51 protein-coding genes and 1 pseudogene are annotated in these 53,451 nt (G+C 63.0%); 12 read left to right on the top strand and 40 right to left on the bottom strand.

Going from position 1 to position 53,451, the window contains the following annotated elements; all coding sequences use genetic code 11:
* Together R3175_RS15360 and R3175_RS15355 are read right to left on the bottom strand one after the other, a co-directional pair.
* The coding region (locus tag R3175_RS15360) for an Ig-like domain-containing protein (protein ID WP_318945206.1) at positions 1 to 3,514 on the bottom strand (3,514 nt) is incomplete at its 3' end.
* Positions 3,515 to 3,655: 141 nt separating this feature from the next.
* Positions 3,656 to 4,084 carry an Lrp/AsnC family transcriptional regulator gene (locus tag R3175_RS15355; protein ID WP_318945205.1) on the bottom strand — a complete coding sequence of 143 codons (429 nt, stop codon included), beginning with the start codon at positions 4,082 to 4,084 and terminating at the stop codon, positions 3,656 to 3,658.
* A gap of 174 nt (positions 4,085 to 4,258) precedes the next feature.
* On the opposite strand from R3175_RS15355, the gene astA reads away from it, so the two are divergent.
* Both astA and R3175_RS15345 read left to right on the top strand, forming a co-directional pair.
* Entirely contained in the window at positions 4,259 to 5,389 is a 1,131-nt protein-coding gene (gene astA, locus R3175_RS15350) for an arginine N-succinyltransferase (protein ID WP_318945204.1), read from the top strand.
* Positions 5,379 to 6,185 carry a DUF1338 domain-containing protein gene (locus tag R3175_RS15345; protein WP_318945203.1) on the top strand — a complete coding sequence of 269 codons (807 nt, stop codon included), beginning with the start codon at positions 5,379 to 5,381 and terminating at the stop codon, positions 6,183 to 6,185. The genes astA and R3175_RS15345 overlap by 11 nt, the downstream gene beginning before the upstream one ends.
* Positions 6,186 to 6,212: 27 nt before the next feature.
* Here the strand turns inward: R3175_RS15345 and R3175_RS15340 are convergent, their stop codons facing one another.
* The 3 genes from R3175_RS15340 to R3175_RS15330 form a co-directional block, all read right to left on the bottom strand.
* On the bottom strand, positions 6,213 to 6,437 hold the full coding sequence (locus tag R3175_RS15340) for an acetyltransferase (RefSeq protein WP_318945202.1): 225 nt from the start codon (positions 6,435 to 6,437) through the stop codon (positions 6,213 to 6,215).
* Positions 6,438 to 6,593: 156 nt separating this feature from the next.
* Positions 6,594 to 8,360 carry a diguanylate cyclase gene (locus R3175_RS15335; RefSeq protein WP_318945201.1) on the bottom strand — a complete coding sequence of 589 codons (1,767 nt, stop codon included), beginning with the start codon at positions 8,358 to 8,360 and terminating at the stop codon, positions 6,594 to 6,596.
* 87 nt (positions 8,361 to 8,447) lie between these two features.
* On the bottom strand, positions 8,448 to 10,046 hold the full coding sequence (locus tag R3175_RS15330; RefSeq protein WP_318945200.1) for an ABC transporter substrate-binding protein: 1,599 nt from the start codon (positions 10,044 to 10,046) through the stop codon (positions 8,448 to 8,450).
* 203 nt (positions 10,047 to 10,249) lie between these two features.
* Between R3175_RS15330 and R3175_RS15325 the strand changes: the two genes are divergently transcribed.
* Both R3175_RS15325 and R3175_RS15320 read left to right on the top strand, forming a co-directional pair.
* A complete protein-coding gene (locus tag R3175_RS15325; protein WP_318945199.1) occupies positions 10,250 to 10,717 on the top strand; it encodes a carboxymuconolactone decarboxylase family protein in 468 nt (155 codons plus the stop codon).
* Between the two features lie 29 nt (positions 10,718 to 10,746).
* Positions 10,747 to 11,634 carry a sigma-70 family RNA polymerase sigma factor gene (locus tag R3175_RS15320; RefSeq protein WP_318945198.1) on the top strand — a complete coding sequence of 296 codons (888 nt, stop codon included), beginning with the start codon at positions 10,747 to 10,749 and terminating at the stop codon, positions 11,632 to 11,634.
* A gap of 136 nt (positions 11,635 to 11,770) precedes the next feature.
* Here R3175_RS15320 and R3175_RS15315 read toward each other — a convergent pair whose 3' ends face one another.
* From R3175_RS15315 to R3175_RS15300, 4 genes are all read right to left on the bottom strand, one after another.
* Entirely contained in the window at positions 11,771 to 14,083 is a 2,313-nt protein-coding gene (locus R3175_RS15315) for a di-heme-cytochrome C peroxidase (protein ID WP_318945197.1), read from the bottom strand.
* A gap of 21 nt (positions 14,084 to 14,104) precedes the next feature.
* Positions 14,105 to 15,754 carry a di-heme-cytochrome C peroxidase gene (locus tag R3175_RS15310; protein ID WP_318945196.1) on the bottom strand — a complete coding sequence of 550 codons (1,650 nt, stop codon included), beginning with the start codon at positions 15,752 to 15,754 and terminating at the stop codon, positions 14,105 to 14,107.
* A gap of 211 nt (positions 15,755 to 15,965) precedes the next feature.
* Positions 15,966 to 16,793 carry a hypothetical protein gene (locus tag R3175_RS15305; protein WP_318945195.1) on the bottom strand — a complete coding sequence of 276 codons (828 nt, stop codon included), beginning with the start codon at positions 16,791 to 16,793 and terminating at the stop codon, positions 15,966 to 15,968.
* A gap of 11 nt (positions 16,794 to 16,804) precedes the next feature.
* Positions 16,805 to 17,179, bottom strand: a complete 375-nt coding sequence (locus R3175_RS15300; protein ID WP_318945194.1) for a hypothetical protein — start codon at positions 17,177 to 17,179, stop codon at positions 16,805 to 16,807.
* Positions 17,180 to 17,731: 552 nt separating this feature from the next.
* Between R3175_RS15300 and R3175_RS15295 the strand changes: the two genes are divergently transcribed.
* Positions 17,732 to 18,943 carry an alginate export family protein gene (locus tag R3175_RS15295; RefSeq protein WP_318945193.1) on the top strand — a complete coding sequence of 404 codons (1,212 nt, stop codon included), beginning with the start codon at positions 17,732 to 17,734 and terminating at the stop codon, positions 18,941 to 18,943.
* Between the two features lie 113 nt (positions 18,944 to 19,056).
* Here R3175_RS15295 and R3175_RS15290 read toward each other — a convergent pair whose 3' ends face one another.
* From R3175_RS15290 to R3175_RS15280, 3 genes are read right to left on the bottom strand one after another with little or no spacing between them, the layout of a single operon-like run.
* The gene (locus tag R3175_RS15290; RefSeq protein ID WP_318945192.1) at positions 19,057 to 19,410 is read right to left on the bottom strand and encodes an FHA domain-containing protein; all 354 of its coding nucleotides are present in this window, start codon (positions 19,408 to 19,410) and stop codon (positions 19,057 to 19,059) included.
* 10 nt (positions 19,411 to 19,420) lie between these two features.
* Positions 19,421 to 20,161 (bottom strand): PP2C family protein-serine/threonine phosphatase, encoded by a 741-nt coding sequence (locus R3175_RS15285; protein WP_318945191.1) that lies wholly within the window; start codon positions 20,159 to 20,161, stop codon positions 19,421 to 19,423.
* Positions 20,158 to 21,753: a serine/threonine-protein kinase gene (locus tag R3175_RS15280; protein ID WP_318945190.1), complete on the bottom strand. Its 1,596-nt coding sequence runs from the start codon at positions 21,751 to 21,753 to the stop codon at positions 20,158 to 20,160. The genes R3175_RS15285 and R3175_RS15280 overlap by 4 nt, the downstream gene beginning before the upstream one ends.
* Positions 21,754 to 21,973: 220 nt before the next feature.
* On the opposite strand from R3175_RS15280, the gene R3175_RS15275 reads away from it, so the two are divergent.
* On the top strand, positions 21,974 to 22,825 hold the full coding sequence (locus tag R3175_RS15275; RefSeq protein ID WP_318945189.1) for a hypothetical protein: 852 nt from the start codon (positions 21,974 to 21,976) through the stop codon (positions 22,823 to 22,825).
* A 52-nt stretch (positions 22,826 to 22,877) separates the two neighbouring features.
* Here the strand turns inward: R3175_RS15275 and R3175_RS15270 are convergent, their stop codons facing one another.
* The 4 genes from R3175_RS15270 to betI form a co-directional block, all read right to left on the bottom strand.
* Complete coding sequence (locus R3175_RS15270) at positions 22,878 to 24,095, bottom strand: BCCT family transporter (protein WP_318945188.1); 1,218 nt, start codon at positions 24,093 to 24,095, stop codon at positions 22,878 to 22,880.
* A 225-nt stretch (positions 24,096 to 24,320) separates the two neighbouring features.
* Positions 24,321 to 26,009, bottom strand: a complete 1,689-nt coding sequence (betA, locus tag R3175_RS15265; protein ID WP_318945187.1) for a choline dehydrogenase — start codon at positions 26,007 to 26,009, stop codon at positions 24,321 to 24,323.
* Between the two features lie 11 nt (positions 26,010 to 26,020).
* Positions 26,021 to 27,484, bottom strand: coding sequence for a betaine-aldehyde dehydrogenase (betB, locus tag R3175_RS15260; RefSeq protein ID WP_318945186.1), 1,464 nt, complete (start codon positions 27,482 to 27,484; stop codon positions 26,021 to 26,023).
* A 22-nt stretch (positions 27,485 to 27,506) separates the two neighbouring features.
* Positions 27,507 to 28,100, bottom strand: a complete 594-nt coding sequence (gene betI / locus R3175_RS15255) for a transcriptional regulator BetI (protein ID WP_318945185.1) — start codon at positions 28,098 to 28,100, stop codon at positions 27,507 to 27,509.
* Positions 28,101 to 28,382: 282 nt separating this feature from the next.
* Here betI and R3175_RS15250 point away from each other — a divergent pair, with 282 nt between their 5' ends.
* A complete protein-coding gene (locus R3175_RS15250; protein WP_318945184.1) occupies positions 28,383 to 28,577 on the top strand; it encodes a DUF1059 domain-containing protein in 195 nt (64 codons plus the stop codon).
* A 10-nt stretch (positions 28,578 to 28,587) separates the two neighbouring features.
* Here R3175_RS15250 and R3175_RS15245 read toward each other — a convergent pair whose 3' ends face one another.
* Positions 28,588 to 29,550, bottom strand: a complete 963-nt coding sequence (locus R3175_RS15245) for an AraC family transcriptional regulator (RefSeq protein WP_318945183.1) — start codon at positions 29,548 to 29,550, stop codon at positions 28,588 to 28,590.
* 567 nt (positions 29,551 to 30,117) lie between these two features.
* Here R3175_RS15245 and R3175_RS15240 point away from each other — a divergent pair.
* The 3 genes from R3175_RS15240 to R3175_RS15230 all read left to right on the top strand — a co-directional run bounded on the left by R3175_RS15240 (position 30,118) and on the right by R3175_RS15230 (position 36,093).
* Positions 30,118 to 31,302: an efflux RND transporter periplasmic adaptor subunit gene (locus tag R3175_RS15240; RefSeq protein WP_318945182.1), complete on the top strand. Its 1,185-nt coding sequence runs from the start codon at positions 30,118 to 30,120 to the stop codon at positions 31,300 to 31,302.
* Positions 31,303 to 31,418: 116 nt separating this feature from the next.
* A complete protein-coding gene (locus tag R3175_RS15235) occupies positions 31,419 to 34,622 on the top strand; it encodes a multidrug efflux RND transporter permease subunit (protein ID WP_318945181.1) in 3,204 nt (1,067 codons plus the stop codon).
* Complete coding sequence (locus R3175_RS15230; RefSeq protein ID WP_318945180.1) at positions 34,615 to 36,093, top strand: efflux transporter outer membrane subunit; 1,479 nt, start codon at positions 34,615 to 34,617, stop codon at positions 36,091 to 36,093. The genes R3175_RS15235 and R3175_RS15230 overlap by 8 nt, the downstream gene beginning before the upstream one ends.
* A 62-nt stretch (positions 36,094 to 36,155) precedes the next feature.
* Here R3175_RS15230 and ahpF read toward each other — a convergent pair whose 3' ends face one another.
* Both ahpF and ahpC read right to left on the bottom strand, forming a co-directional pair.
* Positions 36,156 to 37,742: an alkyl hydroperoxide reductase subunit F gene (ahpF, locus tag R3175_RS15225; protein WP_318945179.1), complete on the bottom strand. Its 1,587-nt coding sequence runs from the start codon at positions 37,740 to 37,742 to the stop codon at positions 36,156 to 36,158.
* A 257-nt stretch (positions 37,743 to 37,999) separates the two neighbouring features.
* Positions 38,000 to 38,563, bottom strand: coding sequence for an alkyl hydroperoxide reductase subunit C (gene ahpC / locus R3175_RS15220; protein WP_318945178.1), 564 nt, complete (start codon positions 38,561 to 38,563; stop codon positions 38,000 to 38,002).
* A 433-nt stretch (positions 38,564 to 38,996) separates the two neighbouring features.
* Between ahpC and R3175_RS15215 the strand changes: the two genes are divergently transcribed.
* The gene (locus R3175_RS15215; RefSeq protein WP_318945177.1) at positions 38,997 to 40,844 is read left to right on the top strand and encodes an Ig-like domain-containing protein; all 1,848 of its coding nucleotides are present in this window, start codon (positions 38,997 to 38,999) and stop codon (positions 40,842 to 40,844) included.
* A 65-nt stretch (positions 40,845 to 40,909) separates the two neighbouring features.
* Here R3175_RS15215 and R3175_RS15210 read toward each other — a convergent pair whose 3' ends face one another.
* The gene (locus tag R3175_RS15210; RefSeq protein WP_318945176.1) at positions 40,910 to 41,758 is read right to left on the bottom strand and encodes a putative RNA methyltransferase; all 849 of its coding nucleotides are present in this window, start codon (positions 41,756 to 41,758) and stop codon (positions 40,910 to 40,912) included.
* 99 nt (positions 41,759 to 41,857) lie between these two features.
* Here R3175_RS15210 and R3175_RS15205 point away from each other — a divergent pair, with 99 nt between their 5' ends.
* On the top strand, positions 41,858 to 42,154 hold the full coding sequence (locus tag R3175_RS15205) for a DUF6316 family protein (RefSeq protein ID WP_318945175.1): 297 nt from the start codon (positions 41,858 to 41,860) through the stop codon (positions 42,152 to 42,154).
* Positions 42,155 to 42,209: 55 nt separating this feature from the next.
* On the opposite strand, the gene R3175_RS15200 is transcribed toward R3175_RS15205, so the two are convergent.
* From R3175_RS15200 to R3175_RS15105, 20 genes and pseudogenes are all read right to left on the bottom strand, one after another.
* Positions 42,210 to 44,183, bottom strand: a complete 1,974-nt coding sequence (locus tag R3175_RS15200; protein ID WP_318945174.1) for a CocE/NonD family hydrolase — start codon at positions 44,181 to 44,183, stop codon at positions 42,210 to 42,212.
* A 152-nt stretch (positions 44,184 to 44,335) separates the two neighbouring features.
* Positions 44,336 to 44,743 (bottom strand): DCC1-like thiol-disulfide oxidoreductase family protein, encoded by a 408-nt coding sequence (locus tag R3175_RS15195; RefSeq protein ID WP_318945173.1) that lies wholly within the window; start codon positions 44,741 to 44,743, stop codon positions 44,336 to 44,338.
* A gap of 62 nt (positions 44,744 to 44,805) precedes the next feature.
* Positions 44,806 to 45,051 (bottom strand): Rho-binding antiterminator, encoded by a 246-nt coding sequence (locus R3175_RS15190; protein ID WP_318945172.1) that lies wholly within the window; start codon positions 45,049 to 45,051, stop codon positions 44,806 to 44,808.
* 40 nt (positions 45,052 to 45,091) lie between these two features.
* Positions 45,092 to 45,652, bottom strand: a complete 561-nt coding sequence (locus R3175_RS15185) for a DUF3592 domain-containing protein (protein ID WP_318945171.1) — start codon at positions 45,650 to 45,652, stop codon at positions 45,092 to 45,094.
* A gap of 43 nt (positions 45,653 to 45,695) precedes the next feature.
* Entirely contained in the window at positions 45,696 to 45,968 is a 273-nt protein-coding gene (locus R3175_RS15180; RefSeq protein WP_318945170.1) for a hypothetical protein, read from the bottom strand.
* A gap of 69 nt (positions 45,969 to 46,037) precedes the next feature.
* Positions 46,038 to 46,523 (bottom strand): GNAT family N-acetyltransferase, encoded by a 486-nt coding sequence (locus R3175_RS15175; protein WP_318945169.1) that lies wholly within the window; start codon positions 46,521 to 46,523, stop codon positions 46,038 to 46,040.
* A 28-nt stretch (positions 46,524 to 46,551) separates the two neighbouring features.
* Complete coding sequence (locus tag R3175_RS15170) at positions 46,552 to 47,043, bottom strand: pyridoxamine 5'-phosphate oxidase family protein (protein ID WP_318945168.1); 492 nt, start codon at positions 47,041 to 47,043, stop codon at positions 46,552 to 46,554.
* A gap of 75 nt (positions 47,044 to 47,118) precedes the next feature.
* The gene (locus tag R3175_RS15165) at positions 47,119 to 47,517 is read right to left on the bottom strand and encodes a GFA family protein (RefSeq protein ID WP_318945167.1); all 399 of its coding nucleotides are present in this window, start codon (positions 47,515 to 47,517) and stop codon (positions 47,119 to 47,121) included.
* 83 nt (positions 47,518 to 47,600) lie between these two features.
* On the bottom strand, positions 47,601 to 48,065 hold the full coding sequence (locus tag R3175_RS15160) for a GNAT family N-acetyltransferase (protein WP_318945166.1): 465 nt from the start codon (positions 48,063 to 48,065) through the stop codon (positions 47,601 to 47,603).
* A gap of 163 nt (positions 48,066 to 48,228) precedes the next feature.
* On the bottom strand, positions 48,229 to 48,459 hold the full coding sequence (locus R3175_RS15155; RefSeq protein WP_318945165.1) for a DUF6429 family protein: 231 nt from the start codon (positions 48,457 to 48,459) through the stop codon (positions 48,229 to 48,231).
* A gap of 26 nt (positions 48,460 to 48,485) precedes the next feature.
* Positions 48,486 to 49,187, bottom strand: coding sequence for an NAD(P)-dependent oxidoreductase (locus tag R3175_RS15150; protein ID WP_318945164.1), 702 nt, complete (start codon positions 49,185 to 49,187; stop codon positions 48,486 to 48,488).
* 380 nt (positions 49,188 to 49,567) lie between these two features.
* The gene (locus R3175_RS15145; protein ID WP_318945163.1) at positions 49,568 to 49,996 is read right to left on the bottom strand and encodes a hypothetical protein; all 429 of its coding nucleotides are present in this window, start codon (positions 49,994 to 49,996) and stop codon (positions 49,568 to 49,570) included.
* A gap of 188 nt (positions 49,997 to 50,184) precedes the next feature.
* The gene (locus R3175_RS15140; RefSeq protein ID WP_318945162.1) at positions 50,185 to 50,601 is read right to left on the bottom strand and encodes a hypothetical protein; all 417 of its coding nucleotides are present in this window, start codon (positions 50,599 to 50,601) and stop codon (positions 50,185 to 50,187) included.
* 230 nt (positions 50,602 to 50,831) lie between these two features.
* Positions 50,832 to 51,500 (bottom strand): HAD-IA family hydrolase, encoded by a 669-nt coding sequence (locus R3175_RS15135; protein WP_318945161.1) that lies wholly within the window; start codon positions 51,498 to 51,500, stop codon positions 50,832 to 50,834.
* 60 nt (positions 51,501 to 51,560) lie between these two features.
* The gene (locus tag R3175_RS15130; protein ID WP_318945160.1) at positions 51,561 to 51,971 is read right to left on the bottom strand and encodes a hypothetical protein; all 411 of its coding nucleotides are present in this window, start codon (positions 51,969 to 51,971) and stop codon (positions 51,561 to 51,563) included.
* 220 nt (positions 51,972 to 52,191) lie between these two features.
* Positions 52,192 to 52,419: a DUF3024 domain-containing protein gene (locus R3175_RS15125; protein WP_318945159.1), complete on the bottom strand. Its 228-nt coding sequence runs from the start codon at positions 52,417 to 52,419 to the stop codon at positions 52,192 to 52,194.
* Positions 52,420 to 52,537: 118 nt separating this feature from the next.
* Positions 52,538 to 52,747: a mercury resistance system transport protein MerF gene (gene merF, locus R3175_RS15120; protein WP_318945158.1), complete on the bottom strand. Its 210-nt coding sequence runs from the start codon at positions 52,745 to 52,747 to the stop codon at positions 52,538 to 52,540.
* A gap of 4 nt (positions 52,748 to 52,751) precedes the next feature.
* Positions 52,752 to 52,957, bottom strand: a pseudogene (locus tag R3175_RS15115) (GDCCVxC domain-containing (seleno)protein).
* A gap of 100 nt (positions 52,958 to 53,057) precedes the next feature.
* Positions 53,058 to 53,351: a HigA family addiction module antitoxin gene (locus R3175_RS15110; RefSeq protein ID WP_318945157.1), complete on the bottom strand. Its 294-nt coding sequence runs from the start codon at positions 53,349 to 53,351 to the stop codon at positions 53,058 to 53,060.
* Complete coding sequence (locus R3175_RS15105; RefSeq protein ID WP_318945207.1) at positions 53,351 to 53,410, bottom strand: hypothetical protein; 60 nt, start codon at positions 53,408 to 53,410, stop codon at positions 53,351 to 53,353. The genes R3175_RS15110 and R3175_RS15105 overlap by 1 nt, the downstream gene beginning before the upstream one ends.
* Between the last annotated feature and the right edge of the window lie 41 nt (positions 53,411 to 53,451).

Here is a 53,451-nt window from a genome sequence, read left to right as displayed (position 1 = left end):
CAATACACAACCCATTCGAATCCGTCCGGTTATCCACCCACTCACTACCGGCAGCCCATTCGATCAGGCCGGTGTCCGGGACAATGCCCATCCCTTCCGGGGCATACTCCAGGCCATAGGACAACACATCCCCTTCGTTCGGGTCGGTGGCATCCACGTCATAGCGATAGCCCGCGTCCTCGCCACCGGCAACCACCGGCGGTGTGACAATCTGCGGCGGCAGGTTCTCGTGGATCACCAGGGTGAAGGTCTGCTCGGTGGTGGCACCCCGCAGGTCGGTGACCAGTACAGTGATTTCGTACTCGCCCGGTGCAATGCCGCCCGGCGCGGAGGTGAACTGGCCGGTGCGTTCATCCAGGTACAGCCCTTCCGGGCCGGAGACCAGCGTGAAGTTGTGGGCATCGCCAACATCAACGTCGGAGACGTCCACCTGGTATTCAAACGACTGACCACCCTCGAGTACGGTTTGCGGCTCGCTGTCGATCACTGGCGCCTCGTTCACGTCCTCGACGTTCAGGGCGTAGATCTGGTCGTCCGTCAGACCGTCCGGGTCCGCCACTTCCACCCGCACCAACGCGGCCCGGGTGGCGTTGTTGGTGATCTGGCATTCCTCGATGTCCGCATCTGGCCGCAGCACCACGGTCAGGTCATCGGTCAGCTTACTGTCCTCGACGGTGATTGCGGGATAGGCGAAGCCACCGCTGGACAGGCCGTCAACCTGCGCCGTCCCCAGCAGGACGCCTTCCTCGGCGCTGCCGGCGTAAAAATCCATTTCCAGGGGCACGCCAATATTGGCCAGGCCACGGTTGCCCAGTTGCACGCTCAGCTCGTGCTCGCCATGGTCACCCTGCGAAATGGCCACATGACCAAGGCGGACATCCGGGTTCCCCAGGTGATCCAGGGCCACCGGCAGGTAGGCCATCACCAGGCTGGTGGTGGCCAGCTTGGTGGAGAACAGGCCACTGGTGGTGTTCCAGGTGCCGTTGGCCTGCTGGGTGTCCAGCAGGTACTCGATGTTGGCCAGCACCACCGGATCGGTGATCGCGGGGTTCTGGTAGTCCAGGGCCAGGCCGACCCACGCGGAGGTCAGCGGGTCGCTCTGGCTGCCGGTGGCATTGAAGGACCAGCCGCCATCATCCCGTTGGCGGGACCGCAGGCGGGTATCGATCAGGTGGATCGCATTGTCCATGCGGGCCAGTAAGTCTTCGTCAGTGATCATCGTGGCCAGCTCGGCCAGCCCGATCATGCGGTATACCTGCCTCAGGTTGTTGTTCTCGTTGGTCTCGATACCCGCCAGGAGATACTCCGCCACGCTCGGGGCCAGCATCCGGTAAAAATCGGCCAGTTCCTGTTGCTCGGCGGTCAGAATGTCCAGTTCGTCAAAATCCTGCAGCAGGCCGGAGGACGCCTGGGAGACCAGCGCGGTAATCGCCAGCGGATTGCGCAACCAGCCGCTGCGATGGTCGTTGGTCCAGTAGGCCAGTTGGCCACTGTAGGTCACCCGGTTGGTAAAGAACTTCAGCCCGTTCTGACGAACCGCCAGGGTGCGGGTCCGGTCGGGCACGGCATTCAGAGCCCACAGTGCGAACGCGGTCTGGTTCTTGGCAAGAGAAGGGTGAGAACGGCGGATGGAGCCATCGTTCAGCTGGCTGGACAGGATTTCCGAGAGCAGGTATTCCGCGGCACTTTCGTCGACCTCGGCCTTTTCCTTTGAGGATTGCAGGCCGAGAACACTCTGGGTCTGGATGTGGCAACCCAGACAACGGTGGCGGTTATGCCAGGCGACCGACTGGGGCCCCACGTAATCACTGGCATCGGTAATGGCTTCGCGAACCCGGTAGAACAGTGGCGCGATGTAGGTCGCTCCCGCGGCCTCATCGCCCTCCTCATACTCCTTCACCGAACCGGTGGGCACCACATAACACTGGTCATTGAAGGTCGGTACGGTCTGGGTGAATTCCGGCGACGGCAACCAACTGATCACCCCCGACTGCGCGCCGATGCTCATCTCGGCCGGCCCACGTTGCAGGCTGTAGGTCAGGACGTCGTTCTTGTTGGGGTCTTCCGCCATCACCGGGTACTGATAGGGAGTCCGCTCCGGTGTGGTGACCACCGGCGGACTGGTGATTACCGGCGGCAGGTTGGGCAGGATGACGTTGATGGTGATGGTTGCGGTCGCTGACAGCTCACCATCGGAGACCTGGTAAGTCAGTTCCTCCAGTCCCTCGAAATCGGGATCCGGGGTGTAGACCAGCTCCGGCGCTTCGCCGGCCATAACACCGTTGGAGGGAGCATCCAGCAGGGTGTAGGTCAGTACATCGCTGTCGATATCGCTGCCCACCAGGGTGATCGCCACCGGATCACCACCTTCGGTCTCCGCGTAAACGTCCTCCGCCACGGGCGGATCGTTCACCGGAATGACGGTCAGGCCGTGGATGGCCGGCGCGGAATCCAGTTCGCCATCGTTGGCAACGTATTGCAGCTGGTCCGGGCCGAAATAGTCGGCATTGGGCTGGTAGGCGTAACCGGTGTCGGTCTCCACCACGGTGCCGTGCTCGGGCGACACAACCACCGCAAAGGTCAGCGGCGACTGCTCGATATCGGATCCCGAAAACTGCAGGGGAATCAAGGTGTCCTCGGGGCCGCTGGCCTGGGCGGGATGAGCAACCGGCGCGTCGTTAACCGGGGTGACCTCGATGGTCACCGTCGCGGTGCCGGACAGCTGTTCACCGTCGTGAACCTGGAAGGTCAGGCTGTCTGGACCGTAGTAATTGGCGCTGGGGCGATAGGTTACCTGTCCGTTGCTGTGTGCAATCTCGCCGTGCTCGGGGGCCGTGACAATTTCATAGGTGAGTTCGTCGCCATCGGCGTCCGCGGCCTGCAATGGGAACTCAATGGGTGTATCCTCGGGCGTGGTGACCTGGCTGTCAATTGCCTCAGGCCTTACGTTGTAGCAGCGGGTGAAGCGCTCAAAGGTAAAACTGACATAACCCTGGCCATTGAGCCGGTAATCGGTCAACCGAACGACCGCGAACTGCGCGACCCCGTAGTTCAGGTTGGCGCCCTGGCTGGTGTGGTCACCCCAGACCGGGATAATGATGTTGTAGCCCAGCAAGGCATCCAGATTGTCGCGAACATCACGGCTGTTCTTGACGCCCGGCGCACCTTCGACCAGGTCACCGATATTCAGTTGATGATCAGACGGGTTCGCGGGATGGATGTAGGTTCGGCTTGTTCCGGGCGGTACCAGGGCATCGGCCAGCACGGGGGCATCGTTGTCGCCCTGCCAGGTCAGCCAGTTGTAGTTACCGGGGCCGGTCCCCAGGGGAATGTTCTGGAAGCTTTGTCCCGGTGTTGCCGAGGCCAGTAACGAATCGGACACCGTGAAGGGATAGAGGGAACAGAAGTCCGGGCTGATGACAATGTCTTCGGTCTCCTGGAATGTCCCCGCAGTAGCGGTTCCAACAGACGCAATTACCCACCCACATGCCAGCCCTAAAGCGAACTTGTTCATCGCAACTTCCCTGTCCGGTTATGTGCAATACCTATGCACCACTGCAAGTTGTTTAAAAAACTAACGAACCCGTAAGGAAATTGCTCAGAAAATCCGCGTAAGATTTCAAATAACTACATATTTTTACAAAAACTTACCAAACTACCGGCGGAACCGGGTCTCCAACACCACCGCCGAATTGGTCCGTTCCACCCCCTCCAGGTTGCCGATCTGGTCCAGCACCGCGCTCAGTTCCTCCAGGGACTGGGCCTGGACGATGGCCAGCAGGTCGTACTCGCCGCTCACGGCGTAGAGCTGGGCGACGTGGGGGATCTGTTCCAGGGCGCTGTTGGTGCGGGCGGTGAGTTTCTGGCGCACCTTGATGGAGACATGGGCCTCCACCTGATTGGCGGTGTATTCGCCCCCCACCTCCACCGAATAGCCCTTGATAATGCCGCTGGCCTCCAGCCGGGCGATGCGGTTCTGCACCGTGGAGCGGGACAGGTGCAGGGCCCGGGCCAGGTCGGAGACGCTGGTGCGGGCGTTCTGACGTAACAGGGCAATGAGCTTCCGGTCCTGCTGACTGATCATATTGCGCAATCCATCCGTCAATTTGCCTTATTGTTCCATCATTTCGCGCAGATCGAAACTGCAAACTGGCAGCCGCGCTCCCCATAATGGAACCAGACTGACCCTTCGGTCCTGTTCCCGGCCAGCAGCCCTGTTTGGGCTACATCAGGCCGGCCACTGACTCGGAGCACGCCCATGATCATTCGCCCTGTATCCCATGCCGATCTGCCCGCCCTGCAGCAAATCGCTGTTGAATCCGGACCCGGGTTCACCTCGCTGATTGACGACCGGGATTTCCTGGTTGGCAAGATCCAGAGCTCCATCGACAGCTTCGCCCGCCCGGTCAGCGAGCCCGGCCAGGAAAGCTACCTGTTCGTGCTGGAAGACCCTGCCACCGGGGAGGTGATGGGCACCACCGGCATCGAGGCGGCGGTGGGTCTCAGCAGCCCCCTGTACCATTACCACAAGAGCCGGGTGGTGCATCATTCCCGGGAACTGGGCCTGTACCGCAGCGTCGACGTGCTCAACATGTGCAACCACTACACCGGCTGCACCGAGATCTGCACCCTCTACCTGCGTCCCCAGTTCCGTCGGGCCCATGCCGGCAAGTTGCTGTCGCGGGTGCGGTTCCTGTTCATGGCCCAGCACCCCCAGCGCTTTGCCGACACGGTCATTGCCGAGATGCGTGGCGTGTCCAACGAGGCCGGCGAGTCGCCGTTCTGGGACTGGCTGCGGGCCCATTTTGTGGACCTGGACTTCGCCACCGTGACCCAACTGGCCGGTGCCGGCGACAAGGGCTTCATTGCCGAGCTGATGCCCAAGTACCCGCTGTATACCAACCTGCTCAGCGACGCCGCCCAGGCCGTCATTGGCCGGGTGCACCCGGACACCCGCCCGGCTTTGGCTATGCTGGAACGTGAGGGTTTCCGTCACCAGGGTTATGTCGACCTGTTCGACGCCGGCCCCACGGTGGAGGCCCAACGGGACCGGATCCACAGCGTCGCCAACTCGGTGACCTGCCGGATCCAGGCCATCGGTCGGGACACGCCGGTGCTGCACGCAGGCCAGGAAACCGGCCAAGGCCGGGTGCTCGCCGTGGCCAACACGCTGTGCGAGGGATTCCGGGCCACCGTCACCGATCAGGCCACCTACCTGCCGGACCATGGTGTACTGCAAGTGCCGGCGGCACTGGCCCGATCACTCAACCTGCACGATGGCGGCCAGGCCCGTTTTGTCGAGCTGGCCGCGGCCCGATCCGGACATGGCACCGGGCAACACAGAAGCGAACACGCAACCCCCTTTCGGGAGTACCAATATGCACTCTGATCGCGACACCCTGTTCCGTCACCTGTGGGACAACTACCGCGCGGTGACGCCATCGGCCGAGAAGATTCACCGGATCCTCGGGGGCACCCAGGGCGAAGCCATCGTCAATGACCACATCGCCCTGCGCACCTTCAACCTGGCGAAGGTCGGGCTGGACAAGCTCGCAGCCCATTTTCTGGCCCTCGGCTACCACGAAGGCGGCGACTACCATTTCGACGCCAAGAAACTGTATGCCAAGCACTTCGAACACCCGGACCCCACCGCGCCCAAGGTGTTCATCTCCGAGCTGCTGGTGGAACAGTGTTCGCCGCAGCTTCAGGCCATCGTGCACGAGCTGGTGGCACAGGTGCCTGAGGAAGCGGTAACCGCCGATGATTTCCTGTACTCCGGCACCCACTGGCAGGTGGACTACGCCACCTACCAGCAGTTGTTGGAAGAGAGTGAGTATGCTGCCTGGCTGGCCGCCTGGGGCTACCGGGCCAACCACTTCACGGTCAGCATCAACCAGCTGTCGACGTTCGACTCGGTGGAGCAGATCAACAACCTGCTGAAGGCGGAGGGCTTCACGGTGAACAGTTCCGGGGGCGAAATCAAAGGCTCGCCCGAGGCCATGCTGGAGCAGTCGTCCACCATGGCGGACCGGGTCGAGGTGGCGTTCCGCGACCGCACGGCCGTTATTCCCAGCTGCTTCTACGAATTCGCCAAACGCTATCCCAAGCCGGATGGCACCCTCTACAGCGGCTTTGTGGCGGCCTCGGCCGACAAGATTTTCGAGAGTACCAACGCCGGCATGTGAGGCCGCCGGCCAGACCGGATGTGGGGGTCAGCGGTGAGCGGTCGTTCGGCCGCGGTAGTTGGCATCGGTCCAGCACAGCGGCAAGGGCTCGCCAGAGGGAAACTCCAGCTTGCCCTTGTCGAACTGCTCAGGATCCTGGGCCTCCTCACCGAAGTGCAGGCAGCCCTGGACCGCCGGTTCGAAGGGATTGAACAGACTCTGCAAATCGAGAATTTCCACCAGGTGACCGGTGGATTTTTCAGCCAACAGCATGGCGCCCTCCCCAGATGCTCGTATCGGATGCACGGGCGTGCCCCGCGTAAAGACAGTGCTACCGTTAGCATAGACCCCAAGGCTGCGTTGGGGGAGCACTGATGGCAGGCGGCTCGACTCCATCAGGGCACGGCCCTCAGCGACGAGGCACGCGTATTACGGTTTACTTCCCGGCAACCACGCCTGTGCCGGCTTCGATCCGGCATTACCGCTGAACACCTGGCAGCGATTGCGACCGGCCTGCTTGGCCTCGGACAGGGCCGCGGCGGCCTCCTGGATGGCCTGGTTGCCGGCAATGCAGGCGGCGGTGGAACACACCGTGGTCAGGCCGGCGGTGAGGGTATGGGTGATGGGCCGGTTGTGGTGCCGGGTGGGGGTCTCGGCGAACTCGCGCCGAATCCGGTTGGCGACATCCAGGGCGACCTCCTGGTCCGGAGCCTGCAGCAGGATGGCAAATTCCCCTCCCCCATAGCGGACGCAAACATCGTCCGGCCGGCAGATCCGCGTCAGCAATCCCGCCAGGGCCTGCAGCACCGCATCGCCGGCCTCCCGGCCGTAGCTGTCGTTAATGGCCCGGAAATGGTCCAGGTCGATCAGGATCAAGTACACCGGTAAACCGGTGCGTTCGAACGCGTTGCGGAAATTGTCCAGGGCCTCGGGCATCACCCGCCGGTTGCCCAACCCGGTCAGGGCATCCTGATTCGCCAGGCGCAGGGCCTGACGACGCTCCCGATCCCAGCCCAGCAGTCGTTCACTCAAGGCCATCAACAACAGCAGCGCCTGGAGAGCTCCCAGCCACTGGGCAAATTGCAGCGGCGGCATTCCGCCGGCCAGCAGTGCAGCCCCGCTGCCGGGCAGGCACACCAGCAGGCTGTAGGCGTAGCACAACCACGCCGCCAGATACCAGCGTGCGAATGTTTCCCCCTTGCGGTAAGCGCCATAGCCCAACACAGCCAGCACCACCAACGCCACCAACGCGCCGTGGGACAACCAGAACACCGGCCGGTAGAAACCGGCCAGCCAGGCCACCGCCCCCGCCACCAGCACCAACTGCGCCCCCAGCAGAATCCGGTCGGAGCGCGGAAACAGCAGCGGCGTCTTGAGGAAGCCCCGGGAAAACTGGATCGCACAGGCCGCCCCCATCAGGTACACCAGGTGTACCCCCTCGTTGTGCCAGACCACGGCTTCCGGCCACAGGAACTGGAACGCCAGGCCACTGTTCATGGCCCAGGCCAGGGCAGCACCCAGCAGCAGCAGGCCCAGGTACAGGTAGTTCCACTGCCGCAACAGCCAGGCCAGGGCTAGCGTCACCAAGACCAGGGTCAGCATCATGCCGAAATAGGCCCCGAAACCGTAATACTCGGTGCGGGCATGGGATTGAAACCGTGCTTCAGTGCTGAGGGTGAAATCCAGGGACGCGATTCCCGGCCGGTCATAACCCAGCCTCAGGTAGACGTCGGTGTAACTGCCCGCCGGGGTGGTGTGGACCAGCGCCAGGGTCCGGTAATCCAGGGGGCGCTGGTGGAATGGCTGACGGTCGGTGAGCCGGGTGCGCTGGGGCTCGCCCTGCTCATCCAGCAGAAACGCGGTCAGGCGATCGATCTGGGGCGACTGGTGTCGCAGCACCCAGGAGCGGGGTTCCGTGGGATCATCGTTGCGCAGCCGTACCCGCAACCAGAAGGTGCGACCTCCCTCAGCCATGAGCTGATGCACTTCGGCCTCGGTTAAGGGCGCAAAGTCCGCCTCCGGCAGGGGATCGTCACCGGCGCTGGCGAAGAACTCGACCGGCGCCCGCAACGCCTGCGTCTGCAGGTAACGGATATCCAGTTCCGGGGGCGCGGAGGGACCGGCGTGACTAACCGGGCCCGACAGCAGCAGCGCCAGCACCATCAATCGGATCAGCATGGCCCCATATCGAAGCATTGATCGACCCCGTTTCTTTGCGGCCTGTTGCCGCCCCGCGGCCGCTGGTTGCAATCCTGACGGCAAGTATAGACACGATAGCCCCACTCACGCCGGCGTCGCCGGGTTACCGACCACTTCTATCCGGTCCCGGCCCCGCCGTTTGGCCAGGTATAACGCCTGGTCCGCTTCGCGTTGCGCCGCTTCCAGCGAATCCTGCACCTCCACCAGACCAATGCTGGTGGTAAAGCGGAAACAGCAGTCGGAATCCGGCACCGGGATCGACAGTCCCCGTACGTGCATCAGTAACCGTTCGGCCACCTGCGCAGCCTGAGTCCGATCGCAATTCACCAGCAACATGGCAAACTCCTCACCGCCAATCCGGCCCACCGCATCATGTTCCCGGCCGAACGCTCTGAGGGCTTCGCCGAAGGCCCTTAATGCCGCATCTCCGGCAGCGTGCCCGTATTGGTCATTGATGTTCTTGAACAGGTCGATATCCAGCATGAGCAGCGATACCGGGGACCCCGACCGCTGGGCCTGGCTCAGGGCGAGCCTGGCCTGCTCAAAGAAGCCGTGGCGGTTCTTGACGCCGGTGAGCATGTCGGTGGTGGCCAGCACTTCCAGTTGCGTATTACTGTCCTGCAATGCCACGGACAATTGCTTGAACCGGAACAGGAAGAAGCTGACGACCCCCAACAGGCACAGACTCGCCAGCCCCACCGCCAGGGCCACGGCGTAATCGTAGCGCTGCTCCGGCTGGAACAGGAAACCCTCCAGCGAGGCCTCTCCCTCGGTCATCCCCAGTTCCCGGTAGCTGTCGGCGATAAACCGCCAGCGTCCGGGGTTCATATGGCCCACCTGGACCAGGTCGGGCATCACCAGTTCGCGGATGGTCTCCGCTTCGTAGCGCAGGTGACCCAGCGACTTGTCCGGGGCGTAGTCGCGATGGATCAGGTCGATGGCCTCGTCGAGGTTGTTCAGGGCATACTCCCAGCCCCGCAGGCTGGCCTGGGTAAAGCGCGCCACCACCTCGGGGCGACGCTTCGCCAGCGCTTCGCTGGTGACCAGGACATCGCCGTAAAAGTTGATGCCGTAATCCCGCGGATTGATCAGGGAGTAATTGATGCCTTGCTGCTGGAGCAGATAGGGCTCGTTGGAGACATAACCATCGTAGGCGGCCACCCGGCCGGAAATCAGGTCGTCCAGCTGGTAGCTGCTGGGCATCAGCTCCACCCGCTCCAGCGGCAGCCCCTCCCGCAGGAACACGGTCAGCAGCTCGGCACTCTCCGGCGGCGGCATCAGCATGACCTTGTGGTCGACCAGATCGTGGGGGCTGCGGATACCATCCTCGGCGCGGGTAATCCAGACAATGGGGGAGGTTTGCATGATCGCGGCCAGGGCCACCACCGGTTTGCCTTCCAGCCGCTCGATCACCACCCCGGAACCGGTGACGGCGAAGTCCACCCGGCCGGCCAGTACCTCGTCAATGGGCCGGTCTGCCTGGGGTCCGCCCTCCAGCAGGGTGACATCCAGCCCCGCCTGACGGTAATAGCCCTTCTCCAGAGCCAGGTAATAACCGGCAAACTGGAACTGGTGCAGCCATCTCAGCTGCAGGGTCACCGATTCACTTCTGGCCGAGATAGGAAACAGCGAAAGCGCCAGTGCCGACCACAGCAGCACATCCGCCACCAAAGCTCTGTTCATGCCTGACTCGTCGACGCCGGAGAAAGGATCGTTCGCACACCAAACCGGTAGAATAGCGAACCTTGCAACAAGTCTATGTCAGGTACCAGGAATTTGCCCGGAATTCGCCAACCGGGCGATCCGGCCAAAAAAGTTTTCCTGAATGTCACACTCTGTCCAGCCATTTCGTCTCGATTCATGACAACCCCGAAAAGGAGCGTTTCATGACAACTCGACCCGACCCCGCAACCGCCGCCCCGGCGGCCTATCAAGCCATGTTCGGCCTGGAAACCTACCTGGGCCGCTGTGGCCTGGAACCCAGCCTGCGCGAACTGGTGAAGATCCGCGCCTCGCAGATCAACGGCTGCGCCTTCTGTCTGCATATGCACACCCGGGATGCCCGCGCGCACGGCGAGACAGAAGACCGCCTGAACCTGCTGGCGGCCTGGCGTGAGTCATCGCTGTACAGTGAACGGGAGCGGGCCGCCCTGGCCTGGACCGAAACCATGACCCGGGTTGCACACCGTCACCCCGGGGACGATGATTACCGGTCTCTCGACGAACACTTCACCGCCGAGGAGCAGGTTAACCTCACCCTGTTGATTGGTACCATCAACAGCTGGAATCGCCTGGCCATCGGTTTTCACAAGGCGCACCCAACCGCTGACCCGGCCATACCAGCCAGCGCCTGAACGACCACACGGATGACAACCACGACACCATGACGGACGCCGCTCCCACCTTCGAACAACACCGCCCGCACCTGAAGGGGCTTGCCTACCGCATGCTCGGATCGGTTGCCGAAGCCGAAGACATCGTGCAGGACGCCTACCTGCGCTGGCACCAGGCCGACACGGCGGCGGTGGACAACCCCCGGGCGTTCCTGTCCACGGTGGTCAGCCGGCTGTGCCTGGACCGGTGGAAGGACGCCGGCCGACGTCGAGAGCAGTATGTGGGACCCTGGCTGCCGGAACCGGTGGTCGCTGACAATGCCGCTGGCGCCTGTGAACAGGAGCGGGAGGTGTCCTACGCGCTGATGCTGGCGCTGGAACGGCTGTCGCCGCTGGAGCGAGCCGCCTTCCTGCTGCACGACGTGTTTGGCTTGTCTTTTGACGAAGTCTCCACGGCCCTGGATCGCAGCGCGGCGGCCTGTCGCCAGTTGGCTACCCGGGCCCGACAGCATGTCCAGGCGGGACGGCCCCGCTTCCAGGTCGCCCCGTCCGACAACCAGCGGGTGGCGGAGGCGTTCTTCAACGCCTCGCGCCAGGGCGACCTGGCCACCCTGCGCAACCTGCTGGTCCACGATGCCACCCTGCACAGCGACGGCGGTGGGGTGCGCAGCGCTGCGCTCAGGCTGATCACCGGCGCCGACAAGCTGTGTCGGCTGTACGCGGCGCTGGCCCGCAAGGCAAACGGCAGCGGCCCCCTTTGGGCCCGCCCCATGCGGGTCAACGGCCTGCCAGGCTGGCTCACGGTGGAGCGGGACGGCCTGTTGCAGACCACCGCGGTGGAGATCGTCGATGGCCGGATCGTCAATGTCTATGTGACCCGTAATCCGCACAAACTCCGCCACCTGGTGGAATGGGTGCCCACCGACCTCCGCCCCTGACTGGACGGATCAACTCGCCATTCAGGCAGCCCCCGAAGTGGCGACAGCCCCCCGGGCCAGGGCCTGCAGCCAGGCGTTCTCTTCCCGCTGCAGTTCGCGGAAACCGCGGGTGAAACCGGGCCCGGATTCCGGCCGCTCATGGCCGGGCCTGCGCTACCTGGCAGGCCGTTGGGGTTTCGCCATAACCCGCCTCGGGGCTATCCCGGTGCACCTTGAGGTACTCCAGCAGCGCCATGCGCTGGTTGTGGGTGAGCAGCGGGCCAATCACCCCTTGGGGCAACGGGTGGGCCTCCGGGTCGGCCCGGTGCCGGGCCCAAAGCTGCGGGTCGGCGGCGAAGGCGTGCCCGGTGTTGTGGTTGCCGGACAGGGAGGTATCCAGCCAGAAGCCGCGGGCATCGCCGTTATCGTCCGCCCCGGTGATCAGTTGGTAACCCAGGTGAACCGGATCGTACGCCCGCGTGCCCACCAGGAAACGCGCACTGCGGGTTTCCGGCGGCGACAGCAGTTGGTAGATGGACGGCACCGAACCGTTGTGCAGGAATGGCGGCGTCGCCCAGACCCCGGCCAGCGGCCGGGGCTTGTAACCGAGGATCTGCTGCGGCAGGTCCAGGGTTCCGAAGCCCTCCAGGCATTGCTGCTGTTGGTAGCTCAGGTTGTGGTCCTGGTAGTAGCGGTTCTTCACCAGGATGCCCACCAGGTTCAGCGCCTCGCCTTCGGTCAGGCGGGTGACATCCAGTGCCTCCAGGGTGATGGCCGCATACTCCTGGCCATGGACCAGCTGCCACAGCAGCGCCACAGTCTGACACTGCAGGTCGCAGTGCCGCGGATCGGGGGCCGGGGTACGCGCATCTGGAACCGCCGGCAACGGCGCCGCCACCGCCTGCAACGCCCGATGGATGGCGGTGAACCGCTGGGCCGGCACCCGGGCATCCGGCGAAGAGGTGGGGTAGTCCGCCAGCAACGCCGGCAGGTCGCCCACCGGCAACGCCTGCGCCTGGCGCAGGCGGATCACTTCCCGCAGGCGGTAACGCACCTGTCGCACCAGCTGTCGGTTCAGCAGTGGCGCCAGCGCCTGCTCCAGGTCCTGGTCGGTGAGCCCGGTGGCCGAGAGATCATACCGCCGGTCCATAAATCCTTTCGCGGTCGCCGGGTCGGTACCAATGTGTTCGGCGGGGATCACCTCGATGCGCCATTCGCTCTGCGGCGAAGGCTTCAGGGGAGCCAGCGCCTGTTGCCGGGCCTCGGTCACCGGGTGCGGCCCATGGCAGCCCTGACAGTGCCGGACAAACAGGCCCTGCCCCTGCGCCGCCAGCTCGCGATCCACCGGCCCGAAGATATCTTCCGGCCAAGCCGGCGGTTCGAGGGTCTGCAGGGTTTGCTCGATGGCGTGCAAATCGGCGATGCGCACCGAACTGCGGAACCGTTGCTCCGCCGGTATGGGGCCGCCGGTATCGTTCAGCAACGGAATACGGGCGCCCACCCCCATGGCTTCGCCTACATTCCGCGCCAGCGGCTGGGACACCGAGCCGTTGTACTGCACCCAGCTGAACTTCCAGATGTCCCACAGGAACGGGTAACTCACCGGCGCGGAGGCCACCTGGTAATTGGCGGGCACCAGATGGTCGCCGAACACGGTGTTGCCGATACGGCCCAGGGCATCGGTGCGGCCAAAGCCCTCCTCCCGGGGATACAGGTGACCGAACGGATTGTTCTGGGGGCTGCTGGCAAACCGCCCCAGGGTCGCCCACAACTTGTCCTTGAGTGCGTCCTTACCCTGGGGGTAGCGACTGCCCAGCACGTCGTGGGCAAATTCGTCGAACTTGAACGGATTGATGGCGGTGTAGAACAGCGACGCCACCAGCTTGGGCGCAAACGAACCCCGGGTGGTGTCACTGATGGCGTGCATGGCCTGGCCACCGTCCACCCGCAACGCCAGCCGTTTGCCACCCTGGTCGTAATGCAGCTCACCGGTATGGCAAGCGGCACAGGTGATGTCCAGCAGTTCGTCGCCGGTTACCGGATCAAAATGCTTGGTGAATCCCACCGGCAAGTGGTCCGGGTTGGCCTCGGTGGGCACCGGGTCCACCAGGAAACGGTACTGGCGCAGGTGATCGGGGTCGGCGAAACGCTGATTGGAGAACGGCAACCGCAGCTGCACGAACCAGTCGTACCGGATGGCGGCCGTGGTCGCCCCCTGGGGCATGGTGGTGCCCTGGGGGGTGTAGTAGTACCGTTCCCGGTCCGGCGCCGAGCGGGTCGCACCCCAACCCTGGTCGAAATAGACCACCTCGTCCACCGGCTCTGGCGATGGCAGGGTTGCCACCGGCCAGAGGATGTACCAGGCAAACAGCGCTGCAGCGCCGACCACCAGCACCAGGGCCGCCACTACCAGCCATTTCAGCAACTTGCCACACCAGCCCCAGAGACGCAGTGAGGTAGATACAGTCATAACAACGATTCCTTGTCAGGCCTACAGACTCTTGAGGTACTCCACCAGCGCCCAGCGTTCCGAGTCGCTCAGATCGGTACCGTAGATGTGACCCTGGTTGCTGTTACCCGGCAGTTGAGTGTCGAAGTGGCTGGTGGCGGGACCGGCGTTTGAGACGTAGCCCACTTTCACCGGATCCAGCTCGCGATGGCCCACGTGGAAGCGGGTCGGCCGCTGTTCCGGCGGCAGCAGCAGGTCGTATAGCGTGGGCACCGAGCCGTTGTGCAGGAACGGAGCCGTCGCCCAGATGCCACTCAGCGGCCGGGCCTTGTACTGGTCCGGAATCTGGCGGGGCTTGGCGCCATACACCCGCAAGAAGTCTTCCAGGGTGACCCCGATGGCCTCCAGGGGATGGTGCAGGGTGGCACCCAGGGCAGCATGAACCACCGTCTCGATGGTACTGGCCTCGGCGCCGAAGTCCGGCCCCGCCACCACCAGTTTTTTACGCCCCGCCAACAGACCGGTCTGGGCCCGGGCCTGGATGAAGTTGGTTGCCATGGTGGGGTCGGTACCGATTTCAGTTCGCGGCACCAGGGTGACCCTCTGCGACTGGAGGGGCTGCTCGCGATCGCTCAGGGCGTGGCAGGCCAGGCAGTTGTCCCGGTATAGCCTTTGGCCTTCGGCCAGCTTGTCCGGGTCCAGCCCCCCCAGCAGGTCTTCTGGCCAGCGTGGCGAGCGCAACTGGTTGTAGTGCCTCTGCAGGGTGCCCAGGTTGGGGATGTTCACGGAGCTGGGGTAACCGTCCAGCCCCCCAGGCCCGGTCAGGTTGGCGGTGCCGAACACCGCCAGCGCCGTGGTCACATTCTGGATCAACGGTCCGGGCGCCTGGTTCGGTGCCGAGCCGTTCCATTGCACCAGGTCCAGGTGCGGCGCGCCCCAGAGGAAGGGGTAACTGACCGGTGCGTCGGCGGGGCGGGCATTGCCGGGTTGATTCAGCAGCTCCACCGCCACCGTATTGAAGATCTGCCCGAAGGCGTCCAGCCGACCGTGGCCGTAGGCGGTCTCGGAGTGGTTGATGGCCCGGCGCTGCGTCAGGTAGGCCAGCCGCTGCTGCAGCTCCGCCTGCAACCCGTTGCGACCGTCCTGTCCCAACGACGACGCCAACCGGTCGAGGCGGTCGCGCTCCGCCAGCGTCGCTTCGAGACTGGCAATCACCGCATTTTCAAACCGGGTAAAATCGATCAGCGCAGGACCGCCCTCAATCAGCACCTGCTCGCCCTGATAGCGGACAGCCCCGGTATGGCAGGCGGCACAGTTGAAGCCAAGCCACTCGGTCCCCGTCGAATCGGCCCTGGTCCGGCTGAAGCCCACCGGCAGTCCGTCCGGGTTCCGCTCGCTGGGCAATGCCGGGATGAACCCCAGCCGGGCCAGGAAGGCCGGGTCCCGCAGCAGCCCATCGCCCTCCGCCCGCTCCAGATGCAACAACCAGTCATAGGGCAGGATGCGGGAGCCGAAACTCAGATGGTGCATCTGCTCCCGCACCGCATTACTCCAACCCTGGTCCAGTTGCCGAAACACTGTGTCCGGCCCCGGGTCCCTGCCCTGCCCGTTCAGGTACACCACAACCGCGGCCACCAGGCCAACCAGTCCCGCCCCCACAATCCACAGATAACGCACACTACGCCTGACCATACCACTCCCTGATTTATTATTGATTTTGAGGGTGTATGTTTACTGATTGATTTTATTTAGTAAATCACTATCGATTGCCGGTCGTATCCTGACCCGGGGCAAGAGCCTGTCCACCAGCATCCGTAACCATCGTCCAACTGCACAGGCGAGCAATGGCGTTGACTGAGAGGGCACGACCGATCTGCCGACGTCCCGGGCAAGTTCTGACCGTCTAACCCAGTGGCGCCGGCTCCCGGTAGGTCTCCAGCCGCTTCAGCCAGCCGGGCAACCAGCGCTCCCGCTCGATGGGGTTGTCCGCGTTGTGCGCCCGCCGGGTGAGCACCTGAGCCGCGGCCTGCCGGAACTGGACCAGCGCACTGCCCCCCTCATCCCCGGCCATCGCCTGCAACACCTGCAACAGGCCCCAACCCTGGCCCTGATAGCGCTCGCTGGGGGACAGCCCCTCACCCTTGAAGTTCACGTAATCCAGCAAGGCGTAGACCCCACCGGGCGTCTCGGCCAGTGCCGCCAGGCGTTGCCTCAGCCGGCCCTGCCGGTCGTCCGGGGCGGCCGCGATCACCCGCGCCAGCGCCGCCTCGGCCCGCCGGAAGATAAACGCCACCTGCTCGCCCCGGGTTCGTTCGAGAAACCGCCGCAACTCCGCCACCTCGGGCTGCGCCTGCCGGGCCAGGAAGCTCGCGCGGTCCGGCCAGGGGGCATCGAAGGGGTCCAGGCCGGCCAGCCAGGGCGGCAGTGGCACTGCCCGCGCCCGCATGAAGTCGATCAGCGCTGGAAAGCTTTCCACAAAGCGGCCCTCAACACCCGCCGGGTACCAGATGAAATGACCGATCCCCAGGGAGGGAAAGGCCTCGCCTTCATTCCAGTGCACCAGGCAGTGATACCGACCGCTACATTCGTTCTGGAAAATCCGCTGCCCCACCCAGTCCAGTTGCGCCGGTGACAGCGACAGCTCCAGCCCAGACTCTGACTGGGAGCAGCCCATCAGCGCAATGACCAGCCACAGGAGCAGGCCGTAATGGAGGTTACGCCAACCATTCAATTCATCATTCCTCAGACAAGGTTACGAATCTTCGCCGCGAGCCGCGGCGCCAGCAGAGTCATCACCAACACCAGTATGAACAGGTTGCCATCGCGAGGGTCCAGTGACGCCAGCAACTCCCGCCAGGCAAGGCCCACCACCAGGAATGCCAGCCCTACCTCAAAGAGCAACGTCAGTCCCAACCACAGCACACCGGACAACCAGAAAACCCGCGGTTCAACTGGCCGGAAGTAAGGCACGGACAGCCCGGCCACCAACAGAATCAGGGCACTGAGCACAACGCCGCTCACCGGCAGTGCAACAGTCTCGCCCAGGGCCGGTGCCAGCAACGTTTCCCGAACAACTGCATTAAGAATGGCCAGGGCAAGGATCAGTCCCCAAGTCATAACAGCCCGGATGGACCAGTGAGTTCTCACCATATGCCAGGTTCCCAGCAACGAGTGCGGCAGGTATCGCGTTATCGTGACCCAGTGATTCGATGAATGCCAGCAACGTTGGAACCGTCTTTGGCTCCGCAGCGGCGAGAGCCAACTCCAATTCGCTGTTTGCTGGTCATTTTTAATGCCCCCCCCGTCCGCCCCGCCCTCAAATAGCGCCAGCCGGGCCCCAAGCCGTCGCGTTCCCCATGACGCTTTAGTTCTGATAATCAATCAATTATGGAGCTTTTTGGGCAAATGGCACGATCCGTGCTCAGTCAGTCCACCGGCGCGGAGCGATCACACGGAACGACTCCCGCCGGCACTCAACACGGCTACCAAGAGCAACGACGCTTATCACCCCGGGCAAGTCCCGGGGCGATAGGCGTTTTTTTTGCCCATAGAACGGATAGTTGGCCAGTACAACAACGACAGCCGGGGCCGCCCTGCGGCCGGCACCTGTTTCTTGGAAGCCATTCACTGTGTGCGACGACGATGCCTACGACTCAGGAGAGAACCAGAATGAACCGTAAAACTTTCAAACAGACCGGCTGTCTTCTTGCCGCCGCCATCGCCTGTACCGGCGCCATGGCGGAGGAAACCACCTTGACCGAGGCCTTCAGCGAAGGCACCCCCTACGGTGATTTCCGTCTGCGGTATGAAAACGTGGACCAGGACAATGCCCTGGACCAGGCCAACGCCCTCACCCTGCGTACCCGCCTGGGCTACAGGACCGGCAGCTACCAGGGCCTGTCCGGCGTGCTGGAGTTCGAGGATTCCCGCGCCGTGGCCGGCACTGACGACTACAACGACACCCAGGGCCAATCTCCCGACCACTCCGTGGTGGCCGATCCGGAAACCACCGAAGTGGACCAGGCCTTCCTGCAATACAGCCGGTCCGGGCTGACCGCCAAGCTGGGCCGCCAGGTGATCACCTACGACAACCAGCGCTTTGTCGGCCATGTTGGCTGGCGTCAGGACCGCCAGACCTTCGATGCCCTGCGGCTGAGTTATTCACCGCTGCAAGAGCTGACCCTGGACTACGCCTACCTCGACAAGCGCAATCGCATCTTCGCCGAGGCCGGCGACCTGGACGCCAAGGACCATCTGGTCAACATCCACTACCAGACTGGCCTGGGTACCCTGACCGGTTACGCCTACCTGCTGGATGTGGACAACGACACCGACAACAGCCTGGACACCTACGGTCTTCGCTATGCCGGCAAGTACGCCATGGACACCCTCAACCTGCTGTACGAGCTGGAGTACGCCAGCCAGGAAGCCGAGGCGGGCGCCAGCGAGTTCGACGCCGACTACTACAAGGCGCTGGCCGGCGTTCAGGCCCAGGGCCTGACGTTCTCGCTGTCCTACGAAGTGCTGGGCTCCGACGATGGCAACTACGGCTTCGCCACGCCGCTGGCCACCCTGCATGCCCACAATGGCTGGGCCGACCAGTTCCTGGGTACGCCCACCGGCGGCCTGGAAGACCTGAAGGCCGCCGTCAGTGGCTCCCTGGCCGGCGGTAAGTGGGTACTCGCTTACCACGACTTCAGCGCCGACGATGCCCCGTCTTCCGCCGACGACCTGGGCAGCGAGGTGGATGTGGCCTACAACCGCGGCTTCGGCAAGCACTACACCGCCGGCATCAAGTACGCCAGCTACATGGCCGGTGACGATGCCGCCGGCAAGGTCGACACCGACAAGCTCTGGCTGACCCTGGGCGCCAGGTTCTAACCCCATGCCATGACCCCCGCGTCAACCTTTGCGAGGTGGGCCTGCGTCTCCCACCTCGCCTTTTCCTTCCTTGCGGGCACGTTTATTCAGCATCCTGCCCGCAGTTGGCCCAGTCACTCCTCCAGAATGTACGCCGTCTTCTCCAGCGCGTTCTCATCCTCGTCGATGAAGCGGAACTGGTTCCAGCCGATGCGGATCAGGTCGTTGCTATTCAGGCGCTGACGACCGTTCAGGCGAATGTCGTTGATGAAGGTGCCGTTGGTACTGGCGCTGTCGGTGATGTAGTAATCCACCGCGCCGTCCAGGTAGGCATTCTGCTCCACCTCGATCACCGCGTGGTGGCCACTGACCGACAGTTCGTCGATGCGGATTTCACAGTCCGGGTGCCGGCCCAGGTGCATCACCGGGCTGTTGAGCTCGAAGGTGTTGACCACCACGTTGTCCACCAGTTGGGAGAGAACCGCCATAGGTAACTCCTTAGCAATACTGAATCATCACGACGGACACGTTGTCGTCCGCCCGGTTATGCAGGCTGGCGTCCATCAGGCCACGCACCTGGTCGTCCAGCACCGGCTGTTGCTGCAGCAGGGGCAGCCATTCGGTATCCGGCAGCGCGCCGGTGAGACCGTCGGAACACAGCAGCAGCCGGTCACCGGCCTCCAGCGCCAGTTCGTGCACCGTCGCCCGCGGTTCCGCGCAGGCGCCCAGGGCGCGGGTCAGGACGTTGCGAAACGGCACCCGATGGGCCTCGTCCGGGGTGATGGAGCCGTCGTCCACCATGTTCTGGGCCACGGTGTGGTCGCGGGTGAGCTGGCTGAGCCGACCGGCCCGCACCAGGTAGCCCCGGGAGTCCCCCAGGTGCCCCAACCAGACGCGATCGCCCTGAACCCAGGCCAGCACCACCGTGGTGCCCATCCTGGCCAGCTCGGGACGGCCCTGGCGGGCGTCCTCCAGACGTTCGGAGGCCAGGGTAATGGCGGTGTGGATACGATCCGGCACCGACACCGCCGGGGTGTTGGCCAGCACCGGCCGCAGGGCATCCATCAGGGAGTCCACCGCCAGCCGGCTGGCGATCTCTCCGCCCTGGTAACCGCCCATGCCGTCGGCGATGACCGCCAGCGCCTGCTCACCATCCGGGCTCACGAACCAGCCCAGACTGTCCTGGTTGGACGATCGGCGGGTCCCGATGTCGGTCAGTCCGGTAACCACCAGGCTCATCCGCTTACCTCCTCGCGATCCGGCAAGCGGGCGGCGGCCCGGCGCAGGGCCTCGGCCATGGCGCCGGCGCTGTCGAACCGCTTGGCCGGCTCGCGCTGGATCGCCTTGTTGATCACCCGCACCACCCCGGGGGGCAGATCCGGGTTGAAGGTCTTCACACTGCGGGGGCGCTTGTTGAGAATCTGGTAGGTCAGGTTGGCCAGGGTATCGCCGCTGTGGGGCGTCTCGCCGGACACCAGCTTGTACAGGGTCACCCCCAGGCTGTAGAGATCCGAGGCCCCGGTGACCTTCTGGCCCTTGAGCTGTTCCGGAGACATGTACAGCGGACTGCCCATCACACTGCCGGTGCGGGTGCGGGAGTCGTCGGTGATCTTGGCGATGCCAAAATCGGTGATCTTCAACTGACCGGACTTGGCGTCGTAGATCAGGTTGCCGGGCTTGATGTCCCGGTGCACGATCTTCTGTTGGTGGGCGTACGCCAGCGCATCGGCCACCGTCGCCATCAGCTCGAGCACCACCGACAGTGGCAGCAGCCGGTCCGCCTTGCCGTAGTGGCTCAGGGGCTTGCCCGGTGCGTAGTCCATGGCGATGAACGCCAGATCGGCTTCCTCCCCCACGTCGTAGACGGTGACAATGGCAGGGTGGTTGAGGCGGCCGGCCGCTTCCGCCTCACGGAAGAAACGGGCCTTCAGGTCCTTCAGCTCCGCTGGCTCGTACTGGGTGTAGCTGAGGGTCTTGATGGCAACGGGGCGGGCGATTTTCGGATCCTTGCCCAGGTACACCACCCCCATGGCACCGCGTCCCAGCTCGCGCTCGATCTCGTAGCGGCCCAGGGTGGGCTTGCTCACCGCCCGGTCCGGCAGCACCAGGGTGCGGGTAGCCTCAAACCCGCCGCCCCCGCCCTCGAAGGGCTCCGAGGTCAGCTGCGCCAGGGCCTGCAGCCGTGCCGAAACATCCCGGAACTGCTTGCGCCGGGCCTGAATGGCGGTGAAGGTTTCCCGGGCCCGGTCGTACTGGCGCCGGCGTTCCTGCGCGAGGGCGATGTCGTACTGCAGCGCCAGGGTCTCATCGCTGGCGGGACAGTCCGCCAGGGCCGCCAGGGCCTCGTCGGGACGCCCCTGTTGCAGCTGCAACTGGCCCAACTGGAGCCGCGCCTGCTGCACGTTGGCCTGCAATCGCCGGATTTCCCGGTGGGGCTGTAGCCAGAACAGCATCAGGCCGAAGCCCAGGGCCAGGAACACCACCGCCGGACCCAACGGGATCCAGGTCTGCCGGTACCACACCAGGGCCACCTGCCCCGCCACCAGGCCGGCGGCCAGCAACAGCACCAACAGTACCGCCATCGCGCCACTCAGGGTCGGCAGCAACCCGACCAGCAATCCCAGTCCGGCCAGCACCGCGACCCACGCCGCGGCCTCGCCCCAGGGCGGCTGGGTCAGGGCACCGGCGGTCGTCGTGTCTGGCCGGGCCTGGCCGACCAAATCCAGCAGCAGTCGATCGGTGACCCCCAGCCAGGGCATGGCATCGGACGCCAGCAAGATCGCCAGTGCGCCCCCCCCCACCACCAGGCGAAGGCTAAAGATACGGGACAACAAGACGTGAAGGACCTCCACTCCGCAAATAGCTGCCTACAGGTTTATCAGGAGTTTATGGGCACCCCCGGGATGTGGAACGGCCAATCCGGTCTTTTTTGTAAAGGTTTGTTCGTTCGTGACGGTGTCGCGGCGGCACCGTCTCCCAACCTGACGGTAAGCTGGCCAGACGGCCAAACTTCGGTAGCATAGGAGGATCTGTCGTCGGAGAACCAAGCCCATGAAAACGTTGTGCCCAACCCTCGCCCTGATCCTGTCCAGCCTTCTGCTGAGTGCCTGTGCCAGCCCCAAGACGCCCCAGGACGTCAGCGCAGCCTTCTGGCAGGCGATCATCGAGAACGACGCCGGCGACAGCACCGAGCTGTCCACCCTGGTCGACGAAGCCGCCTACGATGGCTATCAACGGGACTGGGCCGGCGTCACCCTGTCCTGGGGCCGGGTGGTGATCGATGGCAACGAGGCCACGGTGGAAACCACCATCGAGGGATTGGCGGAGGAGCACGGCGAGCCCCTGGAAACCACCACCTACCTGGTGAAATTGGACGACCAGTGGCTGGTGGATTACCACCGCACCGGGGATGCCCTGTCCGGCAACCGGCTGTTCAACCAGATGGTTGGTGAACTGGAGCGGTTCAGCCGTCAGCTGCAGGCCCGGTTCCACGAGCAATCCAGCGAGGCCGCCATCGAACTGGAGCGGCTGGCCCGGGACCTGGAGAAACAGATGAGCCTGGCCGGGGACCGGCTGTCGATTCTGGTGGAGGAGTACGGCAAGCAGCTGGAAGCAAGCCTGGAAGCCCTGTCCGAGTCCATTAAGGAAGCGCTGAAGGCGCATCCCTCCGCCTCGCCGGACGACAAGCGCACCCTGAACCAGGCGGTGATTCGATTGGACCAGCGGCGTGACGCGTTGGATGAACCCACGCTGCACAGCGTCGCCGAGGGCAGTTACACCCTGGCGGAAACCCAGTTCCGGCTGAACACGCTGGGTGAGGAATTTGCCGGTTATCAGTCAGTATGGCGGGCCGAAATCGAGAACACGCAGCGGGAACTGTCGCAGTTGATGTCGGAGATCTGAGGCCGGAGTCGGGCCGCCCGGCTTCCGCCGGCGGCCCCTTCCAACCTTCGGGCTAGCTCACGTACTCGATCTTGTGGAAGTCGAGGGTGTTCTCCTTCGGCGAGCCCTCGATCGCCATCACCGCCGAGCGCTTGTTCAGCAGGATGTAACCGAAGCAGCCAAAGTAGAGGGCAATCACCAGGGCGCCCACCCACTGGATCTGCAGGAAGTCGAACTGGAACAGCAGGGTCAACCCGGTCAGGGCTGCAAAGTTACCCAGGTAGTACATCGGCTTGCCCAGCCGCTGGGTGGTCAGTCCCAGGTTGTCGGTGTACAGCCGCACCAGTGAGTCCAGCGAGTTGATCACCATCAGGATTCCCACCGAGATCATCGCGATGTTGATGAAGGCGCTGATGTTCATCGCTTCCGCGTGGTAGTGGTAGAGCACCGTAAACCAGATGCCGATGGCCAGGGACGGGAACACCAGCATCGCCAGGAACACCTGCCAGGTGCGCAGGCCGCTGATGAAGCGGGCGGTAAACTGGCCGATCATGATGCTCCAGGAGAACCACCAGTACAGGTAGAACTCGTGGTAGTCGTTGATGGGCAGCATGAACTCGTGCAGGTTGGTGAAGTACTCGCCGAGCAGGCCCACGGTACCGAAGAACTCACCCACATTGCCGTTATCGGTGAGGAACGCCTTGCCCCACATCATCGCGATCAGGCCGATGAACAGCCAGCTCGACCCCAGACTGAGGATACGCACATAGCGGATACTGGAGCTGGAGTACACCGCCGCGGCAATGGCCAGCAGCACGATCAGGTAGAAGGTGGGCACCACCGTCTCGCCGTCGCCCACCTGCGGCAGGTACCAGGGCAGGTTCACCAGCAGCAGGAAGGCGGTGAAGGCACAGGTGCCGATGATCACCACGTTGTTCACCACCTTCACCAGGGGAATCTCGAAGAACTTCACCCGCGGCTCGATCACGCAGAAGTAGAAGCAGGTGAGGAAATAGAACCCCCAGATCAGGAACGCCCAGAAGCCGAATTCGATGGCCAGCGGGTTGGCGAAGCCGTACTCGGGACTCTCCGCCAGGTTGGCGTAGCCGCCGAACTCGGTGAGCGGAAACATGATCAGTCCGACGTCGAGGCCGGAGGTGAACAGGATGGCGATGAAGGTGAAGGTGTGGACCGGCGTCACGCCGATGCACTTCAGGTCCCACCATTTGAACAGGATCAGGGCGATGGCCCCGAAGGTGAAGATCAGGCCTGCGGATAACCAGAGTGTCATGCGCGCCTCCGGTAGAAACAGTCAATCATTTTACGCAATAGCATGGGTGTTCCTCCTCGTTTAGAGCATGCGCTTTTTCGAATCGGACACAAACCCCCGCTGTCGGACGGGCCAAGTCTTAGCGATCGCTCGCGTAGGCGTTCATGCCGCTTGCCACGAAGCAAGGCGGCGATCGCTAAAACCTGATGGTTTGCATGGCCGGGGGCCGAAAGCCCCCGGTCGGGTTCAGGCCAGGGTTCGCTTGGCCTGTCCCGGACGCTGACGCTGCTGCCACTGGTCATCCATGGTGACCGCAGCGTCCGACGGTAACAGGGGCTCCCTGCCCCGGATCAAATCTGCCGCTCGCTCCGCGAGCATGATGGTTGGCGCGTTCAGGTTGCCGTTGGGAATGGTGGGGAAGATGGACGAGTCCACCACCCGCAGGCCCTCCAGCCCGTGAACGCGGGTTTGGGGGTCGACCACCGCCAGCTCATCCACCCCCATCTTGCAGGAGCAGGACGGGTGGTAGGCGCTTTCCACCGCCTGGCGCACGAAGGCATCGATCTGCTCGTCGGTCTGGACCGCTTCACCGGGCTGGATCTCCGCCCCCCGATAGGCGTCCATCGCCGGCTGGTTGATGATTTCCCGGGTCAGCCGTACACAATCCCGGAAGCCTTCCCGATCCGCCTCATGCTGCAGATAGTTGAAGCGGATCCGCGGCGGCTGTCTGGGGTCGGCGGACTGGACATGGACGATGCCCCGGCTCTTGGGCTTGTTGTGACCGATGTGCAGCTGGAAGCCGTCGCCATCGAAGGCCTCACGGCCGTCGTAGCGCATTGCCGCCGGCAGGAAGTGGTACTGCAGGTCCGGCCATTCCACCCCGGCCTTGGAGCGGATGAAGCCACAGGACTCGAAATGGTTGGTGGCCCCCAGGCCGTCCTTCTTCAGCAGCCAGCGCACCCCGATCTTGAGCTTGTTCCACCAGTCCAGCTTGCGGTTCAGGGACACCGGCTGCTGGCAGCGGAACTGGAAGTAGAATTCCAGGTGGTCCTGCAGGTTCTCGCCCACGCCGGGCAGCTCATGCTCCACCTCGATCCCGGCCCGCTCCAGCACCTCGCGCCGACCGATGCCGGACAGCTGCAACAGGTGGGGCGAGCCGATAGAGCCGGCGGACAGGATCACCTCCTGGCGCACCCGCTGTTCGAAAATGTCGCCACCCTGCTCGTAGCGGACGCCCACCGCACGGTTACCCTCCAGCAGTACCTTGTGCACCAGGGCATGGGTGACCACGGTGAGGTTGGGTCGGCGCATGGCCGGGCGCAGGTAGGCGTTGGCGGTGGACCAGCGGCGGCCGTTCTTGACCGTCATGTGCATGGCGCCGAAGCCTTCCTGCTGGGCACCGTTGTAGTCGTCGGTGGCAAAGTAGCCGGCGTCCACCCCGGCCTGGATGAAGGCCTGGTACAGCGGGTTGCGCATGTTGTTGCCGTTGTTGACCCCCAGCGGGCCCTGGTCGCCGCGGTAATCGTCTCCGCCAAAGGCCCAGGTTTCTGCCTTGCGGAAGTACGGCAGGCAATGGCGGTAGTCCCAGCCTTCGGCCCCCTCGGACTGCCACTCGTCGAAGTCGCGGGCATGGCCCCGCACATAGACCATGCCGTTGATGGAGGAGGAGCCGCCCAGCACCTTGCCCCGGGGGCAGTGCATGCGGCGGTTGTCCAGGTACGGCTCCGGCTCGGTCTCGAACTGCCAGGCGTATTTTTTGGTGTTCATCGGAATCGACAGCGCCGTGGGCATCTGGATGAAGATGCTCCTGTCGCTACCGCCGGTTTCCAGCAGCAGCACCTTGTGGCGGCCATCCTCGGTCAGCCGGTTGGCCAGCACACACCCGGCGGAACCGGCCCCGACGATGATGTAGTCGTACTGGGTCTGTTCGGTCATGGGCAGCCTCCTTAGAACGGACTCTCGAGGTTGGCCATGCCGACGTACACCGCCTTGAGCTGGGTGTAATGGTCCAGGGTGGCACGACCGTTCTCCCGGCCGATGCCGGAGAGCTTGTAGCCGCCCACGGGCATTTCCGCCGGCGACGCGCCGTAGCTGTTGATCCAGCAGATGCCGGCCTGGATCTGGTGGATCACCCGGTGGGCCCGGCGGATATCCCGGGTGAACACGCCGGCAGCCAGGCCGGTCTCGGTGGCATTGGCCCGACGGATGACCTCGTCCTCATCACTGAAGGTCAGCACCGACATCACCGGGCCGAAGATCTCTTCCCGACAGATGGTCATGTCGTCGCGGCAATCGGTGAAGATGGTGGGCTCGACGAAGTAGCCGCCGGGCGCCGAGGCCGGCTGCGCCGCCTTGCCACCGTGGGCCAGGGTCGCGCCCTCGGCCTTGCCCCTGGCGATGTAGTCCAGCACCAGGGCCTGGTGTTTGGCGGAAATCAGCGCGCCGAAATTGGTTTCCGGGTCGGTGGGATCGCCCATGCGGATGTTGTTGCGGGTACGCTCCACCAACCGCTCCAGGAACTCCGGGTAGATCGCCTCGTGGACAAACACCCGGGTGCCGTTGGTGCAGATTTCGCCCTGGGTGTAGAAGTTACCCAGCATGGCGGCGGACACCGCGTCCTCCAGGTCAGCGTCGTCGAACACGATCAGCGGCGACTTGCCCCCCAGCTCCATGGTGACGTCCTTCAGCGACGAGGCCGCCGCCGCCATCACCTTCTGGCCGGTGCCCACCTCGCCGGTGAAGGACACCTTGGCGATGGCCGGCTCCTGGGTCAGCCAGGCCCCCACGGCGCCATCGCCCTGGATGACGTTGAACACGCCGGCCGGGACACCGGCCTCGATGAAGATCTCCGCCAGCTTGATCGCCCCCAGCGGGGTCTCCTCCGACGGCTTGAAGATCATGGCATTGCCACAGGCCAGCGCCGGCGCGGATTTCCAGCAGGCGATCTGCAGCGGGTAGTTCCAGGCACCGATGCCGGCGCACACCCCCAGCGGCTCGCGGCGGGTGTAGTAGAAATCCCCCCCCAGGTCCTGCTGGTTGCCCTCGATGGACGGCGCCAGACCGGCGAAGAACTCGATGGCATCGGCCCCGGTGACCACATCCACCGCCTCGGCTTCCTGGCGGGGCTTGCCGGTGTCCAGCACCTCCACCATCGCCAGTTGGTCGTTGCGTTCCCGCAGCAGCGCCACTGCCCGCAGCAGGATACGGCTGCGCTCGATGGCCGGCAGCGCCGACCACTGGGCAAAGCCACGCCGGGCACTGGCCAGGGCAGCCTGTTTCACCGACTCGTCCGCCACTTCCACCTCGTAGATGACCCGGCCAGTGGCGGGGTTGATCACCGGGAAGGTTTCACCGGACTGGTTGGCCAGGGGCTGGCCGTCGACAAAGTTCTGGTAACGGGGTAGTGACATAGCTCGATAAACCTTTCGTGCGTTATTTCTCAACCTGCGCCAGGGCCTCCAGGGCAAAGCGCTTGCACAGCGCCTCCGCCGCGGCGAAGCCTTCCTGGGGATCGTGGCTCAGGGCGCTGCGCAACCAGAAGCCGTCGATCATCGCCGCGGTCTGGCGGGCCGCCTCGGTGGCCGCTTCCGACGACAGTCGCTGGGCGAACGAGTAGCGCAGGTTGCTGTACAGCCGACTGTTGTTGATGCGCTGCAACCGCTTGAGGCCGGGTTCGTGCATCGAACGGGCCCAGAAGCTCAGCCAGGTCTTGGCCGCCAGGTCCGAGCGTTGGAACTCGGTGAAGTTGGCCTCGACGATGCACAGCAGGCGCTGCTCCGGCGAGCCGTCGGTCCGGGCAATCCGCTCGCGGAATTCCTGGCCCAGTGCCTCCAGCAGGTGACGCAGCGCCGCCTCGATCAGCCCCTGCTTGCCGCCGAAGTAGTGGCTGATGATGCCCGAAGACATCCCCGCCCGACGGCTGATGCTGACGATGGTGGTGTTCTGCAGGCCCAGCTCGGCAATGGACTCCAGGGTGGCCTGGATGAGCTGGCGTTTGCGTGTGTCTTTGACTCCAACAATCGGCATAATATTTTCATTGATTGAACGTTCAATTAATTTAAAGGTTACCGAAATGGTTGGCTAAGCTCAAGGCAATCCGCTTACTTTTTAGTCAAAAATCGAGTAAGCAGCTGATTTAAATTGCTAAATAAATGGGCCCCAACCCGGGCGGCATCCGCTTTTTCGCGCCGCTGGCGGGACCGTGGAACTACACTTGAAGACAGATGATGGCCCGATTGAATCGGCAAGGAGCGGCAACAACCCCCAACGGAGTGGCCGTCATCGCCACAAGCAAGGGAGGTACCGACCATGAGCAGATACTACGCCGACTGCCGCGAGTACCCGAGCGAGTCGAACTGCACCGTGGCGCTGTCCGCGGACACGAAAGAAGAGTTGCTGGAGGCGGTGGTGCAGCACGCCGTGCAGGTACATGGCCACGAAGACACCCCGGAATTCCGGCAACAGATAAGGGGCATGCTGACGGATGGCTCTCCGCCAGCCTGACGGGAAGACGTCAGGCTGGCGCCGGCTGCTCGCCCCGCAACTTGTTGACGTCGGCCCGGGGCGGGGCGCCAAACAGGCGGCTGTATTCCCGGCTGAAGTGGGACGGGCTCTCATAGCCCACCCGATAGCTGGCGGTGGCGGCTTCCAGCCCCTCCGTCAGCATCAGCCGGCGGGCCTCGTGCAGCCGCAGCTTCTTCTGGAACTGAAGGGGGGACATGCGGGTGACCTGCTTGAAGGTGTGGAACAGGGCGGATTCGCTCATGTTCACCTCATCCGCCAGGTCCTTGATCCGCAGGCTTTCGGTGAAACGGTCCTTGAGCACGGCAATGACGCGGGACACCCGGTGCACCGACGAGTCCGCCACCGCGAACTTGCGCATGCGCGGGCCCATCTCGCCGAGCAGGGTACGGTAGAGAATCTCCCGCCGCACCAGCGGGGCCACCACCGGAATATCCTGGGGGGTATCGAGCAGGCCAGTCAGCCGGGTGACCGCATCGAGCATGTCCCGGTCCATGATCGCCAGACTGAGGGCACAGTTGCCCTCGGGACAGGGGCCCAGATCCGTCTCCACCGGCAACTGATCCCCCATCTCCAGCACCAGGTTGCTGACTTCCTGGGGATCCACCACGAGCTTGAACGCCAGGTAGGGCGTCGCCGGTGAGGCATCGAGAATCCGGCCCTGCACCGGCAGGTGCACCGACGACACCATGTAAGTCAGAGGCTGGTAGATCAACTCCCGGTCACCGAAGCTGACGGACTTGCCCCCTTGCACCACAAAACAGATGGAAGGCTCGTAAACCGCGGCGGAACAGCTGGTCGGGGCGTCGGAACGGAACAGGTGCAGACCCGGAACCAAGGTTTCCTGAACCTGCTGGTTCGGGGTCCAACGCTCGATGGTAGAGGCCAGTCGCTGGCGTAAACGCTCAAACTCGGCGTCCAGTTCGGCGCCCTTTTCCTGGTTGCTCGTCAACATGGGATTCTCCTGGCCAGATCACCGTTAAAGCGAGGCAGTCAGTATACGTATGGATCGGCGTACATGACGCTTCGACGCTCGAATATTGCAGAAATAGGCAATCAAACAACAGAAACGGGCAAGCCGCCAATTAGCCCGCCGTTTGCAGTTTTCTTATATCACGATCAAAGCTCTAACGTCAGGGAAACTACCTACTCCCTTACGTAACGCCACTTCTTCGAGAAAAACAATGACGCCGTGTCCATAAAGCCGCACCACCTCCTGGAGAATCAGGCAAGCTTTGCGCAGTAACCCGATACCGGCCCCGCCTCGCCTTCCGTACAGTAACTAGCCATTCGGGGAGAACTTTTCCGGCAACCCGAAGCCCCTCACCTGGCCGTCATGGCGGGGCATGCCCCCTACTTGTCCAACGGAATCCGGGGCAAAGAAGGTTGGCTGTCGAAATGCCCCCACGCCAAACGATGAGGGGTCAACTGAGTGGGTTAATGGATTAGTGGATAAACGGGACAGCGGTCGGCAAGTCCAGCCTCCCCACCGGAATCGATTCATCAACAGGAGCGAACACTCATGGAAATCCTGACGGACAACACGAAACGGCGATCGGCGATAGCAGGCGGACTGGCCCTGGTCATGGCGCTGCTGCTGACCGGCTGCGAGGCCCAGAGCGAGGAGACGACGATGATGCCACCACCGCCGCAAGTGGACGTGGCCCAGGTGCTGGCCGAACCGGTCACCCTGTGGCAGTCCTTTACCGGTCGCGTGGCGGCCACCGACACCGTGGTGCTGAGACCCCGGGTCAGTGGCTACATCCAGCAAGTGGCCTTCGAGGAGGGCGCGCTGGTGGAGGCCGGCGACCTGCTGTTCCAGATCGACCCGCGACCCTACCAGGCCCGGGTGCAGGCCGCCCGCGCCGAGCTGGCCCAGGCACGCAGCCGGCTGGAGCTGGCCCGCAGCGAGGCGGGACGGGCCAGCAGCCTGCTGGAGAGCCGGGCCATCTCCCGGGAAGAGTACGACCAGCGCCACGCCGCCCTGATGGGTGCCCAGGCCGCGGTGGAAGCGGCCCGGGCCGCCCTGACCACCGCCGAGCTGGACCTGGAGTACACCCGGGTGACCGCACCGGTCAGTGGCCGCGCCGGTCGTGCCCTGGTGACCCGCGGCAACCTGGCCAACGCCGACCGGACGGAACTGACCACGGTGGTGTCGGTGGATCCCATGTACGTCTGTTTCGAGGCGGATGAGCAGACCGCCGCCGGCAGCCAGTCGCTGCTGGCGAATAACCAGCACCAGACCGTACGGGTCCGGCTGGGTGACGACCGCGAACAGGCGCTCACCGGCGAGCTGGACTTCATCGACAACCAGCTGGACGCCAGCACCGGCACCCTGCAGTACCGCGCGGTGCTGAGCAACCCGGCCGAACGGCTCAAACCAGGCCAGTTCGCCCGGGTGGAAATGCCGGTGGCGCAGCTGGACCGGGCCCTGCTGGTCAACCGCAAGGCGGTGCTGACCGACCAGGATCGCCGCTTCGTCTATGTGGTGGACGACCGGAATCAGGCCTCTCCCCGCCATGTCACCGTGGGTCGTCAGGTGGGCGAGCTGATGGTGATCCGGGATGGCCTGCAGGATGGCGACCAGGTGATCGTCAACGGGGTCCAGAAAGTGTTCTACCCCGGCATGGAAGTCAGCCCACAACAGGTCGCCATGCGCGAAGCACCGGCCGGGGACGAGGCGCCGGTGCTGGCGGCCGGGCCCTAAGCCGGGACAGGCCGCCATTCGCGGCCCTGGCGGCGTAGCCTGAGCCTCCGCCGCCGTCCCCAGGGATTTACACATTGGCGACAGCCGCTCCGGCTGTCCTGCAGGAGCCTCTTGTCATGAATTTTTCGCGATTTTTCGTGGACCGGCCGATCTTCGCGGCCGTGGTGTCCATCATCATCTTCGCCATCGGGTTGATCTCCATCCCCAACCTGCCGGTCAGCGAATACCCCGAGGTGGTGCCGCCCTCGGTGGTGGTGCGCACCATCTACCCCGGCGCCAACCCCAAGGAAATCGCCGACACCGTGGCCACGCCGCTGGAGGAGGCCATCAACGGGGTGGAAAACATGATGTACTTCAAGTCTGTGGCCGGGTCCGACGGGGTGCTGCAACTGACCGTGACCTTCCGCCCGGGCACCGACGCGGATGACGCCGCGGTGAAGGTACAGAACCGGGTCAGCCAGGCGCTGGCGCGACTGCCGGAGGCGGTGCGCCGTCAGGGGGTGACCACCCAGAAGCAGTCGCCCACCTTCCTGATGGTGGTGCACCTGACCTCACCGGACGGCCGCTACGACACCCTGTACCTGCGCAACTACGCCCGGCTGCACGTGCGGGACCGGCTGGCCCGCATCCAGGGGGTGGGGGACGCCCAGCTGTTTGGCGGTGGCGACTACGCCATGCGCGCCTGGCTGGACCCGGACCGCATTGCCGCCCGCGGGCTGACCGCCAGCGATGTGGTGCGGGCCATGCGTGAGCAGAACGTGCAGGTGTCCGCCGGCCAGCTCGGTGCCGAGCCGGTGGCCAGCAGCGACTTCCTCACCCTGATCAACGCCCGCGGCCGACTGGAGACCCCGGAAGAGTTCGGCAACATCGTGCTCAAGCGGGGCGACAACGGCGAGATCCTGCGGCTGGCGGACGTCGCCCGGCTGGAGCTGGGCGCCGGCGACTACACCCTGCGCTCCCAGCTCGATGGCAAGGACGCGGTGGCTATCGGCATCTTCCAGGCCCCGGGGGCCAATGCCCTGCAGATCCGTGACGAAGTGATCGCCACCATGGACGAGATTGCCGAGCGGTTCCCGCAAGGGGTGGAATACGAGGCGGTGTACGACACCACCATCTTCGTCAGTGACTCCATCAAGTCGGTGGTGGCCACCCTGCTCGAGGCCGTGCTGCTGGTGGTACTGGTGGTGACCCTGTTCCTGCAGACCTGGCGCGCCTCCATCATCCCGCTGCTGGCGGTGCCGGTGTCGGTGATCGGTACCTTCGGGGCGCTGTACCTGCTGGGCTACTCCATCAACACCCTGACCCTGTTCGGCCTGGTGCTGGCCATCGGCATCGTGGTGGACGACGCCATCGTGGTGGTGGAAAACGTCGAGCGCAACATCGAGGAGGGCCTCAAGCCCCTGGCGGCGGCCCATCAGGCCATGAAGGAAGTCTCCGGCCCGATCATCGCCATCGGCCTGGTGCTGTGTGCGGTGTTCGTGCCCATGGCGTTCCTGTCCGGGGTGACCGGCCAGTTCTACCGTCAGTTCGCGGTGACCATCGCCATCTCCACGGTGATTTCCACCATCAACTCGCTGACCCTGTCACCGGCCCTGGCGGCGATGCTGCTCAAGCCCCACAGCGCCCCCAAGGACCGCCTGCAGCGGGTGATCGACACTCTGTTCGGCTGGCTGTTCCGGCCCTTCAACCGCTTCTTCGACGCCAGTGCCCGCAAGTACCAGGGCGGCGTGTCCCGCTCGCTGCGCCGGCGCGGCGCGGTGTTCGTGGTCTATGCCGCGCTGCTGGTTGCCACCGGGTTCATGTTCAAGGTGGTGCCGCCGGGCTTCATCCCGATCCAGGACAAGCTGTACCTGATGGCCGGGGTGAAACTGCCGGAAGGCGCCTCCCTCGAGCGCACCGACCAGCTGCTGCAACAGGTGACCGACATCGCCATGGCCACTGACGGCGTGGAGCATGCGGTGGCCTTCCCCGGGCTCAACGCGCTGCAGTTCACCAACACCTCCAACACCGGGGTGGTGTTCTTCCCGCTCAAGCCGTTCGATGAGCGCAGCCTGAGTGCCGAGCAGATCAATGCCCAGATCAACCAGCAGATCGCCGGGCTGAAGGAAGGCTTTGCCTTCTCTTTCATGCCACCGCCGATCCTCGGCCTGGGCAATGGCTCCGGCTACCAGCTGTTCATCGAGGACCGGGGCAACCTGGGCTACGGCGCGCTGCAGAACGCGGTAAACCAGTTCCAGGGAGCGGTCGCCCAGACCCCGGGCATGGGCTTCCCGATCACCAGCTACCAGGCCAACGTACCGCAGCTGGACGCCGAGGTGGACCGGCTCAAGGCCAAGGCCCAGGGGGTACCGCTCACCGAGCTGTTCGACACCCTGCAGACCTACCTGGGGTCCAGCTACGTCAACGACTTCAACCGCTTCGGCCGCACCTGGCAGGTCATCGCCCAGGCCGATGCCCCCTACCGCGACAGCGTGGAGGACATTGCCCGGCTGCGCACCCGTAACGACCAGGGCGAGATGGTGCCCGTCGGTTCCATGGTGGAGATCCGCGAGAGCTTCGGACCGGACCCGGTGATCCGCTACAACGGCTATCCGGCGGCGGATCTGGCCGGGGAATCCGACCCACGGGTGCTGTCCTCGGCCCAGGCCATAGACGCCCTCGGAGCGATCGCCGCGGAGGTGTTGCCGCCGGGGATGGACTTTGAGTGGAGCGACCTGAGCTACCAGCAGGCCACCCAGGGCAACGCCGCACTGGTGGTGTTCCCGCTGGCCATCCTGCTGGTGTTCCTGGTGCTGGCGGCGCTGTACGAAAGCTGGACCCTGCCGCTGGCGGTCATCCTCATCGTGCCCATGTGCATGCTGTCGGCGCTGATCGGTGTCTGGTTCGGCGACGGCGACAACAACATCTTCGTGCAGGTGGGGCTGGTGGTGTTGATCGGCCTGGCCTGCAAGAACGCCATCCTGATCGTGGAGTTTGCCCGCGAGCTGGAGCTGCAGGGCCGCGGCATCGTGGACGCGGCACTGGAAGCCTGCCGGCTGCGGTTGCGGCCGATCATCATGACCTCCATCACCTTCACCGCCGCGGTGGTGCCGCTTGTGCTGGCCACCGGGGCTGGCGCGGAAGTGCGGGCGGCGCTGGGCACCGCGGTGTTTGCCGGCATGATCGGGGTTACCCTGTTCGGCCTGTTCCTCACCCCGGTGTTCTACGTGGCGCTGCGCAAGCTGTCCGGCAGCCGTCCGCTGACCAGCCACCACAGCTCCACCCTGTCCGGTGACGGCGGTCAGGACCAGGAAGCCTTGCCAGGAGAAACCCATGCCTAGAGCAAACGTGCGCACAACACTGACCGCAAGCATCAGAAGTCATCTGGCTGCCGGCTGCCTGGCCCTGCTGGCCGGCTGTGCCGTCGGCCCCGACTACCAACCGCCGGAGCTCGACGCGCCGGCGCAGTTCAGCGCCGAGCACAATGCCCAGCCCTTCGACCAGACCCAGGAAGCTCGCTTCTGGGACGGGTTCGGTGACCCGCTGCTGGCGGAGCTGATTGGACAGTCCCTCACGGCCAACCTAGACCTGCAGGCCGCACTCACCCGCTACCAACGGGCCGAGGCGCTGTTGCGGGGCAGCCGCAGCGAGCAGCTGCCCACGGTGGGACTGGGCGCCTCGGCGGCGGCCCAGCATTTGCCGGAGGTGGACCGCCTGCCTGGCGCGGACGAGGACATCGAGCGGTATCGCATCGACGCCAACGCCAGCTGGGAGCTGGACCTGTTCGGCCGCCTGCGCCGGGCCAGCGAGGCCCAGGGCGCACGCCTGCAGGCCACCGAGGCGGAATTGGCGGCGTTGCGGGTGGCCCTGGTCGGGCAACTGGCCAGCAGCTATTTCGAGCTGCGGGGCTTGCAGCAGCAGCTGGACGTCGCGCAACGCAATGTCGCGCTGCAGCAGGACTCTTTGGCGATCGTCAGCGCTCGTCTCGACGCCGGCCGTAGCACCGACTTCGACGTACTGCGGGCCCGCGCCCAACTGGCCAGCACCCGGGCGGACATTCCCCAGTTGCAGGCCGAGATCCGCGTGCGTATGCACCGCCTCGCGGTGCTCACCGGGCAATCCCCGGGGGCGCTCATTGACCGGCTCAGCCCGGCAACGGCACTGCCCGCGGTCACCCCTTCCATCCCGGCGGGCAGTCCCGGCGAGGCGCTCCGACGACGTCCCGACATCCGTCAGGCGGAACGCCAGCTGGCGGCCGCCACCGCGGACATCGGCGTCGCCACCGCCGACCTGTTCCCCCGCTTCAGCCTCGATGCCCTGCTGGGCACCGTGGCCCTCGACGGCGGCGACCTGTTCACCGGCGGAGCGGAATCCCGCCGGGTGGCGCTGGGTATCGACTGGACCTTCCTCAATTTCGGCCGGGTCCGGGCCCGCATCGACGCCGAGGACGCCGACGCCCGGGCCGCCCTGGCCGAGTACCGGCAGGTGGTACTGGAAGCGTTGGAGGAAACCGAAAACCGGCTGGTGCGCTACCGGCGGGCACAGCAGCGCAGTGCCGAACTGGCGGAAGCTGCCGGGGCCGCCCACAAGGCGGTGCAGCTGGCCCGCACCCGCTACGAGCAGGGTTACGTCGGTTACTTCGAAGTACTGGATGCAGAGCGGGAGCGACTGGCCAACGATAATGCCCTGACCCAAAGCCGCACCGCTACGGTGCTGGCCATGGTCGACCTGTATCGGACCCTGGCCGGGGCGCCCGACCGTCCTCACGCTGCCAACCACGCGACACCAGCGCGGGTGGCCAAGGCCCTATAGAACGACAAAGCCCCGCTACGTTTTCAGTCAGTAGCGGGGCTTTGTCGTTGTTACCAGTCAGCTTACGCCGCCTGCTCCTCGCCCTCCGGCGCCTCATGGCGAATCAGGAAGTCGAAGGCACTCAGCGCCGCCTTGGCCCCCTCGCCCATGGAGATGACGATCTGCTTGTAGGGCACGGTGGTGGCATCGCCGGCGGCGAACACCCCCGGCACCGAGGTCTCGCCACGGTCGTTGACGATGATTTCGCCGTGCTGACTCAACTCCAGGTCGCCCTTGAGCCACTCGGTGTTCGGCACCAGCCCGATCTGGACAAACACCCCTTCCAGCGCCACCGTCTGGCTTTCGCCGCTGGTCCGGTCGGTGTAGGTCAGGCCGCTGACCTTGCCGTCGGCCCCCAGGATCTCGGTGGTCTGGGCGGACACCCGGATGTCCACGTTGGGCAGGCTGCGCAGCTTCTTCTGCAGCACGTCGTCGGCCCGCATCTGGTCACCGAACTCGATCAGGGTCACATGACCGACAATCCCCGCCAGGTCGATGGCCGCTTCCACGCCGGAGTTGCCGCCACCGATCACCGCCACCCGCTTGCCCTTGAACAGCGGGCCGTCGCAGTGCGGGCAGTAGGCCACGCCCTTGTTGCGATACTCCGCCTCCCCCGGCACCCCCAGCTGACGCCAGCGGGCGCCGGTGGACAGGATCACACTGCGGGCTTTCAGGGACGCGCCGTTGGCCAGGCGCACCTCGTGCAGGCCACCAGCCTGGTCCGCGGGAACCAGCTTCTCGGCCCGCTGCAGATTCATCACGTCCACCTCGTAATCGCCCACGTGCTGCTCCATGGCCGCCACCAGTTTCGGACCCTCGGTGTAGGGCACGGAAATCAGGTTTTCGATGCCCAGGGTATCCGCCACCTGGCCGCCGAAACGTTCGGCGGCAATGCCGGTGGCGATGCCCTTGCGGGCGGCGTAGATGGCCGCGGCGGAACCGGCCGGACCACCACCGATCACCAGCACCTCAAACGGGTCCTTCTGGTTGAGCTTCTCGGCCTCGCGGGCGTCGGAGTTGGTATCCACCTTGGCCACGATCTCTTCCAAAGTCATCCGGCCGGAGCCCCAGGGCTCGCCGTTGAGGTAGACGCTGGGCACCGCCATCACTTCCCGCTGCTCCACTTCGTCCTGGAACAGGGCGCCGTCGATGGCGGTGTGTTTGATCTTGGGGTTGAGCACGCTCATCAGGTTCAGCGCCTGCACCACGTCCGGGCAGTTCTGGCAGGACAGGGAGAAGTAGGTCTCGAACTCGAAGTTGCCGTCCAGGGCCCGGATCTGCTCGATCACCTCCTGGCTCGCCTTGGACCGGTGACCGCCCACCTGCAGCAGGGCCAACACCAGCGAGGTGAACTCGTGGCCCATGGGAATGCCGGCGAAGCGTACGCCAATGTCGGTGCCCACCCGGTTGATGGCGAAGGACGGTCGGCGTACGTCGGCTTCACCGTCTTCGTTCAGGGAAATCCGGTCGGACAGCGCCTCAATCTCTTCCAGCAGTGTGTGCAGTTCCCGGGACTTGTCGCTGTCGTTCAGCGAGGCCACCAGCTCGATCGGCTGGGTGACGTTCTGCAGGTAAGCTTTCAACTGGTCCTTGAGGTTGGCGTCCAACATGTTGTGTTCCCCTAAAAAGTTGCTGTGTCGTGAGTTCGAAGTCTGACGGTTCAACGTTCAAATGGAGGCGCGACTCTCAGAAGCCATCGCGACCGAAATCTGCAGCTACGATAAAACCCGGCTACCCAATGCTCAAATTGATTAACTTTACATTATTGATAGCAATGACCTATAGCCAGTTATGGCCTGTGGCCACCTACAAAAAGGGCCCGCACGGTGCGGGCCCCTCGTGGACATGTTTCTCCGTGACGGGAAACTTAGATCTTGCCAACCAGGTCCAGGGACGGTGCCAGGGTCTCTTCCCCTTCCTTCCATTTGGCCGGGCACACTTCACCCGGGTTGTTGCGGACGTACTGGGCGGCCTTGACCTTGCGCAACAGGTCGTCGGCGTCACGGCCGATGCCTTCGGCGGTGATCTCAACCGCCTGGATGATGCCGTCCGGGTCGATCAGGAAGGTGGCACGGTCCGCCAGGCCCTGGCCTTCACGCATCACACCAAAGTTGTTGGTGATGGTGCCGGTCTGGTCGCCCACCATGTAGTAGTTGATCTTGCCGATGGTTTCGGAGCTGTCGTGCCAGGCCTTGTGGCTGAAGTGGGTGTCGGTGGATACGGAGAACACTTCCACGCCCAGCTTCTTCAGCTCGTCGTACTTGTCGGCCAGGTCGCCCAGCTCGGTCGGGCAGACGAAGGTAAAGTCGGCCGGGTAGAAGAAAAAGATGGCCCACTTGCCTTTCACGTCCGCTTCGGAGATCTCCACAAACTCGCCGTTCTTGAAGGCCGTCGCGTTAAAGGGTTTGATTTCGCTATTAATAATGCCCATTTAGGAATGCTCCTGTTGTTGAATTGAAGGCACACGATAGGGGGAGATGGCGCACGGCTCAAATTGATAGTTTTTAGCGGAATTATAGGTAATGCCTATAATTGCCAAGTGCCTGGGCGGGAACAGGAATTTCGGCGTGTGCTGTCCGGGCCCGTCGCTGCGTCAGGCCTGCTCCACTTGACCGGCTCCGCCCTGAACACTTTCCCGGTTAACCAACCTCCCGGCCAATCGACCATCGGGCGCCCGCAAGGCCGGGACGGTCCCACCACGCATCATGTCATAAAGGGCCACCGTTAGGTTCGAATCGTCAATTGTTGTCATATTTGCTTTACAGCGCATGTACATTTGTATCATTTTGTTAACAATGACGGTACATATGTACCACTGCTGGCGATTGCCGCACCCTTAACCACAACAAAAAAGGAAGCAAACGATGTTCGACTTGATTCCTGGAAGAAAGAGTCTCCTGGCCTTAACCCTTTCCACCCCCCTGCTGCTGGCAGGCTGTGGCGGCGGTGGTGGTTCCTCCTCGTCCGACGACGATTCCGCCGTTGCCGGGGATTCCGCCCAAGCCTCACAAAGCACCAACGAACCCAAGACCGTCAAGACCACGCCGGCCCCCGACGGCGGCGACGCCAACACCGAGGAAGTCTGTGAGGGCAGCACGCCCCTTGACCTGATCCGGACCTTCCCCGAACCGGGCAGCAAAGATTTTGCACTCAACGGCTCCCTGGCCTTCATCTTCAACGCCGCACTTGATCCTTCCTCCGTGGACAGCTCCAGCGTCTCCTTCGACGGCGACGGCGGCCTGGAAATCCGGGTAGCCGGTAACCAGATCATCATCGACCCCAAAGAGGACCTGGACCCGAACAAGGACTACCTGGCCACCATCCAGGGCATCTTTGCCGACTGTGACAATGGCGGTTCCGGCGGTGCTCCGGGCTTGCCGGAAGGCGTGGAGTTGCCGTTCGAGACGGGCGACGGCCCGGACAACAGTCCCCTGCAGGTGGTGTACACCTATCCCACCAGCGCCGATGATTTGATCGATCCCCGCGAGCCGATCGTGATCCAGTTTAACGGTGCGGTGGACCCGTCCAGCCTCAGCGGTGGCTCCCTGTACGTACGCCAGGTCAATGATCCGGCCAAGGCGTTTGGTGGCGAGTTCTACTTCGATGGCAGCAACGATCAGCTGACCTTCCTGCCGGAAGCCCCGTTTGATGCCCAGACCTCCTACGAGCTGGTGATTGGCAAGAAAGACACCGGCGGCTCCGACGGCGATCCGCTCAGCGGCCTGACCGACAACCCCATTGCCGAGCAGCTGGAGTCCCTGTTCCGCACCGGCGGCGAACAGCTGCCCATCGACACCCACACCCTCGAGCAGGTCACCGGCCTGGGCGACCGTCTGCAGGAGCTGGCCAGCCAGCTCCAGGACCAGTTTGGTGACTTCGGGGGCGGCTCCGGCATGGACGGCTTCGAGAACCCGCTGCTGCTGACCCTGCCGCTGGTGGGTGACCTGACATCGCCCTCGCCGTCGCCGGACAACACCGACACCCTGATCGCCATCTGCGACCCGGCAGCCGCCTCCGGCGCCTGCGCCCTGGCCCTGGACATCGACGTGGATGCCAGCGGTATGGACGCCCTGCAGGCCGCGCTCGGGACCCGAGACCCCGAGCAGGCCATCGCCATAGTATCGGCCCTGTTGGGTCAGCTGGCCGATCCCAGCAGCCTGGAGGCCCCGTTCAGCGCCGAGGTACTGCTGGCCGAACCCGGCTTTGCCAACCTGTTCCCGGCCCCGCTGAGCGACGGCGTGATCCTGGCGGTGGGCCAGATCGCTTCGGCGCTGAACCAGCTGCCGGTGGTGGCCGACCTGCTGGCCACCAGCAACGGCACCCTGCTGCAGGCGGCCCTGTTCAACAACGGCAGCCTACTGACCATCGACGGCTCTGAGTTCGACCTGGTGAATGCCCTGCCGCTGGACCAGCTGACCGAAGGCCAGGACCCGAACACCGGCGACCTGCCGGCGCTGGCGGACCTGCAGGACATGCTGACCAGTGGCGGCAGCTCCCTGCCGGTGATCGGCAGCTACCTGACCGGCGACGTACCGGGCGGCCTGATCAACGGCGGCACCCTGGACGAGCTGCTGAACCAGTCCTCCTTCGACCCGAACCCCAAGATCGAGGAGATTCTGGGCGACCAGGCCACCCCCACCAGCCTTGAGGACCTGCCGGTTCTGGGCACCCTCCTGGGCGGCCTGCTGGGCCTGCTCAGCCTGCTGGGCTAAGCGCCTGACAGCCGGGCCCGGGGAAGCCACAGTACTCTCCCCGGGCCCACTTTGTTTACCCTCGATTACCCTCCGGCCAACCGGCCAAAACGCTTCAACGTCACATCCACCGTCACCGTCAAACGGCTCAGCGCCGCGGCACGAGCCCGCCCTTCCGCACTCGCCCGATACAGGTGCGGCGTCATCGCCAGCAAATCGGCAATCGACTCGGGCTCTGCCAGCGCCAGTTCGAATCTCACCGCCTCACTGGCAAGCCACTGGAAGCCCGCCGGCACCGGAGCCTGCGCCGGCTCACGAGCCTTGAGGCTGGGATAGACAATCTCCCGCAGTTGCCGCAGGTGGTCTTCCCCGGCATCCACCTGAATCAGCTCGCCCCCCGGCTTGAGCACCCGGGCAAACTCCTCATGGACCGGAAAGCCAAACAGGCACAACACCCGGTCCAGCGATTCCCGGGCCACCGGCAGGTTGGCGTTGCTCGCCACCACCCAGCACCCGCGCCGGTCCTGTTTGGCCGCCGCCTGCACCGCCCACTTCGAGATGTCCACGCCCAGCAACGCCAGGGTCTGCTCCCCCTCGGTCGCTGCCAGTTCCCTCAGGTAGTAGCCCTCGCCGCAGCCGGCATCCAGGCAGCTCAGGGCGTCGGTCTCCGGCGCGTTGGCCAGCACCGCCCGGGCGACGGCCTGGGCTATGGGGCGGTAATGACCGCCGTTCAGGAACCGGCGGCGGGCCGCCACCATCGCCTTGCTGTCCCCCGGATCCCGGGACCGCTTCTTCTGGACCGGCAGCAAGTGGGTGTAGCCCTGGCGGGCGATGTCGTAACTGTGGCCGTCGGGGCAGCGCCAGCTGCCGCCATCCCGGTGCAGTGGATGGCCCTCGAGGGGACAGATCAGATGCTGGAAAGGTATGACGTTCATGGGGCGACAATTCTGTGACGTAGTTCCGGCGGCGATTCGCCAGTTGAGGGAACCAAAATACCGGATCTCACGTGAGTTTGTAACAGGGAGGGACATTCCATGCAGCAACTGGTATCAGCACCTGAGACCACCGAACAGAACGATCGATTTGTCGAAACCGCCGCGGGCTGGTATGTGCTGGTTCGCGAGAACAGCGACCTGGGCCCCTTCACCACCCGCCACGAGGCGGAGCAGGCCCTGCAACGGCACCTGCGGATGTACCGGGGCCTCAACCCCCGGACAGAGGGAGCCTACCACGGTATCTCCATTCACGACTCCGCCACCTGCCAGAAGGCCAACTGTGGCCGATGCATCGAGGCCCGCCAGCTGGACCACTGCTTCCTCCAGGCGGTCTGACCGGCCAATCGCCTCCGGCCGACGCTGACGAGCGGCAGGGGCGACCGGTCCACCGTTACGGCTCGAGCGTCCCCGCCAGGATCGGCAGCTGCACCGTACCGGCAAGATTCACCAACGGCACCAGGGCATCCCGGGACCAGCTCTCCGGGTACTGGTGATGGAAGCCGTACACCAACAGTGCCAGCTCCTCGCCCGCGGACAAGTGCTCGGCAATGCCCACCAGTTCGATCACCGCCTCCTGCTTGAGGCCGCGAACCGGCATGATCTGGTCGTCCACCAGGGTCCAGCGGCTCTCGCCCTCACCGCGCTTGCCGATGCCGACAAACACGATCGGGTCGCAGCCGGGGCTGTACTCCGGCAAGCCCTCCGCGCAGCCGGTGCGCCCGGCCAGGTCTGAGACCGTCAACACCGCGGTGGGGATACCGCCCAGGACCGCCCCGCCGGGCCCGACCCGGCCCAACCTCAGGGCTGCCGGCGGCGCCAGGGGGGTCGCCGCGGCCTCGTAGCCCGAGGCCACCGGGGTTTCTGTCAGCACCGGGCGCTCGACCACCCACGGCCCGGTCAACACGTCCCCGGCCTGGGCCGGTGCGGGAAACTCCGCGGCTGCCACCTGCACCGACTGACCATCACCGGTGGACAGGCAGACCTGGCTGTCACTGCCGTCAAAATACGCCGGCAACGGTTCACGCTGCAGCTTGTGCCTGAGCCAGTCCAGCGTCGCCCGGGCGATCGACACCTCGCCACAGGCGAAGTCGCCGGCGGCTTCCTGAAACTCCGGAACCTCCAGCAGCTGGGCCGCCGGGTCCACGTAATTGCCCGGCTGCAGTTCGTCCGGCGTCGCCAGCGGCAGAATATGCCCGCTCTGATGGGTCATCAGGCGCACATCGCCACCCAGGGCGCTCAGACACTGGTAGTTGCGCCAGGCCTCGTTGAAGTTGAACAGGGTGTCCCGCATGCCCTGGGTGAGCAGTACGTCCGCCGGCTTGAAGGGCATCGGGGGCACATCGTAGGCGGGCGGGTTGATCTGGTAGTTCACCAGGCTCGGTGAATCCGCCGGTTCGATGGGCCCGCCCGCGCAGCGGTAGGCGGGGCTGTGGTAGTAAACGAAATCCAGCCCCTCGGCGGGGAACCGATTGAGACTCAACCCCTGCAACAGGATCTCCCGGATGATCGGGTCGAGACCGTCGTTCTGGTTGGTCATCGAACCCGATTCGCCGCCAGCCACCAGCATCAGGTCCCAGCCGGACTTGATCACATCGCCCGGGTTCAGGCTGTAGCGTAGGTCGTGCCAGGTGATGTCCGGCACCAGGGCATCCATTCGCTGCTTCGGGTCCAGGCCGTGCAGCAGCAGCTGGAAGCCGCCGCCGTAACTGCCACCCATGGCGCCCACCACCAGGTTGGGGTTGAGCGCCGGCGGCAGATCCGGCTCCTGCTGCTTGCGCAGGTAATCCAGGTTGGCCTCGGCCCAGTCCAGGATCTGCACCAGATCGTCGCCTTCAAACTCCGGGTCCATCACCCGGACGGTGCCGGAGCTCTCACCGAAGCCGCGCTGGTCGATGGAGATGACCGCAAAGCCGGCCTCCAGGTAATCGTCGAAACCATTCAGCGAGCGGGCCCCGCCGAAGCCGTGACCGTGGAGCACCAGCGGGTGACCGTGGCTGCAGTCGATTCCGCCGGTGGGTTCAAACACCTGGAAGGCGATGGTTTCGTCACTGGCGGAGGTCAGGTACACCGGATAACTGCGGCCGCCCTCCAGGGCTTCGTCGGCCCGGCAGGAAGCCTGGGGCTGGGGCACGGTGTCCGCCACGCAGTCGGCGGCCTGGCCCGACCGGCCCGGGCCGTCCGGTCTGCGGTCACAGGCTTCAGCCCGCTCGCGGGACTCGGTTTGACCGGCCACCGCACTGCCATCGGCGCTTGCGGGGGAATCGCTGGAGGATTCGCCACAGGCCACCACCAGGCTGGATACGAGTACAAGGGCAGACAACCGTCCGGCACCGGCCAGACAGCCAAGAGGGGTAAGGTATGACATGGATAAGTCTCCGATTTCAGACCCCAGGTCACGCGACGACGGCCAGGGTGGCAATCGGATGTCCTGCGGTCTTTTTTATTGTTGTCGCTTATCCACACGCGGTTGGGTTGGTGAAAGTTCCATCAAACTGTCACGTTTTGACGGGGCCGGGCTCAGAATCGCTCCCGGCCGGAAAGGTGCAGATTATTGATGCGGGTCTTGCCCAGCATCTTTAACAGCAGGTTGCGGAAGAACCGCAGCACCGGATAGCCAATTTGCGACAGCCCGGCGGAGCGGAATACCCAGTAGTTGAGCCGGTTAAAGAACCCGGAGCGGCTGCTGATCAGGGCCAGGGCATGGATGGCGTCGGCGCCATAGTACAGCCGGTCGCCCAGCTTCAGCACCATGCCCTGGTCGATGTCCAGTCCCTGTGCGGTGATTTCCCGCAGGATGGCACTGTCTTCCCGGGCGTCCACCAGTTGCAGGCAACCCACGTCGCGGCGGATGCGAACCATCCGGCAGTAGTGGTCGCAAAGCGGACACTGCTTGTCGTAGACCAGCAGGATGTCGTTCTCAGACATGGCTAGCAACTCCGCGTTTGGGCGCCCGACGCCATTTCTTTGCCCCGGGGACCAGGGTTTGGTTAATCGAATTCCAGCAATCGAAAATGAGGATTCTCCGTCAAAGCCTGCATGGATTTCAGCGAGTCCAGGGGCACCGCCCGCTTGCCACTGGCTGTACCCAGCTGCACACATTCCTGCCGCTGGGCATTGTAGAGCGTGTCCACCGCCACTCCGTCCAACTGCTCGCCATTGCGGAGAGTGAGCCGCACCGACAGGCGAAAGCTGCAGGCAATCTCGATGTAATCCTGCTGGTCGCAGTTCATCATGGCCCGGGGCCTCCATGGTGTATGACGAGCACACCAGTTGTTAAGGGCCTTCCTCGGTCCCTTCGGTGGCATTTTCCGTGTAGACCGGGCCGTGGGCCAGGAACTGCCTCGCCATCGGCACACCCTTGAAGGCGACGAAGGCAATACCCAGACCGGCACAGGCCAGGGTGAAGGGGTCTTTCAGGAACCGGACGCTGTAATCGGACGGATCGAACAGATACGCCCCCAAGCCGAACCCGAACACACCCAGCGCCATCAGGGCATTCAGCAACAGCTGCATTTCCTTCTTACCCTGCTGCAACCGGGCAATCCTGGGGTTGTCCCGGCTGACCAGCACTTCAACGGGATCACCCACCTGGAGGTTGTGTTGTCTGACATCGATCTCCCCCTTGAACCGCAGCCGGGTGTCCAGCTCATACTCGACAACCGGAAGCTGTACCTGGTTTACAGAATCACCACTGCCCTGTTGCTCTTCCTTGATCGCCACCACCACCCCGCCGGTTGGGATACAGGACGCCAGGAAGGACGCCCGTGCCTTCCGCCCGCAATAGGAGCCAGCAATGAACAACAGGCCTGCCAGCATGAAGATGATCGAATGCATTCTGCCTCCCTGAATGACCGTGATCGGAACCGCGACCGGTACGCTACCATCCCCACCAACGCTCGATGTTGAGAATTCCCCGCCAGATCCCCCCCAGGATCGAAGGAAACAACCCCGGTAGCAGCAGCGCCATCATGGCAAAAATAATGATACAGGCAATCAGATAATGGCTACTGAGAAACCCGCCCCAGTATGCCAGTTCCCTGTTGACCCCGAGCCATATAAAAAAGGCAGTAGGGACCGAGAAAAACAGCGATGCAAAGAGGCTGATCAGCCTCAATTCAACAGGGCCAGCCTGGCCGCGATCCTTGCGCATGGTTTGTGAAGGTTCCTTTTCAAATAACGGAGCAAACCCATGGTAAACGCCGTCCACCGGTTTGATTGATTAAGCTTCGGACGCACCAGTGCCATCCTCAAGCCCAATGCCGTAAAACTTGGTACCAGGTACAGGATTGTGAAAATAGGGCTCAATTTCGGTAAACCCCATTCGCTCATACAATAGCCGCGCCTTCGTCGTCGGTGGCACGGCGTCCAGGACAACCCGGCGATACCCCAGGCTCTTGAGTTTGGAAAGCAGGTTTTCCATCAGTTGACGCCCCAGCCCCATACCCTGGTAACCCTGGCGCACGTACAAGCGCTTGATCTCCGCCGTGTGTTCGTCGAGTCGCCGGAAACCAACTCCGCCCGCGACACCTCCATTCTCTATGGCAAACGTATATTGCCCCGAGGGCAATGAAAATAACGCTTCGATCGTAGCCATTTCTCCCTGGAAATCCTGGTAGGAGAGATCAATGCCCAGCCAATCCACATACTCATAAATCAGCCGCTTCAGCTCGCGGCTATCAGAAGGAAAAACCACGTCCCTGATCACGATTAACTATTCCCTGTCTAAACCCGACTCACTGCCACAGCCCCTCACACATCGCCGGATAGGTGGCCGGCGAGAAGGCATCGAACCGGATATCCCGCACCCGGTCCAGGTCACTCCAGAGCAGTTGATGGCCCTTCAGTTTGCGGGTTACCCGGATCGCATTGTGCAGTGTCTCGATCTCCTCCGGGGTCGCGTCGCGGGCGTCTCCCACCTCGCCAAACAGGCGGACCGCCGGGGCCGAGCTGAACTGGCCGCTGAACAGGGATTTCAGCCAGAAGCCGGTGCTGCTGTTTACGCCCATCAGGCAGATCCGCCGATTGTGCTCGAAGTTCCTCGGCATGGCCTTGGAGTAGGCATCAAAATAGTAGCCCGTCATATCGTCACGGAAGAACACATGACCAATGGGCGTAACGTGGGGGTTGCCGGCTGCATCCACCGTGGCGATGGAGAAGAACCGATTGGACTTCTTGGCATTGCCAAGCACTTTCAGAATGTCCGGCCAGTTTTTTTCCAGTTCCATTCCCTGCTCCCTCAGGTTGAATGATGGTGGTTCTGCGCTGGTCACCCATAATACGCCATGAGCAACGGCTCAGGCTCAGTCATAGGCCTCAAACTGGGGCAGATCATCGGTTATCTCGAACCAGGGCGCTTTGCTGCCCACAAATACATGACGCTGCGCTTTAACGCCCGGATCGGTATCGAGGGTGCCAAGCGGAAATCCGTACACTTCGGGGTTGGCGTCGAATCTGGTATAGAGGCTGGAGCCACAGTTTGAGCAGAACCCCTTGTGCTCACCCGGGGACGATTCGTAGAACCGGATCAGCTCCTGACCCTGGACGGTTTTCCAGTCTGCCTTCCGCACCTGCGCCCGGGTGCGGAAGGCAGTGGCATGGAGCTTCCGACACATGGAACAGTGACAGTTCAGAACATCGGTGAGTGGGCCATCGATCTCGTAGCGGACGCCGCCACAGAGACAGCTACCGGATTGCCTCATGGGTACACCTCCTTGTGTGGTGAAGCCGTGGTTTACGGCAATGTCAGGGGCGCGCCGTTAGGAGCGTCCCTTGACCGCAATTATTACATGGTGATTCGGTAGTATCGACCACGCTCCCCCGCCTTGGTTGTAGTTCGTACGGCAGGCCAGCCCAATTTTTCGGCCACCCTTTTACTGGCCTTATTATCTTCTGCTATGAATACGTGGACAGCATCCAGGTCAATCTCGGGCGCTAGCTTTTCAACTGCCAATGCACAGGCCTTGGCCGCGATGCCATTTCCCCAAAACTCAGACCTGATGAAATACCCAAAATCCAAAATGCCATCGATCTCTTTAACCCCGCAGAACCCGATGAATTCATCCGAGGCAGAATCCGCGATAACAAATCGGGAAGGTTTATCGAGCGTACTCTCAAACCAATCCTCCGCTTCATCTTTCGAAAGAGCGCGACGTGGCCCGAGAAATCTCATTACATCAGGATCTGTCAGCATCAACATGACTGCAGCTCTATCGTTCTGCCGGAGATCCCTCAGTTTCACCAAGTTCATAGGGCTGGATTCACCCGGTTAAAACACAAAAATTCAATTTCACTCATAATTCGATACTTCTGACGCTGATGGTAACCGACGCCGAAGCGCAGCGGAGGTAACCCAAAGCGGTGTGCTTTTGGCGTCCGGTTTACCGCTTGGTTAAAAGGCCTGCCACCCAAGGTCACGATTCCTTGGCGAAAAGTTTCTGGAACAGTCGCTCTGACTCTTTGAGACCGTCCTCAGTGAACAGAATAGACTTGGCTTTACCAACCGGGTTCTCAATGAGCCCCTTTTCATGAAGCCTATTCATGACCTCCCAGTCAAAGGATTTCCACGCCCGACCGCCATCATGCAAAGTCAGATACAGCAACGCCAATACGGCCTCATCGATTTTCCCTTCATCAATCTCCATGGCTCATCCTCTGGTGATGCGTTCTTTTAACGCCAGTCATCAGCCGCGCGAGGCGTAAGCGCCAAAGCAGAAGGGCTCTGACAGCTAACAATCGCCGGCGCCTCATGAATGAGCGAATCGTTCGTCAACGCCTCCACCATGAACATTGCGAAATCGATTCGCCGCGTGCGGTTGCTTTCGAGCAAGGGATCACCAACATGCTGGCTCCAAACAGGAAGCCCCTGACTTGGCCCCTCCTCCAAGTCACTGCCTCGTACAACGGTCCACTTCCGATTGCTCGAAAAAATCCGGCGACAGGCCTCCACTTGATCATCAATGTCAACAAAGCGCATAACCTTCGCCAACCAGGCGACAACCTTCAGGAGCACAAGAAACGTCCGGGAGTATTCGTCCTTGCCGTCTTTGGTAATGTGCCAACCGCAGGAGAAAATGAGTCGCGCGTCCGGTTTTGAAAAATCCAGGACAGCCTGCGCGGTGCCCGACGAGTAATCCCGCACACCCCAAGGTACCAGCACCGTTAATACACCATCACAGCCTTTTACCGCCCGCTTGATGACCTCGCGATCGTTGGTGAATCCAGGTTCTATTCGAATTCGGTCCCTATAGGCGTCCAGCTTCTCAACGCTTCGCTCACGACAGACGCCCACGACGTCGTATCCGCGGTCCAGGCAGTGCTGGACCATGTATCGTCCAAGCTTGCCCGATGCTCCAACAATGCAAACTTTCATGTGTGGTCTCGTATCCCGGGGCTGGCTAAATCTTGCTGTTGGTGTCTTCAGGCACGCGTTCGCCACGCAACACCAAATATAGCAGCGGTCCCGCAGAGACAAACACCGCTGTCAGAAATGCAGAACGGGATGAGATAGCCCAGCCCTTTGCCACGGCTTGTCGCGTCCCGGCACATCCAGACGGACAATTAAAAGGGGTCGGGCGAAAGGTGCAGGCAATCCCGATGCAATCCTGCTGGTCGCAACGCATTAGAAAAGGGGCCAGATCGATTTTCAGAAAATCAGTCTGGCCCCTTAGCAGCAAGGATTACGGCCGAACGCGACCCTTACAATATGCCGCGGCTGCAACCTTGCACTGATTCCGGCTTTTCAGACGGGTTTCACTCGGACGCCGACGCTCCGATGTTGAGATTGGATTCGGCCCGAATTTCTGTATTACCGGCACGTTCCTGCGCCTGCTGGCGTACTTCGCCGGCCTTGTCGGCGCCGGCTGCCGCAGAGGCAGTGGCCGTGCTGCGGACCATCTGGCCGGTCTCAACACCGGCACTTACTGCCTGGTCTGCACCTTGGCGGGCCTGGTTGCTGGCTGCCCTGCCCCTTTCGCTGGCTTCATCACGAACTGCTTGACCATCAGCGCCAGCTGCTGCCTTAACGGATACACCACCCTTGGCAGAAACGCCATTCTGGGCATTGGCCTCAGCGCTCATGTTGGTCTCAGCCTGCGCGTTGGCATTGGCTGCGCCCTCTGCAGCGACAACACCGGTGGAAAGGATGGAACACATTGCGAGAGTCAGTAGATGCTTCTTCATGGAAAAGTTCTCCTTTAATAACCATTCCTGGTTGGTATGCCTAAGAAGAACGCCCGACAAGCCGTTTGTGTTCCAAATAAATAGCGAAGCGATCCAACGGAGGTGCGGGTGACAAGCCCCGACACCCGAGACACCTGGCAGCTTCGGGACTGATTTCAAGATCGCTCGAAAACAGCAACTGCTAACCTCTATTTTTTAGCGCCGATTATTTGAAACTGGTCAACAAACATGGCCTGACTGATAATCCATTTATCTTCCGGCTTATAAAAATAGAATTCCCAGATCACCGGATGAAGCTCGTGCTTTGCGACCTGAACTATGCGCATTAATGATGGAGACAGCTCTTCCCGCGAAACATTTTCATTGCCTAACATGCTTCCATACAGCGGAATGAGTGAAGCCAGCTGCTGTTTCAACATGGTTAGGGCTTGAATTTTCTGCTGCATGGCTGGATTGCTTGCATACAAATTATCGATCGATTCGTTCACCTTCCCCGCCGACAGTTCCGCGAAGAACCTATCTACTTGCTTGGCTGGCTCACCCTCATATGCGTGAGAAACAGATGCAAGAACGGAAACGATCAAAGCGGTGAGTAGACACTTCATATGTGCTCCTTGTTGTTAGCACCCGGCTCACCCGCCGGTTTGGGCGCAAAGCGGCAGATAAACGGTCCAACCAGGGTGTTGTTGACAGCATCGCCGGTGATGCGGCTCTTGCTGAGGGCGATCCGCGTGCGGCCCAGACCAATAGCGGCAAACCGCGTCGGTGTGCCGCATCACTTGTAGCTACGGCCTCCAGAGCGCGCAGAGGCGATTCCGAGTTATTCAGTGGAACCTTAGTGCAGCTCCAGCAATTTTTCCGCCACCTCGACAAGGTTGTCGCCACTGACGTCGGCGGGCAGGAAGACGTCACCGCGCTCACGTTCAAGGCGCGCGCACCAGCCCGCAAGGGCGCCGGCCCGCTTGGCACCATGGCAGTCCCAGGCGTGCACGGCAACCAGAGCCATGCGTTCGATCGGCGTATGCGTGTGTCTGGCGGCGAAACGGTAGATCTCCGGATGGGGCTTCCACACGCCGGCCTCCTGCGCGGTGATGACCTGGTCCACGAACCCGGCGAGCCCGGCCCCTTCCAGGAACCGGCGTGTGTTGTCAGGGCTGTTGACGGTCAGGCATCCAACGGTCACACCGGCCTGCGAGAGTTTCTGCAGAGCCGGCGCGGCATCGTCGAAGGTAGGCAGTGTGGCAAACCCGGCGAGCACGTGTTCGATGTCCGATTCGCTGAGCCTGTGTTTCGTTTCCGTGTGAAGGGCCTGACGGGCAACAGGCTCGAAGGGCGCCTTGTCACCGGCAAGGGTCAAGGCCATGGCATCGCGCTGAAAGCGCATGAACCAGGGCCCCAGCACAGTTGCCGGCTGCCCCACCTGCTCCAGTCGTTCCGCCAGCGGATCAAGATCAATCAATGTCTCCAGGACATCAAATAAAACCACATCCGGTCGGTCAGCCATAGCGCGAACCTCCCTATGCCGATGAAGGATCACACGCAGTATAGTTCAGGTTAGCGCCGGTTATGCGTGTTTGGCTGCCCGGAAGTACCGAATTGCTTTGAATCCAAACAGATACACGCCAAAAAAGAGCGCCCAGACACCTGAAAATAGCACATTCAGCTGAAGCCGGGCTTGCTCCGGAATTCCAGTCTCCAGATACAAGAATCCATACTGAATAACGGGCAGCAGGAGGAGGACCCAGATGGCCCAGGCCATTCTTCTGAAAATCGCCCAAGCCAATGCCAGGTGTATCCTTCCCATCGCCGTTGCCAGGATTGGCGATCGCAAAACAACGCCCTCTATGCCGGGTGACACAGCCGGGAGAATTGGTGCAACAACCTGCAACAGCCCCAATACTCCAGAGGCCAGACAGGCAATTCTCAAGACAAGCGGAATGGCGCCCACCCGGTTGAAAACGGTATCCGTACTCACCCAGTTCGACCTCTACAGTGTATGACGGCTTGCGCACCTGCCGTTTTCGGAGCTGGCTTTTTGTTTGAGTTCAGGTGGATAACCGTCGCGGCAACACAAAAGGCCGGCGGAGAAAACGGTCAGATGCAGTCATTTGTTAAGCCTGGCGGCGGCAAAGGCATTGGTGTGATGCGCCTGGCTAAATTTTGCGGGTTCTCACCGTGCCGGCGCTGATTAGATGCTACCCGAAGAAACAGCCCTTCTCGTCGGCATTCACGATAGCAAAGAATTCCTCGATAGAGCGTGACTCAGGTTCTGGCGAGTACGAATGCCATTTGAGATCGCTGCGCATCCAGTAGATTTTCCAGCGTTGCCGTTTCTTGACGTAGGTGGCTTTTGCCACCGGCGATTCAATGTTCGTGGACGGCTCTCGGAAATGGGGGCGAATCTCGACAATCTGCCCGCTCAATTTTCTTTGCCTCAAACTCACTGAATGCCATATGGATTCTCTGTGTGAACGCACCCATTGCGCCGAAGCGCACCGGTGACTTTGACGGACCCAAACGAACTACAACGACTGGTTAAGTTCACTTGGCTCGCCTGCGCTGCACAAACCCGATTACCAAAAAGACCAGAAACATCGCGAGCATTGGGAAAAGCACGTAGTCCAGATACCCCACCAATGCAGAAATTCCAAAAAGCGCAAACAACCAAACGAGAACTGGCGTGAAGCAGCAGAGCGCTGTGATCACACCACCAATTGCACCAATCTTGATTAAACGATTTCCGTTCTTCATGAGCTCAACCGCAGAACTGGTCTAATTGGATTGGAGGACACGGCGTATCGCCATATGAGCAAAATACACAGCAATCACCATGCTTAGGTTTGAGCAACACCTTGCAGTTCTTGCACTCATAAAATACTGGCAAGAGTCCTCTGGCATTGTCTCCACTTCCTTGTGCCCGCACTCTGGGCAAGTTATCTCTGACGTGAGTTTAGGCTTCATAATTCACCCTCCTCGGGAATAACTTTGCCCACGAACATAACGCCCTGGCTTTGCGGCGTGCCGGAGCGCCAGCGCAGGCGCGTTCAACAACAGCCACTGGTTAAGCTGACTCGAAGTCCAGCGGATGGATTCCATCCAAGTTGACCGTGTTGCGGGCCACCCATAGATCGTACATATCTTGCATCGCCAACCAACTCTCAGGAGAACGCCCGAGAACCTTGGATAACCGAAGAGACATTTCTGGGCTAATACCACTGGCCCCTTTGAGCAGCCGAGACAATGTGGAAGGTGACACTCCCAGACTGGACGCAAGCTGACGGGCACTGATGCCAAAAGGCTCCAGGTAAACTTCCCGAATGAATTCACCAGGATGCGGCGGATTATGCATAGACATTAGTGATAATCCTCATAATCAAGAATGTAGGCGTTGCCGTCCTGAAATTCGAACGTCATGCGCCAATTTCCGTTAACACGAATCGACCACCGCCCTTTGT

The organism is Marinobacter sp., from assembly GCF_033722735.1.
Taxonomy (GTDB): domain Bacteria; phylum Pseudomonadota; class Gammaproteobacteria; order Pseudomonadales; family Oleiphilaceae; genus Marinobacter.
This window is presented reverse-complemented; position numbering and strand designations above follow the sequence as displayed.

Bases quoted from the DNA above. Each gene is read 5' to 3' on its own strand.
- R3175_RS15355 (WP_318945205.1), bottom strand. From the start codon at position 4,084: ATGATCAGTCAGCAGGACCGGAAGCTCATTGCCCTGTTACGTCAGAAC.
- astA (WP_318945204.1), top strand. From the start codon at position 4,259: ATGATCATTCGCCCTGTATCCCATGCCGATCTGCCCGCCCTGCAGCAA.
- R3175_RS15345 (WP_318945203.1), top strand. From the start codon at position 5,379: ATGCACTCTGATCGCGACACCCTGTTCCGTCACCTGTGGGACAACTAC.
- R3175_RS15340 (WP_318945202.1), bottom strand. From the start codon at position 6,437: ATGCTGTTGGCTGAAAAATCCACCGGTCACCTGGTGGAAATTCTCGAT.
- R3175_RS15335 (WP_318945201.1), bottom strand. From the start codon at position 8,360: ATGCTTCGATATGGGGCCATGCTGATCCGATTGATGGTGCTGGCGCTG.
- R3175_RS15330 (WP_318945200.1), bottom strand. From the start codon at position 10,046: ATGAACAGAGCTTTGGTGGCGGATGTGCTGCTGTGGTCGGCACTGGCG.
- R3175_RS15325 (WP_318945199.1), top strand. From the start codon at position 10,250: ATGACAACTCGACCCGACCCCGCAACCGCCGCCCCGGCGGCCTATCAA.
- R3175_RS15320 (WP_318945198.1), top strand. From the start codon at position 10,747: ATGACGGACGCCGCTCCCACCTTCGAACAACACCGCCCGCACCTGAAG.
- R3175_RS15315 (WP_318945197.1), bottom strand. From the start codon at position 14,083: ATGACTGTATCTACCTCACTGCGTCTCTGGGGCTGGTGTGGCAAGTTG.
- R3175_RS15310 (WP_318945196.1), bottom strand. From the start codon at position 15,754: ATGGTCAGGCGTAGTGTGCGTTATCTGTGGATTGTGGGGGCGGGACTG.
- R3175_RS15300 (WP_318945194.1), bottom strand. From the start codon at position 17,179: ATGACTTGGGGACTGATCCTTGCCCTGGCCATTCTTAATGCAGTTGTT.
- R3175_RS15295 (WP_318945193.1), top strand. From the start codon at position 17,732: ATGAACCGTAAAACTTTCAAACAGACCGGCTGTCTTCTTGCCGCCGCC.
- R3175_RS15290 (WP_318945192.1), bottom strand. From the start codon at position 19,410: ATGGCGGTTCTCTCCCAACTGGTGGACAACGTGGTGGTCAACACCTTC.
- R3175_RS15285 (WP_318945191.1), bottom strand. From the start codon at position 20,161: ATGAGCCTGGTGGTTACCGGACTGACCGACATCGGGACCCGCCGATCG.
- R3175_RS15275 (WP_318945189.1), top strand. From the start codon at position 21,974: ATGAAAACGTTGTGCCCAACCCTCGCCCTGATCCTGTCCAGCCTTCTG.
- R3175_RS15270 (WP_318945188.1), bottom strand. From the start codon at position 24,095: ATGACACTCTGGTTATCCGCAGGCCTGATCTTCACCTTCGGGGCCATC.
- betA (WP_318945187.1), bottom strand. From the start codon at position 26,009: ATGACCGAACAGACCCAGTACGACTACATCATCGTCGGGGCCGGTTCC.
- betB (WP_318945186.1), bottom strand. From the start codon at position 27,484: ATGTCACTACCCCGTTACCAGAACTTTGTCGACGGCCAGCCCCTGGCC.
- betI (WP_318945185.1), bottom strand. From the start codon at position 28,100: ATGCCGATTGTTGGAGTCAAAGACACACGCAAACGCCAGCTCATCCAG.
- R3175_RS15250 (WP_318945184.1), top strand. From the start codon at position 28,383: ATGAGCAGATACTACGCCGACTGCCGCGAGTACCCGAGCGAGTCGAAC.
- R3175_RS15245 (WP_318945183.1), bottom strand. From the start codon at position 29,550: ATGTTGACGAGCAACCAGGAAAAGGGCGCCGAACTGGACGCCGAGTTT.
- R3175_RS15240 (WP_318945182.1), top strand. From the start codon at position 30,118: ATGGAAATCCTGACGGACAACACGAAACGGCGATCGGCGATAGCAGGC.
- R3175_RS15235 (WP_318945181.1), top strand. From the start codon at position 31,419: ATGAATTTTTCGCGATTTTTCGTGGACCGGCCGATCTTCGCGGCCGTG.
- R3175_RS15230 (WP_318945180.1), top strand. From the start codon at position 34,615: ATGCCTAGAGCAAACGTGCGCACAACACTGACCGCAAGCATCAGAAGT.
- ahpF (WP_318945179.1), bottom strand. From the start codon at position 37,742: ATGTTGGACGCCAACCTCAAGGACCAGTTGAAAGCTTACCTGCAGAAC.
- ahpC (WP_318945178.1), bottom strand. From the start codon at position 38,563: ATGGGCATTATTAATAGCGAAATCAAACCCTTTAACGCGACGGCCTTC.
- R3175_RS15215 (WP_318945177.1), top strand. From the start codon at position 38,997: ATGTTCGACTTGATTCCTGGAAGAAAGAGTCTCCTGGCCTTAACCCTT.
- R3175_RS15210 (WP_318945176.1), bottom strand. From the start codon at position 41,758: ATGAACGTCATACCTTTCCAGCATCTGATCTGTCCCCTCGAGGGCCAT.
- R3175_RS15205 (WP_318945175.1), top strand. From the start codon at position 41,858: ATGCAGCAACTGGTATCAGCACCTGAGACCACCGAACAGAACGATCGA.
- R3175_RS15200 (WP_318945174.1), bottom strand. From the start codon at position 44,183: ATGTCATACCTTACCCCTCTTGGCTGTCTGGCCGGTGCCGGACGGTTG.
- R3175_RS15195 (WP_318945173.1), bottom strand. From the start codon at position 44,743: ATGTCTGAGAACGACATCCTGCTGGTCTACGACAAGCAGTGTCCGCTT.
- R3175_RS15190 (WP_318945172.1), bottom strand. From the start codon at position 45,051: ATGATGAACTGCGACCAGCAGGATTACATCGAGATTGCCTGCAGCTTT.
- R3175_RS15185 (WP_318945171.1), bottom strand. From the start codon at position 45,652: ATGCATTCGATCATCTTCATGCTGGCAGGCCTGTTGTTCATTGCTGGC.
- R3175_RS15180 (WP_318945170.1), bottom strand. From the start codon at position 45,968: ATGCGCAAGGATCGCGGCCAGGCTGGCCCTGTTGAATTGAGGCTGATC.
- R3175_RS15170 (WP_318945168.1), bottom strand. From the start codon at position 47,043: ATGGAACTGGAAAAAAACTGGCCGGACATTCTGAAAGTGCTTGGCAAT.
- R3175_RS15165 (WP_318945167.1), bottom strand. From the start codon at position 47,517: ATGAGGCAATCCGGTAGCTGTCTCTGTGGCGGCGTCCGCTACGAGATC.
- R3175_RS15160 (WP_318945166.1), bottom strand. From the start codon at position 48,065: ATGAACTTGGTGAAACTGAGGGATCTCCGGCAGAACGATAGAGCTGCA.
- R3175_RS15155 (WP_318945165.1), bottom strand. From the start codon at position 48,459: ATGGAGATTGATGAAGGGAAAATCGATGAGGCCGTATTGGCGTTGCTG.
- R3175_RS15150 (WP_318945164.1), bottom strand. From the start codon at position 49,187: ATGAAAGTTTGCATTGTTGGAGCATCGGGCAAGCTTGGACGATACATG.
- R3175_RS15145 (WP_318945163.1), bottom strand. From the start codon at position 49,996: ATGAAGAAGCATCTACTGACTCTCGCAATGTGTTCCATCCTTTCCACC.
- R3175_RS15140 (WP_318945162.1), bottom strand. From the start codon at position 50,601: ATGAAGTGTCTACTCACCGCTTTGATCGTTTCCGTTCTTGCATCTGTT.
- R3175_RS15135 (WP_318945161.1), bottom strand. From the start codon at position 51,500: ATGGCTGACCGACCGGATGTGGTTTTATTTGATGTCCTGGAGACATTG.
- merF (WP_318945158.1), bottom strand. From the start codon at position 52,747: ATGAAGAACGGAAATCGTTTAATCAAGATTGGTGCAATTGGTGGTGTG.
- R3175_RS15110 (WP_318945157.1), bottom strand. From the start codon at position 53,351: ATGTCTATGCATAATCCGCCGCATCCTGGTGAATTCATTCGGGAAGTT.